This is a genomic window from Streptomyces sp. NPDC045470 (assembly GCF_040646595.1).
Taxonomy (GTDB): domain Bacteria; phylum Actinomycetota; class Actinomycetes; order Streptomycetales; family Streptomycetaceae; genus Streptomyces.
Genome location: NZ_JBEZAN010000015.1, coordinates 1 through 57067 on the forward strand (window position 1 = coordinate 1; position 57067 = coordinate 57067).

At 72.5% G+C, this 57067-nt stretch carries 51 protein-coding genes, 1 pseudogene and 1 riboswitch (1 of these 53 cut by a window edge); of the genes and pseudogenes, 17 read left to right on the plus strand and 35 right to left on the minus strand.

Annotated elements, in window-relative coordinates:
• Window positions 1-978: pseudogene (locus AB0A97_RS30860) on the plus strand (hypothetical protein); the annotation flags it as partial.
• Window positions 975-1814, plus strand: coding sequence for a hypothetical protein (locus tag AB0A97_RS30865; protein ID WP_361155919.1), 840 nt, complete (start codon window positions 975-977; stop codon window positions 1812-1814). The pseudogene AB0A97_RS30860 and the gene AB0A97_RS30865, both read left to right, overlap by 4 nt.
• A gap of 75 nt (window positions 1815-1889) precedes the next feature.
• Here the strand turns inward: AB0A97_RS30865 and AB0A97_RS30870 are convergent, their stop codons facing one another.
• Both AB0A97_RS30870 and AB0A97_RS30875 read right to left on the minus strand, forming a co-directional pair.
• Entirely contained in the window at window positions 1890-2408 is a 519-nt protein-coding gene (locus AB0A97_RS30870) for a hypothetical protein (protein WP_361155922.1), read from the minus strand.
• A 153-nt stretch (window positions 2409-2561) separates the two neighbouring features.
• Window positions 2562-3920, minus strand: a complete 1359-nt coding sequence (locus AB0A97_RS30875) for a peptidase C39 family protein (protein ID WP_361155925.1) — start codon at window positions 3918-3920, stop codon at window positions 2562-2564.
• A 271-nt stretch (window positions 3921-4191) separates the two neighbouring features.
• Here AB0A97_RS30875 and AB0A97_RS30880 point away from each other — a divergent pair, with 271 nt between their 5' ends.
• Entirely contained in the window at window positions 4192-4791 is a 600-nt protein-coding gene (locus AB0A97_RS30880; RefSeq protein WP_361155928.1) for a hypothetical protein, read from the plus strand.
• 463 nt (window positions 4792-5254) lie between these two features.
• Window positions 5255-7150: an AAA family ATPase gene (locus AB0A97_RS30885; RefSeq protein ID WP_361155931.1), complete on the plus strand. Its 1896-nt coding sequence runs from the start codon at window positions 5255-5257 to the stop codon at window positions 7148-7150.
• Between the two features lie 173 nt (window positions 7151-7323).
• On the opposite strand, the gene AB0A97_RS30890 is transcribed toward AB0A97_RS30885, so the two are convergent.
• The 10 genes from AB0A97_RS30890 to ribD form a co-directional block, all read right to left on the minus strand.
• On the minus strand, window positions 7324-8484 hold the full coding sequence (locus AB0A97_RS30890) for a hemolysin family protein (RefSeq protein ID WP_361155934.1): 1161 nt from the start codon (window positions 8482-8484) through the stop codon (window positions 7324-7326).
• Window positions 8481-9827, minus strand: coding sequence for a hemolysin family protein (locus tag AB0A97_RS30895; protein ID WP_361155937.1), 1347 nt, complete (start codon window positions 9825-9827; stop codon window positions 8481-8483). Before AB0A97_RS30895 ends, AB0A97_RS30890 begins: the two co-directional genes overlap by 4 nt.
• A 192-nt stretch (window positions 9828-10019) precedes the next feature.
• Entirely contained in the window at window positions 10020-10484 is a 465-nt protein-coding gene (locus AB0A97_RS30900) for a PH domain-containing protein (protein ID WP_361155940.1), read from the minus strand.
• A 91-nt stretch (window positions 10485-10575) separates the two neighbouring features.
• Window positions 10576-11424, minus strand: a complete 849-nt coding sequence (hisG, locus tag AB0A97_RS30905; protein ID WP_361155942.1) for an ATP phosphoribosyltransferase — start codon at window positions 11422-11424, stop codon at window positions 10576-10578.
• A 77-nt stretch (window positions 11425-11501) separates the two neighbouring features.
• The gene (locus AB0A97_RS30910) at window positions 11502-11774 is read right to left on the minus strand and encodes a phosphoribosyl-ATP diphosphatase (RefSeq protein WP_030017415.1); all 273 of its coding nucleotides are present in this window, start codon (window positions 11772-11774) and stop codon (window positions 11502-11504) included.
• 35 nt (window positions 11775-11809) lie between these two features.
• Window positions 11810-12295: a 6,7-dimethyl-8-ribityllumazine synthase gene (gene ribH / locus AB0A97_RS30915; RefSeq protein WP_003986918.1), complete on the minus strand. Its 486-nt coding sequence runs from the start codon at window positions 12293-12295 to the stop codon at window positions 11810-11812.
• Window positions 12296-12367: 72 nt separating this feature from the next.
• On the minus strand, window positions 12368-13669 hold the full coding sequence (locus AB0A97_RS30920) for a bifunctional 3,4-dihydroxy-2-butanone-4-phosphate synthase/GTP cyclohydrolase II (RefSeq protein WP_361155947.1): 1302 nt from the start codon (window positions 13667-13669) through the stop codon (window positions 12368-12370).
• Window positions 13666-14319, minus strand: a complete 654-nt coding sequence (locus AB0A97_RS30925) for a nicotinamide mononucleotide transporter family protein (protein ID WP_361155950.1) — start codon at window positions 14317-14319, stop codon at window positions 13666-13668. The genes AB0A97_RS30920 and AB0A97_RS30925 overlap by 4 nt, the downstream gene beginning before the upstream one ends.
• Entirely contained in the window at window positions 14316-14975 is a 660-nt protein-coding gene (locus tag AB0A97_RS30930; RefSeq protein WP_361155953.1) for a riboflavin synthase, read from the minus strand. The genes AB0A97_RS30925 and AB0A97_RS30930 overlap by 4 nt, the downstream gene beginning before the upstream one ends.
• A gap of 1 nt (window position 14976) precedes the next feature.
• Window positions 14977-16071 carry a bifunctional diaminohydroxyphosphoribosylaminopyrimidine deaminase/5-amino-6-(5-phosphoribosylamino)uracil reductase RibD gene (gene ribD, locus AB0A97_RS30935; RefSeq protein ID WP_361156368.1) on the minus strand — a complete coding sequence of 365 codons (1095 nt, stop codon included), beginning with the start codon at window positions 16069-16071 and terminating at the stop codon, window positions 14977-14979.
• A gap of 190 nt (window positions 16072-16261) precedes the next feature.
• Window positions 16262-16392: riboswitch (FMN riboswitch) on the minus strand.
• A 178-nt stretch (window positions 16393-16570) separates the two neighbouring features.
• On the opposite strand from ribD, the gene AB0A97_RS30940 reads away from it, so the two are divergent.
• Window positions 16571-17392 (plus strand): NAD(P)H-binding protein, encoded by an 822-nt coding sequence (locus AB0A97_RS30940; protein ID WP_361155955.1) that lies wholly within the window; start codon window positions 16571-16573, stop codon window positions 17390-17392.
• 105 nt (window positions 17393-17497) lie between these two features.
• Here the strand turns inward: AB0A97_RS30940 and AB0A97_RS30945 are convergent, their stop codons facing one another.
• Window positions 17498-18766 carry an ROK family transcriptional regulator gene (locus tag AB0A97_RS30945; RefSeq protein WP_361155959.1) on the minus strand — a complete coding sequence of 423 codons (1269 nt, stop codon included), beginning with the start codon at window positions 18764-18766 and terminating at the stop codon, window positions 17498-17500.
• Window positions 18767-18864: 98 nt separating this feature from the next.
• On the opposite strand from AB0A97_RS30945, the gene AB0A97_RS30950 reads away from it, so the two are divergent.
• Window positions 18865-20133, plus strand: coding sequence for an MFS transporter (locus tag AB0A97_RS30950; protein WP_361155961.1), 1269 nt, complete (start codon window positions 18865-18867; stop codon window positions 20131-20133).
• A 72-nt stretch (window positions 20134-20205) separates the two neighbouring features.
• Here the strand turns inward: AB0A97_RS30950 and AB0A97_RS30955 are convergent, their stop codons facing one another.
• Window positions 20206-20676, minus strand: a complete 471-nt coding sequence (locus AB0A97_RS30955; RefSeq protein ID WP_030999319.1) for a hotdog domain-containing protein — start codon at window positions 20674-20676, stop codon at window positions 20206-20208.
• Window positions 20677-20966: 290 nt separating this feature from the next.
• Between AB0A97_RS30955 and AB0A97_RS30960 the strand changes: the two genes are divergently transcribed.
• The gene (locus AB0A97_RS30960; protein WP_361155965.1) at window positions 20967-22397 is read left to right on the plus strand and encodes a solute carrier family 23 protein; all 1431 of its coding nucleotides are present in this window, start codon (window positions 20967-20969) and stop codon (window positions 22395-22397) included.
• 9 nt (window positions 22398-22406) lie between these two features.
• Here the strand turns inward: AB0A97_RS30960 and AB0A97_RS30965 are convergent, their stop codons facing one another.
• A complete protein-coding gene (locus tag AB0A97_RS30965; protein WP_361155968.1) occupies window positions 22407-22859 on the minus strand; it encodes a phospholipase in 453 nt (150 codons plus the stop codon).
• Between the two features lie 215 nt (window positions 22860-23074).
• Between AB0A97_RS30965 and AB0A97_RS30970 the strand changes: the two genes are divergently transcribed.
• Window positions 23075-23833: a DUF5995 family protein gene (locus tag AB0A97_RS30970; RefSeq protein WP_361155971.1), complete on the plus strand. Its 759-nt coding sequence runs from the start codon at window positions 23075-23077 to the stop codon at window positions 23831-23833.
• Between the two features lie 54 nt (window positions 23834-23887).
• Here the strand turns inward: AB0A97_RS30970 and AB0A97_RS30975 are convergent, their stop codons facing one another.
• Window positions 23888-25588: an NAD(P)/FAD-dependent oxidoreductase gene (locus AB0A97_RS30975; RefSeq protein WP_361155975.1), complete on the minus strand. Its 1701-nt coding sequence runs from the start codon at window positions 25586-25588 to the stop codon at window positions 23888-23890.
• A gap of 110 nt (window positions 25589-25698) precedes the next feature.
• Window positions 25699-26496 carry a carbon-nitrogen hydrolase family protein gene (locus tag AB0A97_RS30980; protein ID WP_361155977.1) on the minus strand — a complete coding sequence of 266 codons (798 nt, stop codon included), beginning with the start codon at window positions 26494-26496 and terminating at the stop codon, window positions 25699-25701.
• A gap of 402 nt (window positions 26497-26898) precedes the next feature.
• Here AB0A97_RS30980 and AB0A97_RS30985 point away from each other — a divergent pair, with 402 nt between their 5' ends.
• Window positions 26899-27525: a Repetin gene (locus AB0A97_RS30985; protein ID WP_361155980.1), complete on the plus strand. Its 627-nt coding sequence runs from the start codon at window positions 26899-26901 to the stop codon at window positions 27523-27525.
• A 120-nt stretch (window positions 27526-27645) separates the two neighbouring features.
• Window positions 27646-28650: a YdcF family protein gene (locus AB0A97_RS30990; protein ID WP_361155983.1), complete on the plus strand. Its 1005-nt coding sequence runs from the start codon at window positions 27646-27648 to the stop codon at window positions 28648-28650.
• A 59-nt stretch (window positions 28651-28709) separates the two neighbouring features.
• Here the strand turns inward: AB0A97_RS30990 and AB0A97_RS30995 are convergent, their stop codons facing one another.
• The 3 genes from AB0A97_RS30995 to AB0A97_RS31005 all read right to left on the minus strand — a co-directional run bounded on the left by AB0A97_RS30995 (window position 28710) and on the right by AB0A97_RS31005 (window position 32451).
• Window positions 28710-29159 carry an Lrp/AsnC family transcriptional regulator gene (locus tag AB0A97_RS30995; protein ID WP_030017398.1) on the minus strand — a complete coding sequence of 150 codons (450 nt, stop codon included), beginning with the start codon at window positions 29157-29159 and terminating at the stop codon, window positions 28710-28712.
• 19 nt (window positions 29160-29178) lie between these two features.
• Window positions 29179-30654, minus strand: coding sequence for an amino acid permease (locus AB0A97_RS31000; protein ID WP_361155987.1), 1476 nt, complete (start codon window positions 30652-30654; stop codon window positions 29179-29181).
• Window positions 30655-31011: 357 nt separating this feature from the next.
• A complete protein-coding gene (locus tag AB0A97_RS31005; protein WP_361155989.1) occupies window positions 31012-32451 on the minus strand; it encodes a GuaB1 family IMP dehydrogenase-related protein in 1440 nt (479 codons plus the stop codon).
• A 484-nt stretch (window positions 32452-32935) separates the two neighbouring features.
• Here AB0A97_RS31005 and AB0A97_RS31010 point away from each other — a divergent pair, with 484 nt between their 5' ends.
• The gene (locus AB0A97_RS31010) at window positions 32936-34078 is read left to right on the plus strand and encodes a PP2C family protein-serine/threonine phosphatase (protein ID WP_361155992.1); all 1143 of its coding nucleotides are present in this window, start codon (window positions 32936-32938) and stop codon (window positions 34076-34078) included.
• Window positions 34079-34215: 137 nt separating this feature from the next.
• Here AB0A97_RS31010 and AB0A97_RS31015 read toward each other — a convergent pair whose 3' ends face one another.
• The 10 genes from AB0A97_RS31015 to fmt all read right to left on the minus strand — a co-directional run bounded on the left by AB0A97_RS31015 (window position 34216) and on the right by fmt (window position 43640).
• Entirely contained in the window at window positions 34216-35262 is a 1047-nt protein-coding gene (locus AB0A97_RS31015) for a hemolysin family protein (protein ID WP_361155994.1), read from the minus strand.
• The gene (locus AB0A97_RS31020; RefSeq protein ID WP_361155996.1) at window positions 35259-36602 is read right to left on the minus strand and encodes a hemolysin family protein; all 1344 of its coding nucleotides are present in this window, start codon (window positions 36600-36602) and stop codon (window positions 35259-35261) included. The genes AB0A97_RS31015 and AB0A97_RS31020 overlap by 4 nt, the downstream gene beginning before the upstream one ends.
• Before the next feature lie 126 nt (window positions 36603-36728).
• Entirely contained in the window at window positions 36729-37112 is a 384-nt protein-coding gene (locus AB0A97_RS31025) for a DUF2809 domain-containing protein (protein WP_361155999.1), read from the minus strand.
• A gap of 59 nt (window positions 37113-37171) precedes the next feature.
• On the minus strand, window positions 37172-37621 hold the full coding sequence (locus tag AB0A97_RS31030; RefSeq protein ID WP_361156002.1) for a barstar family protein: 450 nt from the start codon (window positions 37619-37621) through the stop codon (window positions 37172-37174).
• Window positions 37618-38064, minus strand: a complete 447-nt coding sequence (locus AB0A97_RS31035) for a ribonuclease domain-containing protein (RefSeq protein WP_361156005.1) — start codon at window positions 38062-38064, stop codon at window positions 37618-37620. The genes AB0A97_RS31030 and AB0A97_RS31035 overlap by 4 nt, the downstream gene beginning before the upstream one ends.
• Before the next feature lie 213 nt (window positions 38065-38277).
• On the minus strand, window positions 38278-39267 hold the full coding sequence (locus tag AB0A97_RS31040) for a sugar-binding domain-containing protein (RefSeq protein WP_030999354.1): 990 nt from the start codon (window positions 39265-39267) through the stop codon (window positions 38278-38280).
• A 241-nt stretch (window positions 39268-39508) separates the two neighbouring features.
• Window positions 39509-40192 (minus strand): ribulose-phosphate 3-epimerase, encoded by a 684-nt coding sequence (gene rpe / locus AB0A97_RS31045; protein WP_361156008.1) that lies wholly within the window; start codon window positions 40190-40192, stop codon window positions 39509-39511.
• A 241-nt stretch (window positions 40193-40433) separates the two neighbouring features.
• Window positions 40434-40883, minus strand: coding sequence for an RICIN domain-containing protein (locus AB0A97_RS31050; protein ID WP_361156011.1), 450 nt, complete (start codon window positions 40881-40883; stop codon window positions 40434-40436).
• A 260-nt stretch (window positions 40884-41143) separates the two neighbouring features.
• Window positions 41144-42574 carry a transcription antitermination factor NusB gene (locus AB0A97_RS31055; protein WP_361156014.1) on the minus strand — a complete coding sequence of 477 codons (1431 nt, stop codon included), beginning with the start codon at window positions 42572-42574 and terminating at the stop codon, window positions 41144-41146.
• 133 nt (window positions 42575-42707) lie between these two features.
• Entirely contained in the window at window positions 42708-43640 is a 933-nt protein-coding gene (fmt, locus tag AB0A97_RS31060) for a methionyl-tRNA formyltransferase (RefSeq protein WP_361156017.1), read from the minus strand.
• Window positions 43641-43884: 244 nt separating this feature from the next.
• On the opposite strand from fmt, the gene AB0A97_RS31065 reads away from it, so the two are divergent.
• The gene (locus tag AB0A97_RS31065; RefSeq protein ID WP_361156020.1) at window positions 43885-44427 is read left to right on the plus strand and encodes a hypothetical protein; all 543 of its coding nucleotides are present in this window, start codon (window positions 43885-43887) and stop codon (window positions 44425-44427) included.
• A gap of 198 nt (window positions 44428-44625) precedes the next feature.
• Here the strand turns inward: AB0A97_RS31065 and AB0A97_RS31070 are convergent, their stop codons facing one another.
• Entirely contained in the window at window positions 44626-46749 is a 2124-nt protein-coding gene (locus AB0A97_RS31070) for a primosomal protein N' (protein WP_361156022.1), read from the minus strand.
• A 232-nt stretch (window positions 46750-46981) separates the two neighbouring features.
• Between AB0A97_RS31070 and AB0A97_RS31075 the strand changes: the two genes are divergently transcribed.
• The 5 genes from AB0A97_RS31075 to AB0A97_RS31095 all read left to right on the plus strand — a co-directional run bounded on the left by AB0A97_RS31075 (window position 46982) and on the right by AB0A97_RS31095 (window position 53394).
• A complete protein-coding gene (locus tag AB0A97_RS31075) occupies window positions 46982-48274 on the plus strand; it encodes a helix-turn-helix transcriptional regulator (RefSeq protein WP_361156025.1) in 1293 nt (430 codons plus the stop codon).
• Between the two features lie 67 nt (window positions 48275-48341).
• Window positions 48342-49106 carry a toll/interleukin-1 receptor domain-containing protein gene (locus tag AB0A97_RS31080; RefSeq protein WP_361156028.1) on the plus strand — a complete coding sequence of 255 codons (765 nt, stop codon included), beginning with the start codon at window positions 48342-48344 and terminating at the stop codon, window positions 49104-49106.
• Window positions 49107-49426: 320 nt separating this feature from the next.
• A complete protein-coding gene (locus tag AB0A97_RS31085) occupies window positions 49427-51085 on the plus strand; it encodes a hypothetical protein (protein WP_361156030.1) in 1659 nt (552 codons plus the stop codon).
• A 17-nt stretch (window positions 51086-51102) separates the two neighbouring features.
• Window positions 51103-52284 (plus strand): hypothetical protein, encoded by a 1182-nt coding sequence (locus AB0A97_RS31090; RefSeq protein WP_361156033.1) that lies wholly within the window; start codon window positions 51103-51105, stop codon window positions 52282-52284.
• Between the two features lie 372 nt (window positions 52285-52656).
• Complete coding sequence (locus AB0A97_RS31095) at window positions 52657-53394, plus strand: dienelactone hydrolase family protein (RefSeq protein ID WP_361156035.1); 738 nt, start codon at window positions 52657-52659, stop codon at window positions 53392-53394.
• 394 nt (window positions 53395-53788) lie between these two features.
• Here AB0A97_RS31095 and metK read toward each other — a convergent pair whose 3' ends face one another.
• The 4 genes from metK to gmk all read right to left on the minus strand — a co-directional run.
• Complete coding sequence (metK, locus tag AB0A97_RS31100) at window positions 53789-54997, minus strand: methionine adenosyltransferase (protein WP_361156038.1); 1209 nt, start codon at window positions 54995-54997, stop codon at window positions 53789-53791.
• Between the two features lie 204 nt (window positions 54998-55201).
• The gene (gene coaBC / locus AB0A97_RS31105; protein WP_361156041.1) at window positions 55202-56518 is read right to left on the minus strand and encodes a bifunctional phosphopantothenoylcysteine decarboxylase/phosphopantothenate--cysteine ligase CoaBC; all 1317 of its coding nucleotides are present in this window, start codon (window positions 56516-56518) and stop codon (window positions 55202-55204) included.
• A gap of 163 nt (window positions 56519-56681) precedes the next feature.
• Window positions 56682-56954 carry a DNA-directed RNA polymerase subunit omega gene (rpoZ, locus tag AB0A97_RS31110; protein ID WP_003982715.1) on the minus strand — a complete coding sequence of 91 codons (273 nt, stop codon included), beginning with the start codon at window positions 56952-56954 and terminating at the stop codon, window positions 56682-56684.
• A 39-nt stretch (window positions 56955-56993) separates the two neighbouring features.
• On the minus strand, window positions 56994-57067 hold the final stretch of the coding sequence (gmk, locus tag AB0A97_RS31115; protein ID WP_125048152.1) for a guanylate kinase. The gene runs 520 nt beyond the window's last position; the window shows 74 of its 594 coding nt (coding positions 521-594); its start codon lies off the right edge, out of view — the gene reads right to left on this strand; the stop codon is at window positions 56994-56996.

Below are 57067 nucleotides of genomic sequence, written 5' to 3' on the forward strand. Positions count from 1 at the left end.
GTGCTGGTCGCCGGGACGGCGCTGGCCCTGTTCACCGGCGGCATCAGCGAGCTAGCGGCAGCAGGCGCCACCGAGGCGATCGTCGCCGCGGCCAGTACTGCCGGCGTCGCGGTGTCCGCCACCGTCGCCGAAATCGCGGGGACCGTCCTGGCCACCGCGGCCATCGGTGGCGTCGAGGCGATCACCGTCGATGTCGTGGTGGCCCAGGGCGGCCGCAACCTGCTCGGCGAGCAGAAGGGCATCAACCTCGCCGAAATCCAGGACGCCGGCACCTCCGGCCTCCTCCTGGGCGGCGCCTTCGGCGGAGCCGCCCGCGGCGCCAGGGCCATCGGGGAAGCCGGGGGCGTCAAAAACGTCCTGGGCCACATGAAGCTGGACGGCTTCCGCAACCTCAAGAACCCACTGCGCGACTTCGAGATAACACTGCCCAACGTGGGCGGCCCGCGCCTGGCAATGGCCGACATCGGTCCTGTCGGGCCGACCGGACGTCCACTGTTGCGCAACACCACCGGATCAGGCGGTTCCGGAGGCCGGTCCACCTGGGAGGCCGGTCAAGATGTCGCAGGAGCCGCCAGGGGCAAGACGCTCAAGGCCCCGCACCCCCGGCACACCTGGGGCGGAATCAAACGAGGTCCGGCCAAGGAAGACAACACGGTCATCCTGCCGGGGTACAACCAAGCAGTGAAAGACGAGATATCGGAGATAGCAGCCGGAAAAGCCGCATGGAATGCGGAACGGCAGGTCTACGAAATCAACGGACGCTCTTACGCAGTGGAACCCTCCGGTACCGTATTCCCCGTCTCGGGCCCCGGACTCACCAACCTGAGCCGCGCCGAATACGGCGCCCTGGGCGCCATCATGCGCGCCAACGGCGATGTGGCTCAGTGCGAGAAGTTCTTCGCCAATGCCAAGCAGTTCCAGAACGAGCCCAACGCCGTTCAGACAGCGATCGACCTGTATAGGATGTACCAGCTATGATGTGCACCCTGCTGACAACCGGAGACGGAGTTCCGGGACGCATTGCCCCGACTCTGGCGGATTTCTTCGGTGTCCCCGTCCCGGACGTTGACGTCTGTGATGCCTGGGACCTCGAGAACCGGAACTGGGAAGCCTCCGTCACCTGTGAGTACATGGCACTGGACGGGGACCTGAAGTGGTCGCTGGCCATCACCTCCGGCGATACACCGCATCTTTCCGAAGAGCAGCTTGCGCTGGCTGTAGCGCGGTCGCTCCGTGTCGATGTCATTTTTCCGTCCGACTACCCGGACATCTCGTGGATCGACCGCGTCGCGACCCCCGCAGGCGAGGTGGGCTACGTCAACACCGTCGAAGAAGAGGGCGAGCTCCCCCGGTGGACCGTTGCCGTCTCCGAGGTCTCCGTCCCCGCATTCCCCCACGCCGAAGTCCGGCGCATTCCAGAGATCATCAAGCCTCTGCAACTGCCGACGCCGCTCACCGACGCCTGCGTCCCCGACGGGAACATGTGGCGAGACGCCGTCTGGCCGCTGCTGAACTGGGAACGTCTCACCGCTCGCATGGGAGCTGATTGGCCCCCTTCCGGGTGGTATCCGGTCAGCATGTACATCGAGGACCTGGAACTGCGCGATCAGGTGCCCGGAGTGATCGCGCAGTTGCCCGCCGAGATGCAGCGGCCCGTGCAGGCAGCACTGGAGCAGGTCGACCAGGCCTATCACCGGCTGACCACCGAGGACGGCGGAGCGGGTCTCGCGGCGGCCGCGGAGTCGTCCTTCGCCGGTCGGGCCTGGTACTGGCACCGGCGCCCGTCCAACCCGCCGTGGGGCAAGGCGGATTAGGACGGCCTCCGCCCCGCCCTGGCCGGCTGACCCCACGCACGCCCGGCGGGCCCCGGCCCCGCCCCGGCCATCCGTCTACGGCCGGAGTACCTCCGTGTGGATGGCGAGTTTGAACTGGGCGTGCGTGATCGCGGCGGGGACCTTGGTGTCGCCGGGGCCGCGGGCGGAGATTTTCAGGCCGACGGGCGTGCCCGGGTGGACGAACATCTGCCACAGGTATGTCTTGTACTGCCCGCCGCCGGTCTTCCACGTGTCGGTGGTGCCCGTCGAGTCGTAGCCGGGGCCGAGCGGGTCGCGTACGAAGCGTGCCCGGTACTCGTTCGGACGGTCGTCCGCCTCCCAGAAGACCATCGCGGACAGCAGTCCCCAGCCCTCGTGGCTGGGCCAGATCAGGCCCGACCGGGCGTCCGGGAACGCCGACGGCGTGCCGCCTCCGTTGGCCGGATCGTGCATCTTCCACGGGTCGTACGACTCGTCGCCCGCTCCGTACGGAAAGCGCACCAGGTGGTACCCGTCACTGTCGTACGAGATCTTCTGCGACCCGGCCCCGTGTTTCTCCGCGTCCCAGAGCAGCGAACACACCACGACGGACATCTGTTGTCCCTCCCTCAACTCCCGACGGCGGGAGCCCCGTCGGCCCCGCCCGGTCCATTGCGCCACAGGTATCGCCCGCGCGGTAGACGGCGGGCGGCACCGGGCCGGCGCTCTGCGGCCGGGCGGGAGGAGGCGGGAAGCGGAGTGCGAGGGTCAGGTGATGCCGACGATGGCCAGGGCGTGGCGTTGGGCCGCGGTGACCTCGGTGGGGAAGTACACGTAGCAGATGCCGCCGGTGCCGCTGACGACCTTGCCCTCGGCGTTCTTGCGTTTGGTCCGGAGCCAGATGTTCTCGAACTGGCGGCGCTTGTAGACGCGGCGGACCGCGGCGTTGGTCGGCGAGTTGGGGTCGTTGGCGACGACGTCACCGGTGCGGGTGAAGCCGACGACGGTCATCAGGTGGCCGGCCGTGCCGTAGCCCGCGCCGGTCAGTTCGGGGGCCAGGAAGGACTGCGAGGTGATCACGGGGATGCCCGCCTGGACCAGGGTCTCGGCGTCGGAGAGGGTGCGCAGCCGGGTGACGACGGCCTCCATGTCCTGGTACGTGGCCGCGTAAGCCGTGTTGAACGGCCAGTTGCCGCAGCCCTCGTACTGGTAGTCGAAGGTGTAGCGGGCGGCGTGGCAGACCTGGGGGTCGGCGTAGGCGGGGTTGACCCAGGCCAGGTCGGCCGCGGTGGGCTTGCGGCCCCAGTACTCGATGATCATCTGGGAGGAGGTGGGGCTGCACCACGCCTCGCCCCCGTTGTCGTACTCCGGGTACTGCCCCTTGTGGGTCTCCTGCGAGTACCGCGGCACGACCAGCTCGCGGCCGGTCGCGACGCCCGGCTTGGAGGCCGGCACGTCGAAGCGGTCGGGGATGTCGGAGCCCATCAGGCCCAGTCGCCACACCGTGGGCGTCAGCGTAGTGCCGGGCTTCCGGTAGAGCGTGACGCGCAGTTCGTACGAGGCCAGCCGCAGGCCGCTCGCCGGGGCGTCGATCGCGAAGGTGTCGGTGGAGATGCTGCTCCGGCCGTCCTTCTGGCCGTCGACGGAGGTACGACGGATGTCGCCGTCCCCGGAGGCCCAGCGGCCCATGACGTACCACGGGGTCCGTACGCCGTCGCCGTACGTGCCGCGCAGCTCGACGGCGATCCAGGTCCCGGCGGGCGTCTGGGCGTTCCAGGAGACGACGGCTTCGGTGGACGGGACCTTGAGCGTACGGGCCGGGGAGGTCCAGACGGCGTACTCCCAGGCCGCGGTCGTACCGGTGTGCGGATCACGGTAGTCGGCGGTGCCGGCCGGGCGGTCGATCACCACGCCCGGGCGGCGCCCGTCGGCCACCCGGGTGCCGTTCGCGACACCCTGGTTCCAGTCGGCTGCGGTGTGCCAGGCTCGATAGTCCACGAGACGCTTCGCCTTCGGTGCGGCGGACGGTGCGGAAGGGGTGGCGGCGTGCGCCAGCGGGGTGGCCGCGCCTGCCGCGGCGGCGAGGGCGGCGGCCAGAACGGTACGCCGGGGCGTGGGTCTGCTCATGGTGGAGTCCCCCAGTCGGATGCGAAGGATTGAGCCAGGAGAACGGTGGAGCTCAACTATTCCCCCGCACCCACCCTTCGGCCAGCCGTTCGTCGCGCGTCGCCGCAGGGATCAGCAGTTTGCGGCAGTGGAGGGCGGCCGTACAGGGGCACGGACGGCCCGCCGGAGTGGCGGTGCGGAGGCGACCGTGGGTCCGCGGGCCCGCACCTCGCGTACCGGTAATCTTGCAGCATCTCAACCGTCTCACCCGTCACAGCAGACAGGCAGCAGCGTGCGTCAAGAGCCGATCCCGCCCGGCCTCGCCGGCCGGCTGCGCGCACTGCCCCCGTCCTGCGGCCCCGTCCGGCTGATCGCGGTGGACGGACACGCCGGGTCCGGCAAGAGCACCTTCGCGCGGCATCTGGCCACGGCGCTCGGCGGCGCCCCGGTCGTCCGTCTGGACGACATCGCGACCCACGACGAGCTGTTCGCATGGACGGAGCGGTTCCGTACCGAGGTCCTGGAACCGCTGGCCCGGGGAGAGCACGCGCGCTACGGGGTGTACGACTGGGAGCGCAGGGAGTTCACCGCGCGCCGGGAGCTGGCACCGGCGCACGCCGTCGTCGTGGAGGGTGTCGGCGCGGGCCGCCGCGCACTGCGCCCGTATCTGGCGTGCCTGCTGTGGATGGAACTGACGGCGTGTCACTCCTGGGAACGCGGGCGGCGGCGGGACGGTCCGGCCCAGGCCGCCTTCTGGGATGACTGGATCCCGGCGGAGCGCGCCCATTTCGCGGCGGACCCCTCACGTCCGCACGCCGGCCTGCTGGTACGGGCGCGCACCGAGGGGTATGAGGTGCTGCCGGGGCCCGGTGAGGCGTGCGGTACCCCCTGAATCATCACCGTACGTGACGGACCACGGCCGGTACGCAGATCGTCGCCCTGCGCGTACCGCCGACTGCCTCAACTCGGCTTGACCTGGGGGGCGTACAGGACTTACGTTCTCAATGTGCGGTTCTGACGGACCGCCCGCAGACGCGAAGCCCCCGGTTGTTCCCCCGTGATCGGGGGCTTCGTTCTGTGCCCGGGCGCCCAGCGCGCGCCGCGCGCCGTCCGCCTCCTCACCCTATGTCACCGCTCCCTTCGCGCCGCGGAGCCTCGGCTTCCCCTGCTCCGCCCTCTTCGGCCTGCACCGATACCGCAGGTACGATGCGAGTCCGTGCCACCGAAGGACGCAGTCGAAGAGCAGCCGGGGGCGACCTGCAACTGCCGCCCCGAGCACGCCGGTTCGTTCGAACACGCTGTGGCCTGGCACTCGCCCGGCGGCACACCACGGGGGACGTTTTGTGGGGGACGTGATGGATTTCGGCACCCAGGGCACACACGCCCCGGCCGAACTCGCCTGGCTGCGCGCGGTGGACGCCTACACGGTAGGCGCGTACCCGCAGGCCGAGGAGGAGTTCCGGGCCGCGGTGCGGATGGACCCGACGATGGCCGACGGCTGGCTCGGCCTGCACGCACTGCGTGCGGACACCTCGACCGCGCTGCTGCACATGCACCGGCACCGCGACCGGTTCGGGGAACAGCGGGCCCGGCACCGACGCACACTCAATTCCTGGTACTGGCTGGGCTGGTGGGTCCAGCCGGTGCTGGAGACCGGCCGCGACCTGCTGCTGGCGTACGCCTCGCACTGGCTCGACGGCCGCCATGTCGCGGAGCTGGACCAGGCCTTGGCGGGCTGCCCGCCGGTGGACACCGACCCGCAGGTGCGCTTCCTGCACGCCTGCCGCGCCTATCTCGTCAAGGACTGGGACCAGCTCGTACGGCACACCGAGCCGCTGCTCGACGATCCGCTGCTGGGCATCGAGGCCGGACTGTTCGGCGGCATGGCACGGGTGCGCCAGGAGATGTTCGGGCAGGCCGAGCCGCTGCTGGCGGCCGCCCTGATGCGCTGCCGCAGCGAGCAGCCGCAGCGCAAGGAGCTGCGGTACTGGCTCGCCCGGGCCCACGAGGGCACCGGCCGCAGCGCCGCCGCGCTGCCGCTGTACCGCTCCGTGCACCGGGTCGACCCGGCGTTCATGGACACCGCGGCACGGCTCGCGGCCATCGCCGAGGGGGACGGTCTGGAGGAGGGCACCGACCTCGCGGCCGTGACCGCCGGCTTCGGCCAGGAGGCGGGCGGCGATCTCGACCCGCTCTCCCCGCTCGACCCGGTGGACGGCCGGGAGCTGCTGGCCGCGACCGACCCGGAGGGCCCGGACGGTGACCTGGCGGGCGGTTCGCCGGGGGACGCGGGACCGGCCGTACGGGAGAAGGCGGTGCTCGGCGGTCCGCGCCGCTCGGACCGGCTGCCGGCCGGCCCGTCCGACCCGGTGCTGCTGGAGAAGGCGCTCGCCGAACTGGAGCGGATGGTCGGTCTGGAGCCGGTGAAGCGTCAGGTCAGGGCGCTGTCCGCGCAGTTGCGGATGGCACGCCTGCGAGCGGGCCAGGGCCTTCCGGTACAGCCGCCGAAACGACACTTCGTCTTCTCCGGCCCGTCCGGCACCGGCAAGACCACCGTGGCCCGGATACTCGGCCGGGTGTTCTACGCCCTCGGCCTGCTCGGCGGCGATCATCTGGTCGAGGCGCAACGGGCCGACCTGGTCGGGGAGTTCCTGGGGCAGACCGCCGTGAAGGCCAACGAGCTGATCGACTCGGCGCTGGGCGGGGTGCTGTTCGTGGACGAGGCGTACAGCCTCTCGAACTCCGCGTACAGCAAGGGCGACGCGTACGGCGACGAGGCCCTTCAGGTCCTCCTCAAGCGGGCCGAGGACAACCGCGACCGGCTCGTCGTCATCCTGGCCGGCTACCCGGAGGGCATGGACCGCCTGCTGGCCGCCAACCCCGGCCTGTCCTCGCGCTTCACCTCGCGCGTCGACTTCCCGAGCTACCGGCCGCCGGAGCTGACCGCCATCGGTGAGGTGCTGGCCGCCGAGAACGGCGACCACTGGGACGAGGAGTCGCTGGAGGAGCTGCGCAGCATCAGCGCGCACGTCGTCGGCCAGGGCTGGATCGACGAACTGGGCAACGGCCGGTTCCTGCGCACGCTGTACGAGAAGAGCTGCGCCTACCGTGACCTGCGGCTGTCCACCTGGTCCGGCGCACCGTCCCGCGACGACCTGGCCACCCTGCGGCTGCCGGACCTGATGCAGGCGTACGGCGAGGTGCTCTCGGGGCGCGGCCCGGTGACCGGACCGGAGGCGCCGCCGCTCTGACACGAAGCGGCAGGCGTCCAACTGCGCAAGCTACGCCGTTGAACCGGACATGTCCTGCTCGTCCACGCGCGGTCGCCGCTTCCGACACGGACCGCCTCCGGCGCGTACTGCCGCCCGCAGAAACGGTGTGAGCCCGCGGACCACCGCGGGCTCACACCGTCGTCACGGCCGGGTCACCCCGCCAGCGCCCGGTCCTCCCGGGTGGCCGGTCCCGCCGCGGTGCGCGGACCGGAGAGCCGGTCGCCGGGCACTTCGGGGACACGGGTGCCCTGCGCGCCGCCGAAGGGCGGTACGGCGGGCAGTTCCTGACGGTGCGCCGGGTCGCGCACCTCCCCCACCAGCTTCTCCAGCACGTCCTCCAGCGCGACCAGCCCCAGCACCCGCCCGGTCGCGTCCGCGACGGCGGCCAGGTGGGAGGCGGAGCGGCGCATGGCGGTCAGGGCGTCGTCCAGGGGAAGTTCGGCGCGCAGTGTCGTCATCGGGTGCCAGATGTGCTGTGGCACCGCGCGGTCGCCCTCCTCCAGGTCCAGTACGTCCTTGACGTGCAGGTAGCCCATGTAGGCGCCGCCCGGCGCGGACACCGGGAAGCGGGAGTAGCCGGTCTTGACGGTCAGCTCCTCGACCCGGCGCGGTGTGACGGTCGGGTCGACCGTGACCAGCCCGGCCGGGTCCAGGAGGACGTCGGTGACGGGCCGGCTGCCCAGTTCCAGCGCGTCGGAGAGGCGTTCCTGTTCGGCGGGGGCCAGCAGGCCGGCCTGCTTGGAGTCCTCGACGAGGTCGGTGAGCTGCTGGCTCGTGAAGACCGCCTCGACCTCGTCCTTCGGCTCGACACGGAACAGCCGCAGGACGCCGCGGGCGCACGCCCCGAGCAGCGCGGTGACCGGGCGGCACAGCCGGGCGAAGGCGACCAGGCCGGGGCTGAACCACAGCGCGGTCTTCTCCGGCGCGGCCATCGCCAGGTTCTTCGGGACCATCTCGCCGATGACGAGGTGGAGGAAGACCACCGCGGCCAGGGCTATGACGTAGCCGAGGGGGTGGATCAGCGGCTCGGGCAGGCGGGCCGCGTGGAAGAGGGGCTCCAGGAGGCGGGCGACGGTCGGTTCGGCGACCGCGCCGAGCGTCAGGGAGCAGACGGTGATGCCGAACTGGGCCGCCGCCATCATCTGGGGCAGGTTCTCCAGGCCGTGCAGCACCTTGCGGGCCCGTTTGGAGCCCGCGGTGGCCAGCGGTTCGATCTGGCTGCGGCGCACCGAGACGAGCGCGAACTCGGCGCCCACGAAGAACCCGTTGACCAGGACCAGGAAGACGGCGAAGAGGAGTTGCAGAAAGCTCACCGGGTCACCTCCGCCGGCGTCGGTGCGGGTGCCGCGGCGCCCGCGGTCCGTATGATCCGGACCCGCTCGGCGCGGTGGTGGGACACCAGCCGCACCCGCAGCCGCCAGCCGTCCAGCTCGGCGGTGTCACCGGGGGCGGGCACCCGCCCGAGTATCTGGGCCACCAGGCCCGCCACCGTCTCGTACGGGCCGTCGGGCGTGTCCAGGCCGATCCGCCGCAGGGTGTCGACCCGGCAGCCGCCGTCGGCGTCCCACGCGGGGCGGCCGTCCTCGGGCGGCGCCTGGGCCAGCTCGGGCAGATCGATCCGGTCGTGCTCGTCGCGGACCTCGCCGACCAGTTCCTCGACGATGTCCTCCAGGGTGACCACGCCCGCCGTGCCGCCGTACTCGTCGACCACCACGGCTATCGGCTGCTCGCTGCGCAGCCGTTCCAGCAGCGGCTGCACCGGCAGCGTCGCCGGGACCAGGAGCGGCGGTACGGCGATCCGGGCCGCCGGGGTGCGCAGCCGGTCGTGCTCGGGCACCGCGAGGGCGTCCTTGAGGTGCACCATGCCCACCACCTCGTCGAGCCGGGTGTGGTAGACGGGGAAGCGGGACAGGCCGGTGGCGCGGGTGAGGTTGAGGACGTCCTCGGCGGTCGCGGACGACTGGAGGGCGCTGACCCGTACCCGCGGGGTCATCACGTTCTCGGCGGTCAGCCCGCCGAGGGAGAGGGTGCGCACGAACAGGTCGGCGGTGTCCTGCTCGATCACCCCGGCGCGGGCCGAGTGGTGGGCGAGCGAGACCAGTTCGCCGGGGGTGCGGGCGGAGGCCAGCTCGTCGGTCGGCTCCACGCCCAGGGCCCGTACGAGCCGGTTGGCGACGGTGTTCAGCAGGGAGATCACCGGGCGGAAGAACCGCGAGAAGGCGCCCTGCGGGCCCGCGACGAAGCGGGCGACCTGGAGCGGCTTGGAGACCGCCCAGTTCTTGGGCACCAGTTCGCCGAGGACCATCTGCACGGCGGAGGCCAGCAGCATCCCGATGACGACGGCGATGCCGGGTACGGCACCGGCCGGCAGCCCGGTGGCGGTCAGCGGCCCGGACAGCAGACGGGCCAGGGCGGGCTCGGCGAGCATGCCGACCACCAGGGAGGTGATGGTGATGCCGAGCTGGGTGCCGGAGAGCTGGAAGGAGAGTTCGCGCAGCGCGCCGACGACGGTGCGGGCGCGCCGGTCCCCTTCGGCGGCGGCCCGTTCGGCCTCCGCCTTCTCCACGGTGACCAGGCCGAACTCGGCGGCCACGAAGAAGCCGTTGGCGAGGATCAGGACGAGGGCGGCCGCGAGCAGCAGCAGTGTGGCGGTCATGCCGCCGCCTCCGTGGAGGGGAACTCCCGTTGCTGCGGGGGTTCCGGTGGAGGGGCGGCGCAGGTACTACCGGACGATCCGTCCATTGCTGGAGGGAGTCACTCCTCATGTTGCAGGGGCCCGCTGGCGGGGCGGGGCGCGGGGCGCGCCCCGGGAACCAGGGTAATCAGCAGGGCCGGGGTGCGGGCAGGGTCACCGGGCCGGCTGGTCTCCGGTGCCGTGGTTCTCGGCGAGCGCCCGCAGCGTACGGGCGTCGCGAATGGCCTGGTCGCGCGCGATGCCGGGCTGGATGCCCATCGCGGGCAGGCTGGTGCCGTCGGCCAGGTCCAGGTGGACCCAGGGGTCGCCCTGGCGCAGGTTGACCCGCAGCACCTGGGCCCAGGCCAGCTCGCGCTTGGTGGTCAGGTTGACGACCGTGATGCCCTGCTGGTGGGCGACCACCTTGGGGCGGGCGAGCAGCAGCAGGACGCCCAGGATGATCAGTCCGGTGAACACGAAGCTGATCCGCTCGCCGCCGCCCAGGTTCGGCAGCAGGACGGCGATCACCGTCAGCACGGCGAGCTGGGCGATGCCGACGCCGTACAGGACGGCACGGGTGCGGCCCGGCCGGAAGGTCACCGGGAGGGCGGGCAGGGGCGCGGATGCGGGCGCGGACACGTCGCTGGGCTCTTTCGTACGGGCCGCCGGCGCGGGCCGGCGGCGGGTGTGGCCGCCGCCCGTCGGCGGCGGCCGGGCCGCCTGGCCTGGGTCAGAGGCGGCAGGCGTGGATGCCGGTGGTCAGGATGGCGCGGGCGCCCAGCTCGTACAGCTCGTCCATGATGCGCTGGGCGTCCTTGGACGGGACCATCGAGCGGACCGCGACCCAGCCCTCGTGGTGCAGCGGGGAGACGGTCGGCGACTCCAGGCCCGGGGTGAGGGCGACGGCCTTCTCGACGTGCTCGACGCGGATGTCGTAGTCCATCATCACGTAGCGCCGGGCGACCAGGACGCCCTGCATCCGGCGGAGGAACTGACGGACCTTCGGGTCGTCCTCGGGCGCGCCCTTGCCGCGGATGACGACCGCCTCGGACTTCAGGATCGGCTCGCCGATGATCTCCAGCCCGGCGTTGCGCAGGGTGGTGCCGGTCTCCACGACATCGGCGATGATCTCGGCGACGCCCAACTGGATGGCGGTCTCCACGGCGCCGTCCAGGTGGACGACGGAGGCGTTCACGCCGTGGTCGGCGAGGTGCCGGGTGACCAGTCCGGAGAAGGACGTGGCGACCGTCATGCCGCCGAAGTCGGTGACCTCCTCGGCCGTGCCCGGGCGGGTGGCGTAGCGGAAGGTCGAACCGGCGAAGCCGAGCTGCATGATCTCCTCGGCCTGCGCGCCGGAGTCGAGCAGCAGGTCGCGGCCGGTGATGCCGATGTCCAGCTTGCCGGAACCGACGTACACCGCGATGTCGCGCGGGCGCAGGAAGAAGAACTCGACCTCGTTCTCCGCGTCGACCAGGACCAGTTCCCTGCGGTCCTTGCGCTGGCGGTAGCCGGCCTCATGGAGCATCGCCGACGCAGGCTCGGACAGTGAACCCTTGTTCGGGACGGCGATGCGCAGCATGAGAACGACTTCCTTCGTGCGGGAGGGGGTGAGGGGGGAACAGGAGAAAAGGAGTGGTGCGGGGGCCGGGCGACGGCTCAGAGATGGGCGTACACGTCGTCGAGGGAGATCCCCTTGGCGACCATCATCACCTGAAGGTGGTACAGGAGCTGGGAGATCTCCTCGGCGGCGGCCTCGTCGGACTCGTACTCCGCGGCCATCCAGACCTCGGCGGCCTCCTCGACGACCTTCTTGCCGATCGCATGGACGCCGGAGCTGACCAGCTCGGCGGTGCGGGAGGTGGCGGGGTCGCCGGTGGCGGCCTTCTGCTGGAGCTCGGCGAAGAGCTCCTCGAACGTCTTCTTGGACATGATGTGACCCACCCTACGCGGTCGCCCGGCCGCGCTCAGCGCCAGGGCTCGGCGACGGTGCGCAGCGTCGCGGCGGTGGCGACGGCCGCGGTCACCGCCTCGTGGCCCTTGTCCTCGGTGGAGCCGAAGATCCCGGCCCGGTCCAGGGCCTGCTCCTCGGTGTCGCAGGTCAGCACGCCGAACCCGATCGGTACGCCGGTGTCGACGCTGACCTGCGTCAGGCCCTGGGTGACGCCCTGGCACACGTAGTCGAAGTGCGGGGTGCCGCCCCGGATGACGACGCCGAGCGCCACGATCGCGTCGTAGCCGCGGCCGGCCAGGACCTTGGCGACCACCGGCAGCTCGAAGCTGCCGGGCACGCGCAGCAGCGTCGGCTCGTCGATGCCCAGCTCGGAGAGGGCGCGCAGGGCGCCGTCCACCAGGCCGTCCATCACCTTCTCGTGCCACTGGGCGGCGATGACGGCCACCCGCAGGTCGCCACAGTTCTTCACGGACAGTTCGGGTGCGCCCTTGCCGCTCACGGTTCTGGTCTCCTCGTGGTCCGGTGCTCGTGTACGTACGTGGTGGGACGGCCGGGCCCCGGCCGCGCGGTCCTACTGGTTGCCGCAGGCCGACGCGCGGTCCGCGTCGAGCCAGGGCAGGTCGTGCCCCATCCGGTCCCGCTTGGTACGCAGGTACCGCAGGTTGTGCTCGCCCGCCTGTACGGGCATCGGCTCCCGGCCGAGGACCTTGAGTCCGTGCCGGACCAGTGCCTCGGTCTTCTCCGGGTTGTTGGTCATCAGCCGCAGCGAGCGCACGCCGAGGTCGGCGAGCACCTGGGCCCCGGCGCCGTAGTCCCGGGCGTCGGCGGGCAGCCCCAGCTCCAGGTTGGCGTCGAGGGTGTCGCGGCCGCGCTCTTGCAGCTCGTACGCGCGCAGCTTGGACAGCAGCCCGATGCCGCGCCCCTCGTGGCCGCGCAGGTAGATCACCACGCCGCGGCCCGCCTCCGAGACGCGCCGCAGCGACTCCTCCAGCTGGGGGCCGCAGTCGCAGCGCAGCGAGTGGAAGATGTCGCCGGTCAGGCACTCGGAGTGGACCCGTACCAGGACGTCCTCGCCGTCACCGATCTCGCCGGCGACCAGCGCGATGTGCTCGACGCCGTCGACGGTGGAGCGGTAGCCGTACGCGGTGAACTCGCCGTGGCGGGTGGGCAGCCGGGTCTCGGCCTCACGCCGGACGGTGGGCTCGGAGCTGCGGCGGTACGCGATCAGGTCCTCGATGGAGATGATCGACAGGCCGTGCTTGCGGGCGAACGGCACCAGCTCGGGCAGCCGCAGCATCGTGCCGTCCTCGTCGGCGATCTCCACGATGGCGGCGGCGGGCCGCAGTCCGGCCAGCCGGGCGAGGTCCACACCGGCCTCGGTGTGGCCGTTGCGGGCCAGTACGCCGCCCTCGCGGGCGCGCAGCGGGAAGATGTGGCCGGGGCGTACGAAGTCGGCCGGCCCGGCCTCGCCGGAGGCGAGCAGGCGCAGGGTGGTGGCGCGGTCGGCGGCGGAGATGCCGGTGCTGACGCCGTGTGCCGAGGTGGCGTCGACGGAGACGGTGAACGCGGTGCGCATCGACTCGGTGTTGTGCTCGACCATCTGCGGCAGGGCGAGGCGGTCCAGTTCGGCGCCCTCCATGGGGGCGCAGATCAGGCCGCGGCACTCGCTCATCATGAAGGCGAGGATCTCGGGGGTGGCCCGTTCGGCGGCGACGATGAGGTCGCCCTCGTTCTCGCGGTTCTCGTCGTCCACGACCACGACCGGGCGGCCGGCGGCGATGTCGGCGACGGCCTGCTCGACGGGGTCCAGGGCGAGGACGGCGTCACGCTCGACGGCACCCTCGGGGTCGTACCAGCTCTGCAGTGCGGTCATGCCGCCGCTCCTTCCAGGACGGGCTGCGGATTCGTACGGGAGCGCAGCCACCAGTCGCGCAGGCCCCACAGGACGAGGCCGAGGTAGACGACGTAGACCAGGCCGGAGAAGGCCAGGCCGCTGCTGAAGGCGAGGGGGACGCCCACGATGTCGACGAGCAGCCAGGCGAACCAGAACTCGACCAGGCCGCGGGCCTGGGCGACCATCGCCGCGAGGGTGCCGACGAAGATGTACGCGTCGGGCCAGGGGTTCCAGGACAGTTGCGGCAGCAGGGCGAACAGCGAGCCGACGGCGGCGGTGCCGACCGCCGTGCCGGCGAGCAGGAGTCCGCGTTCGCGCCAGGTGGCGAAGCGTACGGCGATGGAGCCGTCCTGGGCCTGCTGCCGGCCACGCTGCCACTGCCGCCAGCCCCACAGCGCCACGCCGATGACCAGCAGTTGCTTGCCGACGCCGCCGCTGAGGTGGGCGTAGGCGTACGCGGAGACCAGGATCAGGCCGGACAGGAACTGGGCGGGCCAGGTCCATATGGAGCGCCGCCAGCCGAAGGCGAGGGCGGCCAGGCCGATGCTGTTGCCGATCATGTCGGACCAGATGACCTGCTGGCCGAAGGCGGTGAAGGCCGGGCCGTTCAGCCAGCCGAGGGGGTTCACCGCAGGCTCTCTTCCCCGGCCGCGACGGCCGTCGTGGTGTCCCGGCCCCGGTCCTGGTCGCGGCCCGCGCCCTGGCCCAGCAGCCGTTCGACGTACTTGGCCAGGACGTCGACCTCCAGGTTGACCGGGTCGCCGGGCTGCTTGATACCGAGGGTGGTCAGGGCGAGGGTGGTGGGGATGAGGCTGATGGTGAAGAAGTCGTCGCCCGCGTCCACGACGGTGAGGCTCACGCCGTCGACGGTGACGGAGCCTTTCTCCACGACGTAACGGGCGAGTCCGGCGGGCAGTGCGATTTCGACGATCTCCCAGTGCTCCCCGGGCGTCCGCGAGACGATGGTGCCGGTGCCGTCCACGTGGCCCTGGACGAGGTGGCCGCCGAGGCGTCCGCCCAGCGCCATCGGGCGTTCGAGGTTGACCCGTGAGCCGGGGACGAGCGCGCCCAGGCTGGAGCGGCTGAGCGTCTCGGCCATCACGTCGGCGGTGAAGGTGCCCGCGCCGGTCTCCACGACGGTCAGGCAGACGCCGTTGACGGCGATCGAGTCGCCGTGCTTCGCGTCCTCGGTGACGAGCGGGCCGCGCAGGGTGAACCGGGAGCTGTCACCGAGGTTCTCGACGGCGGCGACCTCACCCAGTTCTTCGACGATTCCGGTGAACACGTCAGTTCTCCTCGTTCAGGGTGTGGCGGGCTGGGGTGGCGGTGATGCGCAGGTCGGGGCCGAGTCGGACGGTGTCGGTCACCTCCAGGCGCAACGCCTGGCCGATCGTGGCGATTCCGGCGTCGCCGAGGGCGGCGGGACCGGCGCCCAGCAGGACGGGGGCGAGATAGCCGACGACCTTGTCGACGGCGTGCGCGGCGAGGAAGGCGCCGGCCAGGGTCGGGCCGCCCTCCAGGAGCACCGACCGGACGTCGCGCTCGTACAGGGCGTCGAGCAGGGCGGGCAGGTGCACGCCGGTGCCGCCCGCCGAGCGCGGCAGCCGGACGATCGGGGCGAGTCCGTCGAGGTGGCCGGTGTCGGCGTCCTCGGCGACCGCGATCAGGGTGGGCGCGGTGCCGTCCAGGACGCGCGCGCCGGGTTTGACGACGGCGGCGCCGGTGTCGATCACGACCCGCAGCGGCTGGCTGACCTCGGCGTCGGTCAGGCCCGCGACGCGCGCGCCGAGGTGCGGGTCGTCGGCGCGGGCGGTGCCGGACCCGACGATCACCGCGTCGGCCCGGGCGCGCAGCCGGTGGACGTCGGCGCGGGACTCGGCCGAGGTGATCCAGCGGCTGGTGCCGTCGGCGGCGGCGATCCGGCCGTCGAGGGTGGCGGCGTACTTCCACAGGACGAAGGGGCGGCGGCGCAGTACGGCGGTCAGCCACGCCTCGTTGCCGGCCGCGGCCTCGTCGGCGAGCAGGCCGCCCTCGACCTCGACGCCGGCCGCGGCGAGGGTGGTGGAGCCGCCGGTGGCGGCGGGGTTGGGGTCCGGGACGGCGTAGTACACCCGGGCGACGCCCGCCTCGATGAGCGCCTGGGCGCAGGGGCCGGTGCGACCGGTGTGGTTGCAGGGTTCCAGCGTGACGAAGGCGGTGCCGCCACGGGCCCGCTCGCCGGCCTCGCGCAACGCGTTGACCTCGGCGTGCGGGCCGCCGGCCCGCTCGTGCCAGCCCTCGCCCGCGACGTGTCCGGCGGCGTCCAGGACGACGCACCCGACGACGGGATTGGGGCTGGTGTGCCCGAGGCCGCGGGCGGCAAGCTGGATGGCTCGGCGCATCGCCGCGGTCTGCGCGGGGGCTGGGGTGGCCACCGGGTCCTCCTGCCACTCAGGGCACGGACTCCGGGGCTGTCACGAAGGACAGGAAAAAACGGGAACGGGACAACGGGGACACCGGGCCGGAAAGGGGACCGCCACTCGTGGACACGAGGACGACCGCCGCCGACGGCGGTGTACCGCTGCTCGCCCGCCGCGCACTGCCTCCCATCCGGACTTTAACCGTCGGTGCAGGAATTCCACCTGCTCAACCGACCGCTGGAGGCGGCCGGGTCGCGGACTGTTACCGCCGGTTCGGACTTTCACCGACCCCGGAGTGCGCTGCGTATGTCAATTCAGTACGGCTTCAGTCTGCCACGTCTGATCGTCGGCCATGCGGGCGGCGACCTGTGGAGTGGCTCACAGGGAGCGGCGCGGAGGCCGCGCACCGCCCCACCGCGCCGCTCACCGACGGGCCCTCGGCCCGGACCACTCCCGCCCCCTACCCCGAGGACTGATCGCGATGACGACGATTCTGGTGACCGGCGGCACCGGCACGCTCGGCCGGGCCGTGGTCGGCCGGCTGCTCGCCGCCGGTCACGACGTACGCAGCCTCAGCCGCCGCCCGCACACCGGCACCGAACGGCCCCGGCTGCACTCGTACGCGGTCGATCTGCGCGACGGCTCGGGCCTGGCCCCGGCGATGGCGGGCGTGGAGACCGTGGTGCACTGCGCCTCGTCGACGAGCGGTGACACCGAGGCGGCCGGGCGGCTCGTCGAGGCGGCCCGCGCGGCCGGGGTACGGCACCTGGTCTACATCTCCATCGTCGGCGTGGACCGCGTCCCGCTCGGCTACTACCGCACGAAACTCGACGTGGAACGGCTGATCGAGGAATCGGGGCTCGGCTGGACCGTCCTGCGCAGCACGCAGTTCCACGACCTGGTGCTGCGACTGGTCAAGGCGGGGGCGCGGCTGCCGGTGCTGCCGGTGCCGGCGGGGGTGCGGCTCCAGCCGGTGGACGTCCGCGAGGTCGCCGCCCGACTGGTCGAGCTGGCGTCCGCGGCACCGGCGGGCCGGGTGGCGGACCTGGGCGGCCCCGAGGCGCGCAGCGCCCGCGACCTCGTACGGGACACCTTGCGCGCCGGCGGGCGGCGGCGCGTGCTGGTTCCGCTGTGGGTGCCCGGCAGGCTGTTCGGGGCACTGCGGCGGGGCGAGAACCTGACACTGGAGCACGCGGACGGCACGGTGGGCTACGGGGACTTCCTGGCGGAGCGGCGGCGGGACGGCGGCGGAGCGGAGGCTGGTGGCGCGGTGGAGGCCGGGCGGCAGGAGGCGGGGCGGTAGGACGCGGGACAGAGACCGGGCGGCAGGAGGCCGACAGTGAGGAACCAGGATGCTCGGGCGCCCGGAAGCACCCGGGCGCCCGCGGGCGCTCTCTGAGCGCCTGGTTCAGGCCGCGGGCCCGAACAGGTCGTCCTGGGCCGCGTCCATCGCCGCGAGCACCGCGCCGCGCAGCACGGCCCGGCCGCCGACCGTCCCCGCGCGCACCTCGGTACGGAGCGGGGACATCCGCGCGAGGTGCTCGGCGACCCGGCCGGCCAGCGCGTCGCCGCCCGCGCGGCCGGTCTCGCCGCCGAGCACGACGCAGCCGGGGTCCAGTACGGCGCAGACGGCGGCCGCCCCGATGGCGACCCGGGCGGCCAGCGCGTCGAGGAAGTCGGCGCCGGACTCGCCCGCGCCGGCGGCGGCGCGTACCAGCGCCTCGGCGGCGGGGGCGCCGGTCGCGTCCGCGCTTCCGAGGCCGGACCCCTCCGGGCTCGCCTCGATGCCGTGCTCGGCGGCCAGCCGGCACACCGCCGCGGAGCCCGCCAGCGAGTGGAAGCCGCCGTCGCAGCCGGCGGCCGTGGGCAGCGTGCCGGTGCCCGGTACGGGCAGGAAGCCGATCTCGCCGGTGCCGCCGGAGGCGCCGCGCCGCAGTCGGCCGTCGAGGACGACGGCGGCGCCGGTGCCGTGGCCCAGCCAGAGCAGGACGAAGGTGTCCCGGTCGCACGCGGCGCCGTCCCGCTGCTCGGCGATGGCGGCGAGGTTGACCTCGTTCTCCAGCAGGACCGGCGCGGCGGGCCGGTCGCCGAACGCCGTGACGAGCGCGGCGTGCCAGGCGGGCACCCACTCCGTACCGCCGAACCGCCCGGTGGCCGGGTCGACCAGGCCGGGCGCGCCGACCGCGACGACGTGCGGCCGTCCGGCCCCGGCCTCGCCGAGCAGCTTCTCCAGGGTGGCCACGCCGTTCGCCGCCGCCTGGCCGGGGCCGGCGTCCGGGCCGACCGGGACGGCCGCCTCGGCCAGCACCCGGCCGAGCAGGTCGGCGACCACGAGGGTGGCGCCGTGTGTGCGCAGGTCGACGGCGGCGAGGTGGGCGCGGCCGGCGACGATGCCGTACAGCCGGGCGTTGGGCCCGCGGCGCCGGGCGCCCGACTCGCCGACCACCGTGATCAGTCCGGCGGTCTGGAGACGTTCGACGAGGTCGGCCACGGTGGGCCGGGACAGTCCGGTACGTGCCTTCAGCTCCCCGGCGGTCAGCGGGCCCTCGCTCTGGAGGAGCCGGAGGGCCAGACGGTCGTTGATGGCCCGCGCGGTGCTCGGTGAGGCGGTGCGCGGGCCGGTGCGTACGGCGGCCGAGGCGGTACGGGCGGGGGCGGGGCCGCGCGTCTCATCCATGCCCGGATCCTTCCAGACCCCCTGGTGCGGGAGTCGCTGCGGTATCGGCCGGTGAATTTTCCTTATTATCAGGCAGGCTTCCTGATAGTTTACCGCCCATGGATGGCACAGGCGTTCCCGATCCGGCTCCCCCACCCGCCGCACCCCGCGGAAAGCCCCCGGAGCAGCCCTTCTCCCCCGGCCGGCTGCGCGGCGCCCGCTGGTCCGTCGCGGTGGTCTTCCTCGTGCACGGCTCGGTGACCGGCAGCTTCGCCACCCGTGTCCCCTGGATCCAGGACCACGCCCAGATCGGCGCGGGAGAGCTGGGCCTCGCCCTCGCCTTCCCCGCGATCGGCGCGTCCCTCGCCATGCCGCTGGCCGGCCGGATCAGCCACCGCCTCGGCGCCCGCGCCGCGCTGCGCGCGCTGCTCGCCCTGTGGACGCTCTCGCTCGCCCTGCCCGCCCTCTCCCCCAACCTGTACGGACTGTGCGGGGCCCTGCTGGTGTACGGCGCGACCGCGGGCATGGCGGACGTGGCGATGAACGCGCTGGGCGTGGAGACCGAGGACCGGCTCGGCAAACCGATCATGTCGGGGCTGCACGGCATGTGGAGCGTGGGCGCTCTGCTCGGCTCGGCGGCCGGCACCGCCGCGGCGCACGCCGCCACCGACGCCCGGCTGCACCTGGCCGTCGCCGCCGCCGTGACGACAGTCCTGGGCGCCGTCGCCTGCCAGGGCGTACTGGATCTGCGCAGCACCCCCGACGAGCACCCGCCGCCGCGCTTCGCGCTGCCCCCGAAGTCCGCGCTGGTCATCGGCGCGATCGGGTTCTGCGCGGTCTTCGCGGAGGGCGCCAGCCTGGACTGGTCGGCGGTCTACCTGCGGGACGTCCTGGGCACCGACGCGGGCCTGGCGGCCGCCTCGACCACGGCCTTCTCGTGCACCATGGCCGTCGCCCGGCTGGCGGGCGACCGGGTGGTGGCCCGCTTCGGGCCGGTGCGCACCGTACGGGTCAGCGGGGTGCTGGCGACGGTGGGCGGCGTCCTGATCGTGCTGGCGCGGCACCCGGCCATGGCGCTGACGGGCTTCGCGCTGATCGGCCTGGGCATCGCCGTCGTGGTGCCGCTGGCGTTCGCGGCGGCGGGCCGCAGCGGCCCGGCCCCCAGTCAGGCCATCGCGGGCGTCGCCACCATCACGTACACCTCCGGGCTGATCGCCCCGTCGGCCATCGGCTCCATCGCCCAGGCGACCTCGCTGACCGGCTCGTTCCTGCTGGTCACGGTGCTGGCCTGCGGGCTGGTCGCGGGCGCGGGGGTGCTGCGGGTGCCGGGCCGGGGCCGGGGCGCCGCCGGGCGCGACGCGGTGCCGACGGGCCTGGAGCGTCCCTGAGCCGACGGGCCCGGAGCGGTCCCGAGCCGACGGTGGTCCCCCCTGGTCAGCGGGGGGGGGACCACGGTGCGCTCAGGCGGTCTGCGCCTCCGGGTGCAGCAGCTCGGCCGCTATCCCGCGGGCGTGGTCCGACCACGGGGTGGGCCGCAGCGCCTGCGGGTCGACGCGCACCAGGACGCGGTGGCCGCGCGCGTAGGTCTGCTCGCCGTCGGCGGAGCAGAGCCGGAAGCCGTACGTCAGACCGGTGCGGCCCAGGCGCTCGACCCACAGGTGGGCGGCGTAGTACCCGGGCCGGGTGACCGGCTGCTCGTACGAGACCTTCATCTCCTTGATGACGTTGCACATGTCGCCGGCCGCCGCCCAGTCCCCGTCGAAGCCGAAGCCGCGGGCGTGCCAGAACTCGGCCCAGGCGCGCTCGACGAGCAGCGGGTAGCGCGAGTTGTGGAGCATGCCGAGCGCGTCGAGGTCGTCGAAGTGCACGGTGACGGGGACCAGCTGGCCGTACGGGACGGCGGGGGCTGCCTCAAGGGCTTCGACGCTCACGGGTTGGTGCTCCTGGTTCTGCGGCGGGCCGTGCCGCCGGCGTACGCGGGGCGGCGACCCGGCCGTACGGAGGTACGGCGGACCCCGCCCGATGCTGTTGACTGTTCAAGAAGTGAACCCAGCCATCGTAAGCGCCTGCTTAAAATGCTCCGGCCGCCGGGGCGGGCAGCGCCGCGCGGCGGGCCGGGCCGATCCGGTCGCCCCAGGTCGGCACGGTGCCGCCTTAACATGACCCGGCCGGTGTCTCGCCCGGCCGATCCCCGCGACGTACGTGAAGAAGTGGAGCACTCATGGGCCTCGGTGTGCGCTGGACCGTGCACGGCGACGGGCGCACCCCCGCCCCCGGAGCCGTCGTCAGACCGGACGAACGGCTGTCCTGGCCGCGGACCGCCGGCCTCGGCGCGCAGCACGTGGTGGCCATGTTCGGCGCCAGTTTCGTGGCCCCCGTCCTGATGGGCCTGGACCCGAACCTCGCCATCATGATGTCGGGCGTCTCGACCGTCATCTTCCTGCTGGCGACCCGCGGCCGGGTGCCGTCCTACCTCGGCTGTTCGCTCTCCTTCGTCGGTGTCGCCGCCGTGATCCGCGCGCAGGGCGGCACCAGCGCCACCGTGACCGGCGCGGTCCTCGTCGTCGGCGTCGCGCTCTTCCTGGTCGGTGTGGCGGTGCAGCGGTTCGGCGCGCGGATCATCCACGCGGCGATGCCGCCGGTGGTCACCGGCGCGGTCGTCATGCTCATCGGCTTCAACCTGGCGCCGGTGACGGCGAGCACGTACTGGCCGCAGGACCAGTGGGTGGCGCTGCTGACCATGCTCTTCACCGGGCTGGCCGTGGTCTGTCTGCGCGGCTTCTGGTCACGCGTCGCGATCTTCCTCGGGCTGGTCTTCGGGTACGGCGTCTCCTGGCTCCTCGACCTGGTCTTCGGGAAGATCCACTCGGTGAACGGCGCCGGACAGCTCACCGACCACTGGCGCCTGGACCTGTCGGGCGTCGGCAAGGCCGAGTGGATCGGCCTGCCGTCCTTCCACGCGCCGTCCTTCCAGTGGTCGGCCGTCCTGGTCGCGCTGCCGGTGGTGATCGCGCTGGTCGCCGAGAACGCCGGGCACGTCAAGGCGGTCGGCGAGATGACCGGCGACCCGCTCGACGACAAGCTGGGCACCGCGATCTCCGCCGACGGCGTCGGCTCGGTGCTCTCCACCGCGCTCGGCGGCCCGCCCAACACCACGTACTCCGAGAACATCGGCGTGATGGCGGCGACCCGCGTCTACTCCACCGCGGCCTACTGGGCGGCGGCCGGATTCGCGCTGCTCTTCGGCCTGTGCCCGAAGTTCGGCGCCGTGGTGGCCGCGATCCCCGGCGGCGTGCTGGGCGGCATCACCGTCATCCTGTACGGCATGATCGGCCTGCTCGGCGCGCAGATCTGGGTGCACAACAAGGTCGACCTGCGCAATCCGCTGAACCTGGTGCCGGTCGCCGCGGGCGTCATCATCGGCATCGGCGGCGTCAGCCTGAAGATCAGCGAGAACTTCGAACTGGGCGGCATCGCCCTCGGCACGATCGTGGTGCTCTCCGGCTACCACGTGCTGCGCGCCCTGGCCCCCGCCCATCTGAAGCAGCAGGGGCCGCTGCTCGACGAGGGCACCAGCGCGTACGACGAGGAGGACGCGCCCCACGAGCCGTCGGCCCCGGACGGGCCGGAGAAGCCGGAGCCGACGGAGTGAGGCCCCGGCTCAGCCGAGGTTCTTGACCGCCTCGTAGTACGTCCAGGCGAGCGCGTCGCACGAGGTCTTCTTCGCGCCGCTGTACTTGGCGCAGACCCGCTTGAGGTCCGCGTACAGCGCGCTGTCCAGGCGTGGCTTGTTCGCGGCGAAGGTACCGGCCTTCTTGTAGTTGCGGTAGCCGAAGTCGTGGCGCGCGCAGGACGTTTCGAACGGGAAGCCGAAGGGGTTGTCGGGCGACTTGGTGCAGTAGTCGGTGCTCCAGTCGAACTGGTACGCCGCCCACTTCCCCTGGTTGCCGCGGGCCGCCAGCCAGCCGCTGTAGCTGCCGGCGTCGGTCTGCGTCCAGCCCGCCAGCACCTTGGACCTGTCGGCGGGGACGGCCTGCGCCGGGGCCGCGGCCGCCACCAGAGCGGTCACGGTCATGGCCGAGGCGGACAGGGCGGCGGCAAATCTTCGGGACATCTTCAACCTCCGAGGGAGAGCGGTCCCTTGGCAGGACGGACCGCTTCGTCGAAGGCCGAAAATAATCACTTCGGACGAGTGTCGGTGGGGTTTTGGTTGAACAGTGATCGGCGAACCGGCGCCGTACGGGCAAGAGGGCGCCGCGGATTACCCCGATCCGGTCAACCGTCACCGGCCCGCCGCCCCGGTACGCGCCCGGCTGCCACGCTGTGCGGATGACGACGACTCAGCAGGTCCCGGGCGGCCCGCAGACCGGAACGGCCGCCCGCGCGGCCCGGCCGGGCTCGGTCCCCCCGCAGGCCCCCGCGCCCCCGGCCCCCGTCGCCGCGGTCCTGGCGCGGATGCGGGCGCTGGAGGCCACCCTCCCGCCCGCCGACGGCATCGCCGTCTTCAACCGGGTGTACCTGTCCGTCACCGAGGAGATCGCCCGGCGGCTCGGCACGGGCGGTTTCCAGGACCCGTCGGCGGCGGGCGAACTGAACGCGGTCTTCGCCCGGCGCTACCTCGCCGCGGTGGACGCGACCGGCGCCGGCCTGACCGTACCGGCCTGCTGGCGCCCGGTCTTCCAGCTACGCCGCCACCCCGGCGTGCGGCCGTTGCAGTTCGCGCTGGCGGGCATCAACGCCCACATCGGCCACGACCTGGCGCTGGCCGTCGTGGACACCTGCCGCGTCCTGGAGTGCGAACCGGCCGGTCTCGCGGCGGACTTCGACCGGGTCGGCGACCTGCTGGCGGGCATGGAGGAACGCATCCGGGAGAGCCTGATGCCCGGCCCCGACCTGCTGGACGTCGCCGACCCGCTCACCCACCTCGCCGGTTCCTGGAGCCTGGACATGGCCCGGGACGGCGCGTGGGCGGCGGCGCGGGTGCTGTGGAGCCTGCGCGGGCTGCCCGAGACGGCACAGGAGTTCGCCGAGCAGCTCGGGGCGGGCGTCGGTCTGGTGGGCCGCTGCCTGCTGACACCGCTGGGCTGACGGGGCCGCGTGCGGCGTACCGTACGCGGCCCCGCGGCAGCGGCCCGGTCGCTCTCAGTCCTCCGGCAGCTCGACCGGCGCGATCTCGTCGTACACGTCGCCCGGCCCGGGGTTGGCCGGGTCCGTGCTGCCGCCGAACTGCGTCATCACGCCCCAGACCGCGTTCAGCGCGGTCTGCACGGCGCCCTCGGCCCAGCCCGCCGTCCAGGAGATGTCGTCGCCCGCGAGGAAGAGGCCGCGCTTGTCCTCGGGCAGCCGGTCCTGCATGAAGTGGGTGAACAGGCGCCGCTGGTAGCGGTAGTGGCCCGGCAGGTTGGCCTTGAACGCGCCCATGAAGTACGGCTCGTTCTCCCAGGAGACGGTCACCGGGTTGCCGATGATGTGCTTCCTGATGTCGACCTTCGGGTAGATCTCCGAGAGCGACTTGAGCATGACCTCCATCCGGTCGTTGGCGTTCAGCGGCAGCCACTTCAGGCTGTCGTCGCACCACGTGTAGGAGAGGCAGATGACGGCCGGCTTGTCCGGGCCGTCGTCCAGCAGGTAGGTGCCGCGGGTCATCCGGTCGGTGAGCGTCATGCTCATCACGTCCCGCCCGGTCTCGTTGCCCTCGTCGTCGACGGCCTTGTCCAGCCAGAACGGCCGGTCCACCGGCACGAACAGCTTGGACGACTCCATGTAGTGGGTGCGCTCCATCGCCGTCCAGTGGTCGATGGGGAACAGCGCGTCATCACAGGCGATCTTCGACAGCAGCATCCAGGACTGGGCGGTGAACACGGCCGCCTCGTACGTACGGATGTCGCCGCTCGCGTCGGTGACGGTGATCCGGTTGCCCGCCGTGCGGTGCAGCCGGGTGACCGCCGGACGCGGCGTGCCGTCGTGCAGGGAGGACAGCGAGGTGCCCGGCGCCCAGTGGATGATCTTCTCCGGGGCGCGCTCCCACAGCCGCAGCGGGAGCTGCTGGCTGCCGCCGACGATGCCGCGGTGGTGATCGTCGGCCTCGGTGTAGACGACGCGCAGGATCTCCAGGATGGAGTTGGGGAAGTCGGTGTCCCAGCCGCCGGTGCCGAAGCCGACCTGGCCGAAGATCTCGCGGTGCCGGAAGGACGTGAAGGCGCTGGAGTCGCAGAGGTAGCCGTAGAAGGTCTGGTTGTCGAGCTTCTCGACCAGCCGCGCCCAGATCTCCCGGATGCGCGGGACGTCGCGCTCACGGATGGCGCGGTTCATGTCGGAGAAGTCCGCGCCCTCCTCCAGGCAGGCGTTCCAGGCGTCCATGACCTGGGTGTAGACCTCGGGCAGGTCCTCGACGGTGCGCGCGTAGTGCGTCTCGCCCTTGAGGTCGACGACGGTCGACGGGGTGTCGGGCGCGAGCGGGTTGGGGAACGGCTTGGTCTCCAGGCCCACCAGGTCGATGTAGTGCTGGAGCGCGGTGGAGGACGGCGGGAAGCGCATGGCGCCCATCTCCGCGGTCAGTCCCGGGTCGCAGCCCTCGAAGCCGACGGTGCGCAGCCGGCCGCCTATCTGGTCCGCCTCGTAGACGACGGGCCTGAGGCCCATCTTCATCAGCTCGTAGGCGGTGATGATGCCGGACAGACCGCCGCCGATGACGGCGACCTCCTTGCCGTGCTCGGTCGCGGGCACCTGGCCGAGACCCGCCGGGTGGGCGAGGAAGTCGTCGTACGCGTACGGGAAGTCCGGCCCGAACATGGTGACGGGCGGCTGGGCGTCCGCGTGGTGGGCGGCGGTGGGCACGGTCATCGGTTCGGGCTCCTTGCAGGCAGGTACATGAGGGGGGTGCGGGTGCGCGCGGGCAGGCGCGCGAGCGGCGCGGTGGCGCCGCCGCGGGGTCCTTCAGGCCGGTGCGGAGATCAGGTGAGCGAGCCGTAGAGGCCGGGGCGCCGGTCGGCGAGGTACGGATTGTCCTCCCGCGACCGCTTGAGGAGACCGGCGTCGACGTCGCCGGACACCAGCTCCTCGCCGCGTCCGGCGCGGGCGCGTACGGTCCCGTCCGGACCGGCCAGACAGCTCAGGCCGACGAACTCGAAATCGCCTTCCGGGCCGACCCGGTTGACGTAGGCGATGTAGAGCTGGTTCTCGAAGGCCCGTACCGGCACGAGCGACTCGGCGACGAACTGGAAGGGGTGCAGTTGGGCGGTGGGCACCAGCAGCAGGTCGGTGCCGGCCAGCGCGTGCGCGCGGACGTTCTCCGGGAACTCCACGTCGTAGCAGATCATCAGGCCGAGCCGCAGGCCGCCCAGTTCCGCCTGGACGACCGGATCGTCCCCGGGGGTGAACCAATCACGCTCGAAACATCCAAAAAGGTGCGTTTTACGGTAGTTCACCATCCTACGCCCCTCGGGGGCGATGAGCTGGATCGCGTTGTACACCGCCGCGCCGTCGCGCTCGGGGTAGCCGTAGAGCACCGCGATGCCGTGCTCGGCGGCTATTCGGGAGACGGTCCGCGCGGCCGGGCCGTCGGCCGGCTCGGCGAGCCGGTGCAGGTCCTCGCCGATGGCGTAGCCGGTCAGGAACAGCTCCGGGCAGACCAGCAGTCCGGCGCCGCCCGCCGCCGCCTCGCGGGCCGCGTCCTCGACGGCCTTCAGGTTGTACGCGACGTCACCGGGCCGTCCCGAACTTTGGAGCAGGGCGGTGCGCAGCGACGACATGGGACCCCTCGGAGGACACGACTGGGCGGACCGGCCGGCCGGTTCGGGCGCTCCGGCGCCGCGGCGGCCCGGCGATCGGCGGGACGCCTAGACGGTACGGTTCGCCGAACCGCGCGTACAAGGCGTCACCATTGCGTGCGGCCGGGTATTTCGTTGCGTGTTGTACGGCCGGTACGGCGATTCGTTGCGCCGTACGGTGCGGCGGGTGACGCAGGGGCCCGTGAGGCGGCACTCGCGCGTCGTTCGGGCCGAGTAGTCATCCTCCGGCCTCATCCCGGCCCGCCGCACGGCGGAGCCGGGGTCGCCCCGGGTCCGATGTGGCGCCCACGGCCGGACGACATCGCACGAGGCGCCCGGAAAAGCCGGGTGAACGCTGACGATTCCAGCCGGGGAGGGTCCGTCATGCACCGTTCTGTCCACCGCCACAGCACCCGCACGCATCGCACCGCCCCACGCGCCACCACCCGCAGACACCTCCGGGCCCTCGCCGTCTCGGCGGCGGTCCTGCCGGCAACGGGCGCGGGCGGCTCCGCGCTCGCCGTGCCCCCGCCCGGCGCGGCGCACCCGGCACCGCCCGCGGCCGCCGCGCGGAGCGCCGCCCACCAGCCCGACGGCCCACGGCTCACCGGGTCGGCGAAACTCCGCCGCCTCGACGGCGACGACGTCCGCTGCTCCTTCGACGCGCGTTTCCGCCGGGACCGGACACCCGGCGACGCGCGCGGCACCTTCGGGTTCCGGCACGTCGGCAGGACGGACAGCGGCTGGGCCAGGGGCCGTATCGACTGCCTGGTGACCGGCGGGAAAGCCGCGACGACCGGCGGCATCGTCACCGAGACCGATATTCCCGGACTCAAGGGCGAGCGGGTCGGGTTCTCCGTCCGCGACGTCCACGACGTCCGCAACACCGTCGGCCGGGGCGGCGCCGACCGGCTGGGCTACAGACTGGGCCGCCACCCCGGGCCCCGCCACCACCAAGGATCTGCCCCGGTGCGTCAGTGCGGCACCGTTCGAGACGGTGGAGCGCGGTGACTTCACCGTCGTCCCGTGGGACGAGCCCGTGCGCCGAGCGGACCTGCCACCCCTCGTCCAGGGCCCGGTACCTGCCGCGAACGACGCCGAACACATGATCGGCCTGGCTACGATGTGTTCATGCTCGCGTATGCCCTACCGGCCCTGTTCTTCGTCCTGTTCGCGATCGGTGTGCTGCGCGACCGACGCCGCTTCAGCAACGCCGTCTACCTCGGTCTGACCGTCGTCTTCCTGGTGCCGGCACTGCTCATGCAGGTGCAGCGGATGCCCACGGTGGCCGCCGTGGCGGTCACCGTGCTCATCCTGCTGCTGCCGTCGCTCGGCGTCCTCGTCCTCGGGGTCTTCCTGATCCTCAACGGCGTGAAGATGATCCGCAAGGAGGGCCGGAGCCTGGCGAACCTGCTGTCGCTGCTGGCCGGACTGGGCATCTTCGGGGTCATCGCGCTGCTGATCACAGCCCTCGCCACCGGGTCGCGCACCCTGGTGGCGCTCGCCGGCACCACGCTGCTGGTCGTCGGCTATGTGTCCTTCCTCTTCCTGTGCTTCGTCGGCTACGCGTTCCTCTACGGGCGGCTGCGGGTGCGCCGCAACGCCGACTTCGTGGTGGTGCTGGGCTCCGGGCTGATCGGCGGCACGCGCGTACCGCCGCTGCTGGCGAACCGGCTGGAGCGGGGGCGTGCGGTGTACGAGCGCCAGGCGCGGCGCGGCAACCCGCCGATGCTGCTCACCTCCGGCGGCCAGGGCCCCGACGAACAGCTCCCGGAGGCCCGGGCGATGGCCGACTACCTGGTCGAGCGCGGCTTCCCCGCGGACCGGATCCTGTGCGAGGAACAGTCCAGGACCACGGAGGAGAACCTGGCGTTCAGCAAGAAGATCATGGAGCAGGCGGTGCCGGACCACCGGTGCGTGATCGTCACGAACAACTACCACGTCCTGCGCGCCGCCATCCTGGCCCGCCGCGCCGGCGTCAACGGCCAGGTCGTCGGGGCTCCCACCGCCGCGTACTTCTGGCCGAGCGCCACCATCCGCGAGTTCGCCGCGGTCTTCCTCTCCTACAAGCTCGTCAACCTCGGCATCTGCGGACTGCTCGCCCTGGGCGGCGCGCTCACCATGCTGAGCGTCTGAACGGGGGCGGCAGCGCCGCACGGCCCCTGGGCCGGCCGCGGCGGTCCGGTCCCCGCCCCTCAGCCCGGTGACCCCGAACTGAAGCGGCGCAGCAGCGGGGAGAGGACCAGGACCGACTTGGTGCGTTCCACGAAGGGCTCGCCCGCGATGCGTTCCAGCACCCGTTCGAAGTGCCGCATGTCGGAGGCGAAGACCTGGACGATGGCGTCCGCCTCACCGGTGACGGTGGAGGCGGACGCCACTTCGGGGTAGCGCGACAGGCCCCGGTGGATGGAGTCCGGTGAGGTGTTGCGGCGGCAGAACAGCTCGATGAACCCCTCGGTCTCCCAGCCCAGCGCCGCCGGGTCGACCCGTACCGTGAACCCGGTGATGGCGCCTTCGGCGCGCAGCCGGTCCACCCGGCGTTTGACCGCCGGGGCGGAGAGCCCGACCTCCGCCCCGATGTCGGCGTAGGAGCGGCGGGCGTCCTCCGCCAGGGCATGGACGATGCGCTGGTCGAGTTCGTTCATCTGTCGCACTGCGGGTGGATCACTTCTCTGCGGTGGCCAATCGGGACCGGCGGATGCCGTAGACGAAGTAGACCACGAGCCCGACGACCATCCAGACACCGAAGACCACCCAGGTGACCGGGCCGAGGCTGCCCATCATGTACAGGCACAGCAGGAAACCGATCGCCGGGAAGACCGGTGCCAGCGGCGTACGGAACGTACGCGGCATGTCCGGCTTGGTGAAGCGCAGCACGATCACCGCGATGTTGACCAGCGCGAAGGCGAAGAGCGTGCCGATGCTGGTGGCGTCGGCGAGCTGGCCGAGCGGAACGGCGGCGGCCAGGATGCCGCAGAACAGCGAGACGATCACGGTGTTGGCGCGCGGGGCGCCGGTCTTCGGGTGGACCTTGGAGAACACCTTCGGCACCAGGCCGTCGCGGGACATCGCGAACAGGATGCGGGTCTGCCCGTACAGCACCGTCAGCACGACGCTGGCGATGGCGATGACGGCACCGGCGGCCAGCAGCACGGACCAGAAGCCCTGCCCGGTGACCTCCTTCATGATCCCGGCGAGCGCGGCCTCCGAGCCCTCGAAGCCCTTCCAGGGCTTGGCTCCCACGGCGACCGCCGCGACCAGGCAGTACAGCGCGGTCACGATGATGAGCGACAGCATGATCGCGCGCGGCAGGTCGCGCTGCGGGTTCTTGGCCTCCTCGCCCGCGGTGGAGGCGGCGTCGAAGCCGATGTAGGAGAAGAAGAGGGTGGCTCCGGCGCCGCTGACGCCGGCGATGCCCAGCGGCATGAAGTTGGCGTAGTTGCCGGAGGAGATGCCCTGGACGGCGACGCCGCAGAACAGCAGCAGCGCGATGATCTTGACGGTCACCATGATCGCGTTGGCGCGGGCGCTCTCCTTGGCGCCGCCCAGCAGGAAGACCATGGCGAGCATGACGACGATCAGCGCCGGCAGGTTGAAGATGCCGCCGTCGCCCGGCGGCGCGGACAGCGCGGCGGGGATGGTGACGCCGATCGTGCCGGACAGCAGCTCGTTGAGGTACTCGCCCCAGCCGACGGCGACGGCCGCGACGGAGACGCCGTACTCCAGGATCAGACACCAGCCGCAGACCCAGGCGACCAGCTCGCCGAGGGTGGCGTAGGCGTAGGAGTACGACGAGCCGGAGACCGGGATGGAGCCCGCCAGCTCCGCGTAGGACAGCGCGGAGAACAGCGCGGTGACGCCGGCGATGACGAACGAGATGATGACGGCCGGACCGGCCTTGGGCACCGCTTCGCCGAGCACGACGAAGATGCCGGTACCCAGCGTCGCACCGATGCTGATCATGGTCAGCTGCCACATGCCCAGCGAGCGGCGCAGGGTGCCGCCCTCGCCCTGGCCGCCCTCGGCCACCAGCCGCTCGACGGGCTTGCGCCGCATCAGCCGGGTGCCGAGCCCTCCGGAAGGAGAGGGGGGCCGGGAATCGCTGCCCGCCGAGGGCGGGGCTGCGCCGTGCTCCAACACTGGGGTGGCTCCTTATCGCTGCCGGTCACGGTGGCGGACGACCGCCAGGGGTTCCCGGGTGCGGGTACGCCGAAACGACCCGTGCCAGAAAGGGGGGAACCGCCGAGCAGGCGGTCCCCGCCACTCCACGTACAGCGCCTGACTGTACGGGGCGCGTGTGAGCTGCCGTAATGCAGGTTCCTTGCGCAACAGTGAATTTTCGTTGCGCACCTTGTCACGGAACGGTCGTTCGTTGCGCACAAACGACAAATCTCACCGGTCGGACGTTCCCGGCCGGCCCCTCCCGTCAACGCGTCCGGCCCCGCACCGAAGCACTCGGTGCGGGGCCGGACGGCCGGTGCCCTGGCGGGCGGCGGATCAGCTCCAGCTGGCGTGCAGCGGCTTGCCCTCCGCGTAGCCCGCGGCGCTCTGCACGCCGACGACGGCCTTCTCGGCGAACTCCTCCAGGGAGGCGGCGCCCGCGTACGTGCAGGAGCTGCGGACGCCCGCGATGATCGAGTCGATCAGGTCCTCGACGCCGGGGCGGGCCGGGTCGACGAACATCCGCGAGGTGGAGATGCCCTCCTCGAACAGGCCCTTGCGCGCCCGGTCGTACGCCGACTCCTCACTCGTGCGGTTGCGGACCGCACGCGCCGAGGCCATGCCGAAGCTCTCCTTGTACGGACGGCCGTCGGCGGTGTGCTGGAGGTCGCCGGGCGACTCGTACGTACCGGCGAACCAGGAGCCGATCATGACGTTGGACGCGCCCGCGGCCAGCGCCATCGCCACGTCGCGCGGGTGGCGCACGCCGCCGTCCGCCCAGACGTGCTTGCCGAACTTCTTCGCCTCGGCGGCACACTCCAGGACGGCGGAGAACTGCGGGCGGCCCACGCCGGTCATCATGCGGGTGGTGCACATGGCGCCCGGGCCCACACCGACCTTGATGATGTCCGCGCCGGCCTCGATCAGGTCCCGTACGCCCGAGGCGGCGACGATGTTGCCGGCCACGATCGGCACCTGCGGGTCGAGCGCCCGGACGGCCTTGACCGCGCTGATCATGGACTCCTGGTGGCCGTGCGCGGTGTCCACCACGAGGGTGTCCACACCGGCCGCCAGCAGCGCCTCGGCCTTGCCGGCCACATCGCCGTTGATGCCCACGGCGGCGGCGATGCGCAGCTTGCCGTCGGCGTCCGTGGCGGGCGTGTAGAGGGTCGCGCGAAGGGCGCCCTTACGGGTCAGGATGCCCGCCAGCATGCCGTCCGCGTCGACCGCCGGGGCCAGCTTGCGGTTGGCGGCGTCGAGCCGGTTGAACGCCTCGCGGGGGTCGATGTCCGCGTCCAGGACCAGCAGGTCCTTGGACATGACCTCGGAGACCTGGGTGAAGCGGTCCACGCCGGTCAGGTCGTGCTCGGTGACGATGCCGACGGGGCGGCCGCCCTCCACGACGATGCCGGCGCCGTGCGCCCGCTTGGGCAGCAGCGACAGGGCGTCGGCGACGGTGGCGACCGGGGACAGCACGATCGGCGTGTCCAGGACCAGGTGGCGGCGCTTGACCCAGCCGACGACGTCGGCGACGACCTCGATCGGGATGTCCTGCGGGATGACGACCATGCCGCCGCGGCGGGCCACGGTCTCGGCCATCCGGCGGCCGGCGATGGCGGTCATGTTGGCGACCACCAGCGGGATGGTCGTACCGGTGCCGTCCGGCGAGGACAGGTCCACGCCCTGACGGGAGCCCACCGCGGAGCGGCCGGGCACCATGAACACATCGTCGTACGTCAGGTCGTACGGCGGCTTGGCATCGTTCAGAAACTTCATACTGGCTCTCTCACCTGCGGGTTCACTGCTCGGGCGGGTGGGGAGTCAGCTTCCGAACCGGCACCGGTCAGGATGCGGCTCCTAGGACATCATCCCTGATGAATCCGGTCGGGGGCGAACCGGTGTTCCCTCGACCCCGCCACGCACCCCTCCCGGGACGGCGCCGGACACCGCGCGGCGCTCTCTCACGGAACGCCACTTCGTGACGCACGGTAATCGAAATGGCTGGTCTTCGTCGGTGCGGACGGCCGGCCACCTGCGGTTCGAAACCGATGTGACCATATGACGGACCGGGAGGTTCTTGCTGGCCAGCAGGTGGGTAGAACCGTGTACAGGCCGCTTCGGGTGTCCATCCGGTGCGACCGCCGGGCCACCGAGCGCCTGGGCGAACACTTCGCATATGGATACGTACAGTAACCGCGACGCGCGGTGGTGCCCGGCCGGGCCGGGCACAGCCGTATCGGCCGTGGGGGAAGGGGAGGACATGCGCGAAGTCCGACAGGGCGCCCTGCTGCTGCTCACGGCCGTGGCGGGGGCCGCCGTCGCCGCCTGCGACCTGGCACTGGGCCCCGACGTCAGCCTGGCCGGGCTGCTGCTGGTGGGCCCACTGGTGGCGGCGACGAGACTGGAAGGCGCGTGCACGGCCGTGGTCTCGTTCACCGCCCTGCTCCTGGGCGTGGCCGTCGCCGCACGCGAGCACACCTTGGGCCGCACCGACCAGTTGCTGTCCCTGACCGTGCTCGCCGCCGCCGCTGCCTACGCGACCTGGACCTCCGACCGGCAGGCCGCCCTGGACAACCAGCTCGCCGGGGTGGCGGCCGCGGCCCAGCGCGCCATCCTGCGGCCCACCTCGTTCCGGGTCAGCGGGGCCTCGGTCTGCGCCCGCTACCGTTCCGCCGCGCCCCGCGCCGTCATCGGCGGCGACCTGTACGCCTTCGCCGACACCCCCAGCGGCTTGCGGGTGCTGATCGGCGACGTGCGCGGCAAGGGTCTGGAGGCCGTACGCCTGTCCGCCGCTGCCATAGGGCACTTCCGCGACTGCGCCTACACCCGCAGCAACCTCGCCGAGGTGGCCGAGGAGGTCGACCGGCGGCTCATCGACGACCTCGGGCCGGAGGACTTCATCACCGCTGTGATCGCCGAGATATCCCCCGGCCGGCTCCGGCTCGTCAACTGCGGCCACCACCCGCCCCTGCACCTGCCCGCCGCCGGCCCGCCCGTCCTGCTCACCCCGTCCGAGCCGACCACCCCCATCGGGCTGCTGCCGCTGCCGCGCGTGCAGGAGGTGGAGCTGGCCCCCGGCGACCGGCTGCTGCTCTACACCGACGGCCTCGCCGAGGCCCGCGACCCCGACGGCACGATGCTCGACCTGGCCGGTCTGCTGCCCGCCTGCTCACTGCCCGATCTCAACGACGCGATCGAGGCGGTGCTGTCGACGATGTGCCGGCACACCCACGGTGCCCAGGACGACGACGTCGCGCTCGTCCTGGTCGAGCTGGAGCCGAGCATGCCCCGGCAGCACCACGGCCGCACCCCGCCCGCCATCACCCGTACGAGTGCCGAGCCTCCTGGTGGGCCGCGGAAACCGGCCGGCCGCCCTTCGCCGTCCGCGGCGGTGTCCGACTGATCCCCGCGGTGCCCGGGCCGCTGCGCGGACGCACCGGCCCTGCCGCGATCCCCGGCCTGTCACGCCCCCGGCCCTGCCACGATTCCCGGCCCTGCCACAACTCCCCTTCGTGTCATGACTCCCGGTCCGCGGTCCGGTCACAGTTCCCGGTCACCCCGCCGGCGCCGGGCCCGTTCCGGCGGGCCCACCAGCTCGTCCAGCACGTCCGTCATGGTGACGAAGCCCAGCACCACGCCCTGCGCACCGCTGACGGCGGCCAGTTGGGTGCCGGCCGTCCGCATCGCGGTCAGGGTGTCGTCCAGCGGCGTACCGCAGCCGACCCGCGGCATCGGGCGCAGCGCGTCGCGGGGGAACGGCCGGTCCCGGTCGGTGACGCCGAGGGTGTCCTTGATGTGGAGGTAGCCGAGGACGGTACCGGCCGGTCCGGTGACCGGCAGCCGGGAGAAACCGGCGCGGGCCGCGGTGCGTTCCAGCTCGTCCGGGGTGACGTCCCGGTCGACGGTGACCATCTCCGCCAGCGGGACGAGCAGCTTGCCGACCGGCCGCCGCCCGAGCGCGAGCGCGTCCCGCAGCCGCTCGCCGCCGGTGTCCGAGAGCAGCCCGGCATGGCGGGACTCCTGGACGATACGGGCGAGTTCCTCGTCGGTGAACGCGGCGGCGACCTCGTTCCTGGGCTCGGTCCGGAAGAGCCGCAGCAGGGCGTTGGCGAGGGCGTTGATGCTCACGACGACGGGCCGCAGCGCGCGGGTGAGGGCCACCAACGGCGGCCCCAGCAGCAGCGCGGCGTGCTCCGGCGCGGCCAGGGCGACGTTCTTGGGGACCATCTCGCCGACGAGCATGTGCAGATATGTGGCCAGGGACAGGGCCAGGACGAACGCGATCGGGTGGACCAGCCCGTGCGGGACGTGCAGCGCCTCGAAGGCGGGCTCGGCGAGGTGGGCGATGGCCGGTTCCGCCATCGCGCCGAGGACCAGCGAGGAGGCGGTGACGCCCAGTTGGGCGGTGGCGAGCATCTCGGAGAGGTGTTCCAGTCCCCACAGCACCCGGCCGGCCCGCCGGTCACCGGCCTTGGCGCGCGGTTCGATCTGGCTGCGCCGTACGGAGATCATCGCGAATTCGCCGCCGACGAAGAAGGCGTTGCTGAACAACGTCAGGACGGCGACGGCCAGTTGCACGGCGGTCACGGCCGCTCCCCTCCCCCGTCGGCGGCCCGGGCGCCCGACGAGGACGAGCCCGCGGGCGCCGTCACCCGTACCCGCTCCGCCCGGTGCCGACGCGCCGCCAGGACCGTCAGGCGCCAGCCGCCCGCCACCCCCACCTCGTCGCCGGGCTCCGGAATCCGGCCCAGCCGGGTGGCCAGCAGCCCCGCGAGCGTCTCGTACGGCCCGTCGGGCGCCGCCAGGCCGATCCCGGCCAGCCCGTCCAGGCGTACCCCGCCGTCCGCCTCCCAGGTGCGCGCCCCGGTCCGCAGCAGGTCGGGGCCCGCCGCCGGGTCGTGCTCGTCCCGTACGTCGCCGACGATCTCCTCGACGATGTCCTCCAGGGTGACGATCCCGGCCGTACCGCCGTACTCGTCGATCACCACGGCCATGGTGCGGACCGTGCGCAGCCGGTCCAGCAGCCGGTCGACGGGCAGCGACTCCGGTACGAGCACGGGCTCGGTGGCCAGCTCCGCGACGGGGGTGGCGGCCCGCCGCTCCGGGGTGAGGGCGAGGACGTCGCGGATGTGCACGGTGCCGGCGACCTCGTCCAGGCCGCCGCGGTACACGGGGAACCGGGACAGTCCGGTGGCCAGGGTCAGCGTGGCCGCGTCGGCCGCCGTGGCGTGCGCCTCCAGAGCCCGTACCTCCACCCGCGGCGTCATGACGCTCTGCGCGGTCAGCTCGCTCAGGTGCAGGGTGCGGACGAACAGCTCGGCCGAGTCGGCCGGCAGCGCGCCCTCCTGCGCCGAGTAGCGGGCCAGGGAGACCAGTTCGGCCGGGCCGCGGGAGGACTCCAGCTCCTCGGTGGGTTCCAGTCCGAAGCGGCGTACGAGCCGGTTGGCGGACTGGTTCAGATGGCGGATGAACGGGGCGAACAGCGCGCTGAAGGCACGCAGCGGCCCGGCCACGATCCGGGCCACGACCAGCGGCCGGGAGATCGCCCAGTTCTTGGGCACCAGTTCGCCGGCCACCATCAGCACCACCGTGGACACACCGACACCGAGCGCGGACGCGACGCCCGGGGCCACCGTGCCGGGCAGCCCGGCCGCCGTGAGCGGGCCGCGCAGCAGCGCCGCCAGGGACGGTTCCGCGAGCATGCCGATGACCAGGGAGGTCACGGTGATGCCCAACTGGGCGCCGGACAGTTGGAACGCGAGCGCGCGGACGGCGCCCAGCACCCCTTCCGCGCCCCGCTCCCCCTCCTCGACCGCGCGCTCCACCGCGCTGCGCTCGACCGTCGTCAGCGAGAACTCCGCCGCGACGAACACGGCACAGGCCAGCGTGAGCGCCAACGCCGCCAGTAGGAGCAGCACCTCGGCCACCGCGTCACCTCCCGCCGCACCTCGGTGCCCGGCGGTGGGCGGGTGAAACCTCGCGGGTGCGGGCGCGGGCACGGGAGGCGGCTCGGGAGCGGGCGCGTTTCGTGGTGGCGGGCCGCGGCTTCCGGCTCAGTACGTCCCGGTACGGCGCCGGGCCCGCAGCCACCCGTGCACCGCCCACGCGGCCGCCGCGCCCACCGCGTACCAGAGCAGGTCCGGCGCGTTGAAGGTCGAGCCGAGCACCAGGCGGGCCACCACGCTGCGCCGGGAAAGCTCCGCCGGTACGTCGCTGAGCTGCGCGAACTCCACCGCCCAGCTGAAGGCCAGCGCCACCGCGGCCGCGACTGGCGGCCGGATGCGCGGCACCGCCAGCACCACCACCGCCTGGACCAGCACGGTGTACAGCGCGTCGCCCGCGTACTTGGCCACCTCGGGCCCCAGCCCCACCCGGGCCGCGCCGGCCCGGACGCCGAGCCCGGCGGCGACTGTCAGCAGCGCCGCCACACCCGCCACCAGCCGCGTCCTCGTCCCACTGCCGAGCCCCGCGCCGCGCCGGCCCCCGCCCCCGTATGTCACGCCGTCCGCGCCCCCGGCTCCCGGCCCCGCGCCATCACGACGACCAGCCCGGTGTCCGTGTCGCGCCAGAAGCCCACCGCGTCCGCGATGACCTCCTCCGCGACGCTCCAGTCGTCGGGCGCGGCGGACGCGTACTGCTGCCAGCCGCACACCACCAGCACCCGGCCACGGTCGGCAGGGCACCACGACAGGTCGGTGAGGCAGTCCGCGAGCGCGTCCCAGTTGCGGCCGAACCAGTCCGGCAGCCGCAGGGCCCGCGCGCAGCGGTCCATGAACTCCGCCTTGCCGGAGACGCCTTCGAGGTCGAGCAGCGCACCGTGCCAGCCGGCCGCGCGCGCGGCGTCCAGCGCTTCCTGCGCGGGCCGGTCGTGCGGCCAGGGCACGACCCCGGGGGGTGTACTGCCGTCGAGCACCGCCGCGAGCGGCCGGGGCACGGGAGCCGTCATCGGAGCACCGCCTTGAAGGTCCGGTAGTGGTCGTCGGTGTAGTACGTCTCGTGGCGGTCGCCGGTGACGATCCGCCGCGCGCCGCGGTCCTTCGACCCCGGGGTGCGGACCGTGTACTCGTGGTAGTAGCCGCGCTTCTGCTTGGGCAGCCGCCGCTCGTGGTTGCCGAAGACAGTGCCGTCCTTGGGGTACGGGAACGGGCCGCGCGCGTCGATCAGCCGCAGCGTGTCGCGGGCCTGCTCGGGCAGCTTCGCGGCCGGTACGGTCGCCATGCCCTCGGCCCAGTCCGGCGCGGCGGCGCTCGCCGAGGGCGCCCCGTGCGTGGACTTCGCGCTCCCCTGTCCACCGCCGCCTCCGGAGCAGCCGGACACCAACAGCAGCAGGCAGGCCAGCAGCGCAGCGAGTACGCCGGCGGCCGCGCGGGGAGCGGAGCGGATCACCATGCGCCGATGCTGTCACAGCCCGGCACGGGGTGCGCGCCCGCACCCCGTACAAGATCACTTAGCTGGCCGGTACCGGGCGGACGGCGGCTGACGTGCGATCGGTCGGCGGCCGGTACGGGAACGGGCCGCCCGCCCGACCGGGGCTCAGGCCCGCCCGGAGTGCGCCCGCTCAGGCGCGCCCGCCCCGGGACTCAGGCCCGTCCGCCCCGGGACTCAGGCCCCGTCCGGGTCCGCCCGCTCCAGCGCCGGACGCGGGCCGGGTCCGGTCTCCAGCAGCAGGTGATCGGCGGCGGCCGTGTCCGTGACCAGACTGGTCACCAGCCCGGACCGCAGCACCGCGCCGATCGCCGCCGCCTTCTGCCGGCCGCCCGCGATGGCCACGACCTCGGGGATGCGCCGCAGCCGGTCCGCCTCGACCGTGATGCACCGCTCGCCCAGGTCCCGCCCGATGCGGCGGCCGTCGGCGTCGAAGAGGTGCGCGGACATCTCGGCGGCGGCGCCCAGCGAGGCGTAGTGCTCCCGCTCCTGCTCCGAGAGCATGTCGTAGACGGTGGAGATGCCCGGCGCCCAGGAGCCGATGGAGACACAGGCGACGGTGACCTTGTCGAAGTACTCGAACGCGCGGGCGATGCCGGTCTGGCCGCGCAGCGCGGCGGCCGTCGCCGAGTCGGGCAGCAGCATCGGCGCGTAGATCGGGTGTGCCTCGCCGCCGGAGACGTCGGCCGCCCGGCGTACCGCCTCGACCGAGCCGCGGTCCGCGGTGCCCGCGTCGTACACGCCGGTCAGCTGGACGACCGTGCACGGTGGGAGGCGGTGCAGCGCGGCCGCCATGTGGATGGTGGACCGGCCCCAGGCCAGGCCCAGCACATCGCCCTCGGTGACCAGTTCGCCGAGCAGGTCGGCCGCGACCTCGCCGAGGTTCTCCGGGTCGGGGGCGTCGTCGGTGGCGTCGGCGGGCGACTCCACCACGACCGCGTGCCGCAGGCCGTAACGGGCCCGCAGCGCGTCCGAACGCTCGGCGTCCAGCTCCGCGGGAACCCGGATCTCGATCCGTACGAGGTCACGCTCCAGCGCCGTCTCCAGCACCCGGGCGACCTTGAAGCGGCTGACGCCGAACTCCTCGGCGATCTGGATCTTGGACTTGCCCTCCAGATAGAAGCGGCGGGCCATGGCCGCGGCCTGCACCAGCTCGGCGGGGCCCATTGCGGACTGCGGGCGGCTGGCAACCACGAGATTCTCCCCTTGTGCGCACCTGATCGAGTCTTTGCTCATCCTTGCAGAAACCCGAGGTGGTCGGGGACCATCACCGCCCCGGCCGTCGTGAACACCCGGTAGCGGCAACACCAAGAAACACCGGCGTACGGGGATCGGTGCGCGCTCCCCGCACACCACGTGCGGCGCCGGCGCCCGCGGCGATCACGCGGGCGCCCCTGTGACGGTGGCGTCAGTGGGCGCAGCCCCAGCCGGCCGCGGCCGTCGCGGACTCGGCCTGCGCGCGCAGTTCGCGCACCGCCTTCGCCGGGTCGTCCGCGCCGTAGACCGCCGAACCGGCCACGAACACGTCCGCGCCGGCCTCCGCACACCGCTCGATCGTGGACGCCGACACCCCGCCGTCCACCTGGAGCCACATCTCCAGACCGTGCCGGGAGATCAGCTCCCGGGTCCGGCGGATCTTCGGCAGCATGATGTCCAGGAACGCCTGACCGCCGAAGCCGGGCTCCACGGTCATGATCAGCAGCATGTCCAGCTCGGGGAGCAGGTCCTCGTACGGCTCGATCGGCGTGGCCGGCTTGAGCGCCATCGAGGCCCGCGCGCCCTTGGCCCGGATCTCCCGCGCCAGGCGTACGGGCGCGGCCGCCGCCTCCGCGTGGAAGGTGACCGAACCGGCGCCCGCCTCGATGTACTGCGGCGCCCAGCGGTCCGGGTCCTCGATCATCAGGTGCAGGTCGAGCGGGGTGTCCGTCGCCTTGCTCAGCGCCTCGACGACCGGAGCGCCCAGCGTCAGGTTCGGCACGAAGTGGTTGTCCATCACATCGACATGCAGCCAGTCGGCGCCCTCGACGGCCTTCGCCTCCTCGGCGAGCCGGGCGAAGTCTGCGGACAGGATGCTGGGGTTGATCAAGGCCATACCCCCAGTATGTCCTGCCCGGCCCCGGGCGCCGAAGTGGGTGGGGCGGGCCGCGGGCCGCAGGCGGTGCCAGGGGCCGCCGGGGCGCACGGGAACGAGCCCGTAGCCCCCGCGGGAGGGAGACAGCAAGCCGCCGGCCCTCCGCCCGCCTTGAGGCGGACGGAGGGCCGGCGGCCGATGATCTCGATGATGCGTCACCGTGCGGGGACCGGTCATGTCCCCCGCCGGGCGCCTTCGGGGGTCAGCTCCAGCGCTGGTGCTTGATGCCGCCGTCGAAGCCCGCGTAGACGGGCGAGCCGGCGCTGGTCTTGGAACCGAGGGTCAGCTTGGTGGCCTTGTTCTGCAGCCGCCAGCCCATGGAGTCCTTGATCTCGCGCCACTTCTGGTTCGCGCCGCCGTTGCAGACATTGGTGTAGACGGTGCCGTCCTTCTTGCTGTCGAGGCAGAAGTCGTGGTCCGCGGACTTCAGGACGAAGGTTCCGTCGGACTGCTTGGTCTCCTTCCACTTCGCGGCGGCCCCGCAGCTCCCCACGCCGACCCAGAAGCCATTGGCCACCAGGCACTTGCCGTTGCCCTTGTTCTTCCAGGTGACCGTCTTGCTGGCGGCGAACGCCTGCCCCGAGGCGCTGAACATCAGGGCCGGTGCGAGAACCGCGGTGGCCGCGACCGTGCCTATCAGGCGCTTCATCATCGTGTTTTCCCCGTTCTAGGGTCGAAATTGACGACCCCGGCAGCAGTGACTGCCCATCTGGCAGACAGGTGACGACCGGTACTCGGCCTCCGTCGGCACATGCGTCGACAAGGTCGGTGCCGACGTCTGGTCCGTACGCGTCGTGGCGTGCCTGCCCGACACCTCTGCGGCCGTGATCCCCGTTGTCATCGGCACCTTATCCCTGCATGATCATGCCAGGCAAAGCGCCCTTCGCAGGGCACCGGTACGCACCCCGGACATCACGCCGTCCGCCGCAGCAGCGCCAGGTACATCGCGTCCGTACCGTGCAGGTGCGGCCACAGCTGCACGTCCGGACCGTCGCCCAGCGCGGGCACGCCCGGGATCAGCGGGCGGGCGTCGATCCACTCCGCCGTCACGTCCGCTCCGGCCCGCCCCTTGAGGACGTCCTCCACCACGGCGCGCGTCTCGGCCGGGTGCGGTGAGCAGGTCGCGTAGCCGACGACGCCGCCGACCCGCACCGACACCAGCGCCTGGCGCAGCAGCTCCCGCTGGAGCGGCGCGAAGCCGGCCAGGTCCTCCGGGCGGCGGCGCCAGCGCGCTTCGGGGCGGCGGCGCAGCGCGCCGAGACCGGTGCACGGGACGTCCATCAGGACACGGTCGAAGGAGCCGGGCCGCCACGGCGGGCGGGTGCCGTCGGCCGCGATGACCTCGTACGGACCGGGGTTGCCGGCCAGCGACCGTGCCACCAGGCGCGCGCGGTGCGGCTGCTTCTCGGAAGCGAGCAGCCGCGCACCGCGCTGCGCGGCGAGCGCGCCCAGGAGGGCCGCCTTGCCGCCCGGTCCGGCGCAGCCGTCCAGCCAGACGCGGTCGGTGCCTTCGACGGGCGCGTTGGCCAGCGCCGCCGCGACGAGCTGGCTGCCCTCGTCCTGCACACCGGCCCGGCCCTCGCGCACCGCGTCCAGGGCGCCGGGCTCGCCGCCCTCGGCGAGCCGTACCGCGTACGGGGACCAGCGCCCCGGCAGGGCGCTCTCCTCCCCCACGGCCTCGATGAGTTCCTCGGTGGTGGACCGTCCCGGCCGGGCCACCAGTGTGACCTCGGGCCGCTCGTTGTCGGCCTCCAGCAGGTCCTCCATACCGGCGCGGCCGCCGCCGAGCGCGTCCCAGAGCGCCGAGACCACCCAGCGCGGGTGCGCGTGAACGATTCCCAGGTACTCCTCGGGGTCGTCGTCGTACTCGGGCGCGACGCGCTCCAGCCAGCCGTCCAGTTCGTTCGCGGCGATCTTGCGCAGCACCGCGTTGACGAACTTGGCCCGCCCGTCCCCCAGCACCACACGTGCCAGTTCGACGGTCGCGCTCACCGCGGCGTGCGTCGGGATGCGCGTACCGAGCAGTTGGTGCGCGCCGAGCGACAGGACGTCCAGGACCGGCGGGTCCACCTCCCGCAGCGGCCGGTCCACGCAGCGCGCGATGATCGCGTCGTAGGTGCCCTGCCGCCGCAGCGTGCCGTACACCAGCTCGGTCGCCAGCGCCGCGTCCCGCCCGTCGAAGTCCTCGTTCTCCCGCGCCTTGCGCAGCATCGGCGGCAGCACCAGGTTGGCGTACGCGTCCCGCTCGTCGACGGCCCGCAGCGCCTCGAAGGCGAGTATCCGGACCGGGTCCTTCTTGGGCCGGCGGTAGGGCTTGCTGGGATGACGCGACTGACCACTCACGAGAAATGTGCTCCGCTGATACGAGACGAGGTTCGCCCCCAGCCTACGTGGCGCGCCGGGGCGCGCCACGGGGCGGTGCCGGTCGGAGCCGCCGCCTCCGCCCCGGCTCGTTCGCCCGCTTCACTCCCCCGTCTCACTCCCCCAGCCGCTCGCCCTCACCGATCCGCACCCCGCGCGCCCAGTCCGCGCCGCGCATCGGCTTCTTGCCCTGCGGCTGTACCCACAGCAGTTCCACCGCGTGACTGCCCGTGCCGGCGTACACCGCCTTCTTGGTGACGGCGAGTTCGCCGGGGGCCAGGTCCGTGCGGTCGGGCACCGGTCCGACCGTCATCAGCTTCAGCCGCTCCCCCCGGAAGACGGTCCACGCGCCGGGCGCGGGCGCGCACCCGCGCACGACCCGGTCCACGCGCAGCGCGGGCGCCGTCCAGTCCGCCTTCGCGTCCTCGACCTCAAGTTTCGGCGCGAGGGTGATGCCGTCGGCCGGCTGCGGCACCGGGGTGAGCGTGCCGTCCTCGATGCCGTCCATGGTGGCGGCGAGCAGTCCGGCTCCGGCGAGGGCCAGCCGGGTCAGCAGGTCGCCGCTGGTGTCGGTGGCCCGTACCTCCTCCGTCACCACCCCGAACACCGGCCCGGAGTCCAGTCCTTCCTCGATGAGGAAGGTGGAGGCGCCGGTCACCTCGTCGCCCGACAGGACCGCGTGCTGCACCGGGGCGGCTCCGCGCCACGCGGGGAGCAGCGAGAAGTGCAGGTTGACCCAGCCGTGCGCGGGAACGTCCAGGGCCACCTTGGGGAGCAGCGCCCCGTAGGCCACCACCGGGCAGCAGTCCGGCGCGATCTCCCGCAGCCTGGCGAGGAAGTCCTCGTCGCGCGGCTTGGCGGGCTTGAGCACCTCGATACCGGCCTCCTCCGCGCGCTCGGCGACCGGGCTGGCGACCAGGCGCCGGCCGCGGCCGGCGGGGGCGTCGGGCCGGGTGACGACGGCGACGACCTCGTGCCGGTCCGAGGCGATCAGGGCATCCAGGGCGGGTACGGCGACCTCGGGGGTGCCGGCGAAGACGAGCCTCATGGGTGGCGTACTACCTCTCACACGCTGCGGAACGGCGCACCAGTCTATGGGCCACACCTTCGGGGGGCGTGCGAACAGGCGCGCGCCCCTCATTGGAACCCGTACGCCCCCATACCGTGACCGAAGCCGCGTCTGTTGCGTTGGTCAAGCAGCATTGACCGACCGGGCCGCCCTCGCGGCCCGCTCGTTTTCACCATTTGTCACGTTCCTCTGCACATTCAACGCCGGTTCGAGAGGCTTGTTCATGGCCGACCACGCAACCCACGACGCCCAGGCACGCGCCAGCCTGCACCTTCTGGTACGGGACATCGAGCGGGTCCGCCGGCAGGTGGACGCCCTGCGCACCCTGACAGCTCAGCTCGGCAACGTCTACCGGCCGCGGCGCACCGGCCCGTCCGCCGGCTTCGTCGTCTACGGGCGCGCCCCCGCCCCGACCGTACGTCTCGCCCAGGAACTGCGCGACAGCGTCGAGACCCTCGTCACGGCGGCGGTGGACTTCGACCGTTCGCTGGGCTTCTCCTGGGACGCGGTGGGTTCCGCACTGGGCGTCACCAAACAGGCCGTGCACCGCCGTTACGGCGCCCGCCGCTCCACTTCCCAGCCCGGCCCGGAGAACGGCGAGGCGGTCCGTACGCCCGAGCCGTCCGCCGCCCGCAGCCTGGCCGTCTCCCCCGGTCTGCCGAGCGCCCCGGCGGTCCCCGCCACCCGCACACTGCCGGGGCAGTCCTCCGTTCCCGCACGGGAGGAAGCGCGCCCCGGCGTCTTCCCCGGCCCCCGCAACGGCTGACCACGCCCACCGCCCCGGTCCGCCCCCGGGGCGGCCTCCTTGTCCCCACCCCAGCCGCGTCCGCACCACCGGCCCCACGTGAACGCCGTACGACAGCCCCACGTGAACCGCCGTCCGGCAGCACCGCGGAAACGCCGTCCGGCAGCCCCAGGGGCACCCCGCCCGGCAGCCCGGCAGCCCGGCGAAGACCCTGCCCGGTTACCCGAGATCGGGCGGATCGACCCGCACCCGCACCGCCTCCCCCTCCCGTTTGACCAGCCGCGCCGCCTGCGCCGTCTTCAACGCCGCCGCCAGCGCGGCACCCTGGCCGGGGCGTACCCGTACCAGCGCCCGTTCCCATTCCTCCCCGGGCGGCGGGTCCCCCGGCCGGCGCGGCCGCCCCGCGTCGGGAGCCGGCACCGGTACGGGGCCCAGCACCTCGGCGCCCTCCGGCAGCCCGGCCGCCGCGAGCATCTCCGCCACGTCCTCGGGACGGCCCGTCACCGACGCCATCCGGGACACCGGCGGGAAACCCAGCTCGGCCCGCTCCGCCAGCTCACGCACCGCGTGCCCGGCCGGGTCCCAGCGCACCAGCGCCTGTACGGGGCGCAGCGTCGCCTCCGCGATGACCGCGACCGTGCCGCCCTCGGCATGGCCCCGGACCAGCGCCGCGGCCTGGAGCCAGCGCCGCAGCGCCTCCTCGCCCGCCCGCAGGTCGGGGCGGCTCAGCAGCGCCCATCCGTCCAGCAGCAGCGCGGCGGCGTAACCGCCCTCGGCGACCGGCTCCGCCCCCGGCGTGCTCACCACCAGGGACGGAACGCCGGGCACCGTGTCCAGCACATGGTCGCGCCCCGACGTACGCACCGGAACGGCCGGAAACGCACGCCCCAGCTCCTCCGCCGTCCGCCGCGCCCCCACGATCTGGGCCCGCAGCCGTACGCCTCCGCACTCCCCGCAGCGCCAGTCGCCCTCCTCTCGCCCGCACCAGCCGCACCGCAGCTCGCCCGCGTCGCGCGCCCCCAGCGGCCCCGCGCAGGCCCGGCAGCGCGCGGGCTCCCGGCAGCGCTCGCACGCCAGCCGCGGCACGTAGCCCCGTCGCGGCACCTGCACCAGCACCGGCCCATGCTTCAGCCCCTCGCGCACCACCTGCCACGCCAGCGTCGGCAGTCGCGCGGCCCGCGCCGCCGCGTCACGCGCCTCGTCGGCGTCGCCGACCGTACGGACCAGCGGCGCCGCGGCCCGCACCTGCTCACGCTCGGCCGTCAGCGGCCGTGCCCAGCCCGTCTCCACCAGCTGAGCCGCCTCGACCGTGCAGCTCAGCCCGCCCAGCAGGAACCCCGCCCGCTCCGTCACCGACCGCTGCAGCAGCACTTCCCGCGCATGCGGCTGCGGCGCATGCGGATCACTGTGACTGCCGTCCCCGTCGTCCCAGATGGCCACCAGTCCCAGGTCCCGCACCGGCGCGAACATCGCCGCCCGCGTCCCGACCACCGCCCGCACCGCGCCCCGGCTGACCGCCAGCCAGCGGCGGTACCGCTCCTCGGGCCCGGCATCGGCACTCAGCACCACATGCCGTCCCTCCCCGATCAGCTCCCCCAGCGCCGCGTCCACCCGCGCCGCGGCCCGCCCGTCCGGCAGCACGGCCAGGGCCCCACGCCCCGACGCCAGCGCCGCGGCCATCGCCCGCGCCAGCTCCTGCGGCCAGTGCGGCCCCGGCAACGCCGTCCACACGGCACGCGGCGTGTCCCCCCGCCCCAGCGCCGCCAAAAACCCAGGACCCGCCGGGTACCGCCCCCAACTCCCCGTGTCCGGCATCGCGTTGGGCGGCAGCGGCGGCCCGCTCGCCTGCCCCTCCACCTTCGCCCGCCGCGGCGGCACCGCCAGTTGCACCACGTCCGCGAGCGTCCCCGCATACCGGTCGGCGACGGCCCGGCACAGCCCCAGCAACTCCGGCGTAAGCACCCGCTCGGGCGACAGCACCTGCGCGATCGGCGCGAGCACCCCCCGGAACTCGCTCTCCGCCACCCGCTCCACCACGAACCCGCTGACCAGCTTCCCCCCTTCCCGCCGGCCCCCCTTCTCCCCGGCCCCGAACCGCACCCGCACCCGCACCCCGGGCTGCGCCTCCGCGTCCATCGCCGCCGGCACCGCATAGTCGAAATACCGGTCGAGATGCACCAGCCCCTTGTCCACCAGCACCCGCGCCACCGGCAACCGCTCCGCCAGCTCGGCCCCCCGCCACGTCCGCGGCTTCGCCCGCGCCGCCTTCGTCCCCCGCACCGCCTCCCGAATCAACGCAAGCTGCTCCGGCTCCACACCCGGCCCGTCGTCTTCCCTGCTCACAGCATCAGTCTTAGCAGACGGGACCGACAGCGGCGGTGGGGCCGGGGAGCGGGCCGGGGCTCGACAGGTGTCGGCCGTTCCGGTTCGCTGCCCCTCCGGGCGACGCCCGGAACAGGAAGAGGAAACGGGAAACCGTCCGGCTGCCTTGTCGGCACCGGCTCGACGACAGCAGGCTGACGTCCGGAGTCGGGACCGCCCGAGCGGCCGCACGGTCGACATGACGGAGGTTCACGTGTCGGAGCAGCCGATCTCGTTCGGAATCGAACTCCGGAGGCGCCGCACGGCCACGGGGTGGTCCCTCACCCGGCTGGCCATGGCGGTGCACTACAGCAAGGGCCATCTGAGCAAGGTCGAGACGGGTCTCAAACGCCCGACGTCCGAGCTCGCCCGGCTCTGCGACGCCGCTCTGTGCGCCGACGGCGCGTTGGCGGCGCTGGTGCCGCCGACGGAAACGACGGAGGCGGCACCGATTCCCGAGTCCCGGCCCGACGAAGAGGTGTGGATCATGCAGTGGGACGCAGACGGCTCGGTCCGCTTCGCCGCCGTGGACCGCCGCCGTGCCTTGGCACTGGGCGCCTCCTGTCTGCTCGCCGTGGCCGCGGGCGAGGAGCCGGCCGCGGCTTCCCCGGCGGACGCCGGGCTGCTCCAGGCATCGCGGGCGATGTTCGACCAGTACCGCAGGCTGGGCCAGAGCGCGGAACCCGGTGCCCTGGTGCCGCCCCTGGTGGCCCAGGCCCAGGCCTTACGCGACCTCGCCACCCGCTCGGCAGGCGGAACCCGGCGCGGACTTCTCGTCCTGGCCTCCCGATACGCGGAATTCGCGGGGTGGATGGCCCAGGAGTCCGGCAACGACCGCGCCGCGTCGTGGCTGACCCGGCGCGCGGTCGACCTCGCCGAAGCCGGCGGCGACCGTCATCTGGCGACCTACGCGCTGGCCCGGCAGGCGTTGATCTCCTTCTACGCCGGCGACGCCGCCGCGACCATCGCCCTGTCCGGCCGGGCGGCGGACACCCAGGACGCGCCACCGCGCATCAGGGGCCTGGCCGCCCAGCAGGAAGCTCAAGGGCATGCGCTCGCGGGAGACCACCGGGCGTGTATGCGCCGGCTGGAGACCGCACGCGCCTTGCTGAGCGCCGACACCGAAGACCCCACCCTCCCGGTCATCGGGAGCAGCAACCTGACGGACCCCGTCTCCATGGCGACCGGGTGGTGCCTGTACGACCTCGGCCGTCCGCACCAGGCAGCCGACGTCCTCGACGCCGAGACCGCCCGGTTGCCCGGCCATTCCGTACGGAATCAGGTCCGCTACGGGATGCGCCGCGCACTCAGCCACGCCGCGGCCGGCCACATCGAGCACGCCTGTTCCGTGGCGGCACCCCTGCTCGGCCCCGTGTCCCAGGTCGATTCGGCAACGGTACGGGCCGACGTACGACGGCTGGCCCGCCTGCTGACCCGGCACGGCTCGAATGCCGCGGTGCGGGAGATCACCCCGCAGCTCACTTCGGTCCTGCGCCCCACCGCCTGATTTTCTTCCGGCCGGCGTCGGGAAACCGCCCGCGCCGGTCATCGTCCTGCACCGACCAGGAGATCCTGTGACTCAGCGACCCGAGATATTCATCAATTACCGCACGGCGGACGCACCGGACGGTGCCGCTCTCATCGAAAACCATCTCTCCCAGCGGTTCGGTACGGAGCTGGTTTTCCGGGACGGTAAATCGATCCCGGCGGGCAGCCTCTTCCCCGAAGCGCTGCGGTCAGCCGTACGGAACTGCAGCGTGCTGCTGGCCGTCATCGGACCACGGTGGCTGGACAGCCTCCGTGGACAGGCCGCGGACGGCGGAGACGACTGGACGTGCCGCGAGATCGCCGAAGCCCTGGAGAGCGGAGCCCAGGTCATTCCCGTCCTCATCGGTCCGGACACCGCCCCGCCGGCCGCCGACCGGCTGCCGGTCGGTATCCGTGAACTCACGCGCCGCCAATATCGCCGGGTCACCTCCTACACCTCGCACGACGACCTGGACCTGCTCGCCGACGAACTCGCCCGGCTGGTTCCCCGGCTGGGTGAGGCGGATTCCCGGGCCGCCCGGGACGGCGATGGCGAAGCACGGACCCGCAACACCGTCGACGGCAATCACGGCACGGTCTTCCAGGCGGGCACCATCGGCACCGCACTCAACAAGCCGAGCGGTGCCGTGCACAGTGGCCAAGGGAACCAGTACGTCAACTCGCACCAAGGAGACCAGTACACCCACTCCAACCACCAGTCCGGGGGAAGCGGAGTCCATTTCACCGGTGGAAACCAGGGCGGTATCAGCTTCAACGCCACTCCGCCCCAGGACGAGAGCGAAGGCCGGTGACCGAATTCATCGGGACGGCTCTCGGTGACGCTTCCGGGCCCCTGCATTCCGGGGCCGGCGACCAGTACATCTACTTCGGCTCGTCAGCCACCGGTGCTCCCCGCCGTCCTCCACGGGACGCCGCCCGGGACGAACTCTTCCGGCTGCACCGCCGGTTCGTCTTCCCGCCGGGTTTCGAGAGCGCCCGGACCCGCCTTTCCGAATACCGCACCGTCCTGATCAGCGGCCCCGTCGGCAGTGGGCGCAGCGCGGCGGCGCGCGAGCTGCTGTACGAACGGCAGCAGGGCAGCGGCAGCCGATTCGTCAGACTGCCGGACCGGGTGGAGGAGAAGGACGGGTCGGACGGGTCCATTCTTCACCCGGACGACGTCCAGCAGTCCGACTTGATGCTGTTGGATCTCACGGCTGCCGGGCCGGACGTACTGGAGCAAGCGCAACGGGAGATGTCCGAGTTCCGCGCCGCCGTACAGGCGAAGTCCGCCTGGCTCACCGTCGCGCTGCCGTCCGAAACCCGTGTCCACGACGACTTGAGCGGCTTGCGCGTCGCAGTGGGCCGGCCGGAAGCCCTCAAGGTGCTGCGCAGGCACTTGCACGCCGAGCACATCGTCCCGGAGGAGGCCGAATTCTCCCGAGCCGAGCTGACCTCGTTTCTCGCCACCGCGCACATGCGCGAGGTCGCCCGGTTCGCGGACCTCGTCAAGCAGTTCCGCGATCAGACGGCTGCGGAGACCGGCCACTTCACGGACTGGCTGGACCGCGCCCTGGCCGCCACCCTCCGACGGCAGGACGAGGTACGCGAAATTCTGGCGCGGTCCTCCGGGGCGCAACGCGCCCTCTTCCTGTCGTGCGCCATGCTGCACGGAGCCCGCGGGCAGGCCGTCCAGAAAGCGGCCGCCCAATTGCTGCGGGCCGCGGAAGAGCCGCATGTGGTGCAGCCTCTGCTCAGCCGTACGGCACTGCCGCACCGACTGGCGGACGTCGGCGCGGAACTGACGGCCGGTGGCCGGGTGGTGTTCCGCGGCCTTCGTTACGACGAAGCGGTCAGCGACTGTTTCTGGGACGATTTCCCGGAATTACGGCCCGTCCTGCGCGTCTGGACGGACCGCCTGGTCCGGGACTCCGCTGCCGTCGGCGAGCGGCCCGACGATCTCGTTCTGCGCTATGCCCGGCAGTGTCTGCGTACCGAAAGCCCCGAAGAGCTGTCCGGAGCCGCGGTCGCGTGGGCCTCCGTATCCGGCGGAACACCGTCCTGGCTGCATCGATCGGCCTACCTCGCCCTGGACACCGGGCTGCGCGACGAGACGCACGGTGGCCATTTCCGGGAGAAGACCTACGAATGGGCGATCAGCCGGCAGCCGAGCCCCGGATTGGTACGGGTTCTGGTCGGTGTCTGCTCCGGGGCCATGGCTGTCCAGCACCCCGACAGCGCTTTGGTACGGCTCCTGCACCTCGCTCGCCGGGAAACCGCCGATACCGCGCCCATCGCCCACGACGCACTGTTCGACCTGGCCTTTTCCGAAGGCCGCCTGACCCGGCGCCTCCTGGACCGCATCGACCGCGCTTGGGGGCGGCAGCTCTCCCCTCGGCGCCGCGCCCGCGAAATCGAGTTGTTCCGGCGGCTCGCCGAACCGGAACGCTTCGCCGACCCAGGAGGCCGGACTCGGCCGCTGATTGCCGAACCAGCCGTACGGAGGCAATTGACCGCCGGCTGGCGCGCGGTTCTCACGGCGCGCCCATTCGCCGAATGCCGTGCCGGAACAGCCGACTGGCTACGGGCCGCCCGCAAGTGGCCGGCTGCGCGGGAAAGCGTTCTGGATGTTCTGGTGCATGCCTGTGAGGGACGCGGCGATCTTCTCGGTGAACTCTACGCACTGGACTGGCACCTGCCGTGCGCCTCCGAGGAAGAGCAAGCGGCGAAGGCGGACGTCTCGGCACTGGTCTGGCGGAAAATCAACGCCGCGCAAAATGTGAGCGGCTGAATCGGGGGACAGGAAAGATGAGTTCGGGACACAAGACCTTCACCATGTTCGTCACGGTGATCGGCGAACTGCTCGTCGCCATCGCCGGGCTGGCGCTGGACTGGCAGCCGTTGTGGCTGTGGCCCACGCTGGCCGTGTCCCTGCTGGCCGGAGCGGTCACCGTGTTCGTGGTCACCGACCGCAGGAAGCCGTTGATTCCGCGGGAGGCGCTCGCCGACCCCGATCTGCCGATCCCTCCCCGAGAGCCGCAGGAACGTTTCATCACCGACGTGGCGCTGCCCAGTCAGTCGCCCGACTACGACTTCCTCTTCTCCGCCCGGATCCGCTGGGCCGTCCTCGACGAATCCGGTTACGGCCCTCCGGTGAGCCCCGGCGGCCTGGCCGTGAGCGCCATACTGGAGCGCGCCCGCGCCGTCACCGCTCAGCAGTTGCCGCTGCGCTGTTCGCTGATCCAGCACCAGCTTGGCGGGGTCCTGGGCACCATGCAAGGCGATGCGTCCGGCCGTGTCCTGGCGATGGCCGATGCCGTCACCCTCACCCTGAGCGAGCCCGACCGCGACCGGCTGAGCAAACTGTCGACCGTGCGCAAGGACGAGGCCGTCTGGGAACACGAGCGCAAGTACGAGAAGAGCAAACGCGCCTACCTGGGCGACGACGTACTCAAAGACCCCGGCAGCGCCGTCGTCTGGTATCTGTCCCGGAACGAGGAAGCGATCGAGCACACCGTCGACCTGATCGGCACCCTCACCCGGCTCGCCGGAGCGGCCAACACCAGGGACTTCCCCGAACCCGCCGAGGTGGAGGAAGCGGCCGCACCACCGTCGGCCGACGGGCACCGCCCGCACACCACGTGGGAAGACGCCGCCGCCGGCCCGGGACACGGCGAGCCGGGCCCCGGTCCCGGAACCGTCGACTGCGTCAGCCACCTGCTGAAGGAGCTGGGCATCCCCGACACAGCGGAGGGCGCGATGCTGGCCCAGCGCGTCGCGGAGAACATCGCCAAGTGTTCCGGCCCGGTCGCGGCCGAAGCGGCAGCGGCCGTCCGCGATCATTTCGCTCCGCCCGCTCCCCCACCGTACGAGAACGCCGTTCCGGAGGACACCGGCCCGGAGCCTGAGCCCCCGGGGCCCGGACCGTCTGCGCCCGCGGACCCCGGCCCCGAACCCCCTTCGGCCCAGAAGCCCCCACCAGGGGCGTGACCGAGACACGCGCCAAAGGGGCACCGGAATGGTCTCGAAGCCGTGCTCGTCTGCTGCCCGCCACCCATTCGGCTCAGCGTCGTGGGGAGCAGGACCTGACCACCGCCGGACTCGGCGAGGCCACCTGAACCGTGAGACGAACCAACAGGTGACGCCCTTCCCGGGTGCGGGCCGGTATGTCCCTAAAACTTGCCGCGACGGTCCGCCTCCAACACCGTGGCCTGGGCGAATGATCCGATAGCGCTGCCGTGGGGACGGGGTCGGTGACGGTTCTCATGAGCCCTCGCCGCATTTCAGAGGGATACCCGCGCCGTTCTGCCAGCAGCAGAACAGCGGCCGGGCCGGGCTCGACGATCACTACAGTCCAGCCTCATGACGATGATTACGACGCGTACGGTCGAGTATCCGGCCGACGGCCTGACGATGACCGGGCACCTCGCGCTACCGGCCGGTGTCGACCGCCGGCCCGCGGTGCTGCTCGGACCAGAGGGCACGGGGCTCAGCGACGTCGAGCGCCGCCGGGCCGACGCTCTCGCCGAACTGGGATATGTAGCGCTGGCCTTCGACCTTCACGGCGGGCGCTATTTGAGTGACCCCGAGGAGATGCTGGCCCGTTGCCTGCCGCTGCTCGCCGACCCCGACCGGATGCGGGGCATCGGCCATGCGGCGCTCGACGTGTTGCGCGCCGAACCGCGGACCGATCCCGACCGGATCGCCGCCATCGGCTACGGCACCGGGGGCGCCATCGGGCTGGAACTCGGGCGCGACGGCGTCAGCCTGCGCGCGATCGGGACAGTCAATGCACTGACCACAGGCCGACCGGGCGAGGCGGCGCGCATTCGCTGCCCGGTGTGGGCCGGGGTCGGGTCGGAAGACCCGATCATGCCGCCCGCGCAACGGGACGCGTTCACCGCCGAGATGCAGGCCGCGGGCGTCGACTGGCGCCTCGCGGTCTACGGCGGCGCCTTGCACGCCTTCCACCACCCGCCGGTCGATCACACCGTGCGTCCCGGCGTCGGCCACCACCCACGGCACGCGCAGCGAGCCTGGCGCGACATCGTCGACCTGCTCGCCGAGTGCCTGCCCGTGACAGAGGACCTGGCGGCCTGACCCCGGCAAACATGCAGGCGCCAGGCATGGCCGGCGTCGGGCGCTGACACCCCTCCCCCAAGTCCGCGCAGCGGAATGGCATGCGGGCAGAAGTCCGGGTTCGAAGACGTAGTCAAAACTGCCGCAGCAAACACTGGATCGACCGCGACAGGGCCCCTGCGGCAATCATCCCGGCCTGCGGCGGGACGTCCCGGCCGCAAGGGTGAGATGTACGCATCAACTGCGGTGTCACCGTACCGACCCTGCGCCGAGGCGCATCGAGATCACCTCATTGCCCCTTCGGCGCGTATCTCGGCTGCACCCGCGCCCCAGCCCTGACCCCGCCCACGCCAAAGGCCCGCCCCGAAAGGGGCGGGCCTCCGGCGTCGTGCAGGTGCGGAACCGGTGCGGAGCCTTACAGCCCCACAGCCCTCCGCAGCGCCTCCACCCGGTCCGTGCGCTCCCAGGTGAACTCGTCCAGTTCGCGGCCGAAGTGGCCGTAGGCGGCGGTCTGGGCGTAGATGGGGCGCAGCAGGTCGAGGTCGCGGATGATGGCGGCCGGGCGGAGGTCGAAGACCTCGGCGATGGCGTTCTCGATCTTGTCGACGTCGACGGTGGCGGTGCCGAAGGTCTCGACGAACAGACCCACCGGCTCGGCCTTGCCGATGGCGTAGGCGACCTGGACCTCGCAGCGGGCGGCCAGCCCGGCCGCTACGACGTTCTTGGCGACCCAGCGCATGGCGTAGGCGGCCGAGCGGTCGACCTTGGACGGGTCCTTGCCGGAGAAGGCGCCGCCGCCGTGGCGGGACATGCCGCCGTACGTGTCGATGATGATCTTGCGGCCGGTCAGGCCGGCGTCACCCATCGGGCCGCCGATCTCGAAGCGGCCGGTGGGGTTGACCAGCAGGCGGTAGCCGTCGGTGTCCAGCTTGATGCCGTCCTCGACGAGCTGGTTGAGGACGTGCTCGACGACGAATTCGCGGATGTCGGGAGCGAGCAGGGAGTCCAGGTCGATGTCGCTCGCGTGCTGCGAGGAGACGACGACGGTGTCGAGGCGGACGGCCTTGTGGCCGTCGTACTCGATGGTGACCTGGGTCTTGCCGTCGGGGCGCAGGTACGGGATGGTCCCGTTCTTGCGGACCTCGGACAGGCGCTTGGAGAGGCGGTGCGCGAGGTTGATCGGGAGCGGCATCAGCTCCGGGGTCTCGTCGCAGGCGTAGCCGAACATCAGGCCCTGGTCGCCCGCGCCCTGCTTGTCCAGCTCGTCCTCGTCGCCCTCGACGCGCTTCTCGTAGGCGGTGTCGACGCCCTGGGCGATGTCGGGGGACTGTGCGCCGATCGAGACGGAGACGCCGCAGGAGGCGCCGTCGAAGCCCTTCTTCGACGAGTCGTAGCCGATCTCCAGAACCTTGTTGCGCACGAGGTTGGGGATGTCGGCGTACGCCTTCGTCGTCACCTCGCCGGCCACATGGACCAGGCCGGTGGTGATCAACGTCTCGACGGCGACCCGGGAGGTCGGGTCCTCCTTCAGGAGGGCGTCGAGAATGGTGTCGCTGATCTGGTCAGCGATCTTGTCGGGGTGACCCTCGGTGACGGACTCCGAGGTGAACAGGCGGCGGGACACATCGCTCCCTGGGGTTGCAGCGGCTGCTGGCTGATCATTGGCGGAAAGGCCGAGAGCTGCGCTCGGCGCGATCCGGGGCCAGTTTATCGGTCATGAGCCGCGTTCGGGCACGCAGTCTCGATTTCTGGACCCGCCGTGACCTGGGACACCTCGCCGGAGAGAGGAAGATCTCGTTCCGGCAACGGCCCGGAAGAGGCTTTTCGATCACGGGGAGGGCGGGGAAGGAGGGGCCTGCGGGGCGGTCAGGCGGGGGGCCACCAAGTCCCAGATCCGGTCCGAGAGGGCTTCTTTTGGACCGTACGGTACGGGGGTCTCGGCGCCGTCGGCGGCCAGGATCACCGCCTCGTTCGCGGCCGACCCGAACGCCTTGTGGTCGCCGACCTCGTTGACGACCAGCAGGTCGCAGCCCTTCCGGGCGAGTTTGGCGCGGCCGTTGGCGAGGACGTCGTCGGTCTCGGCGGCGAAGCCGACGACCACCTGGCCCGGGCGGGGGCGTTCCGCGGAGATCTCGGCGAGGATGTCCGGATTACGGACCAGGGTCACCGGCTCGGGCTCCTCGCCGTCCTTCTTCTTGATCTTGCCGGTGGCGTACGCGGCGGGACGGAAGTCGGCCACGGCTGCCGCCATGACCACCGCGTCGGCGTCCGCCGCGGCCTTCAGCACGGCCTCGCGGAGCTGGACGGCCGTACCGATGTGCACGACGTCCACCCCGGCCGGGTCGGGCAGCTCGCTGTTGCCGGCGACGAGGGTGACGCGGGCGCCGCGGGCCACGGCGGTGCGGGCGAGCGCGTACCCCTGCTTGCCGGAGGAACGGTTGCCCAGGAAGCGGACCGGGTCCAGGGGCTCGCGGGTGCCGCCGGCGCTGATCACGACGTGCCGGCCGGCGAGGTCCTGGGTGAGGCCGAGCGGGCCGCGGGCCAGGACACGGCGGCAGGTCTCGAAGATCTCAACCGGGTCGGGGAAGCGGCCCTTTCCGGTGTCCACGCCGGTCAGGCGGCCGACGGCGGGTTCGATGACGACGGCGCCGCGGCGGCGCAGCGTGGCGACGTTCTCCTGGGTGGCCGGGTGCTCCCACATCTCGGTGTGCATCGCCGGAGCGAAGATCACCGGACATCGCGCGGTGAGGAGGGTGTTGGTGAGCAGGTCGTCCGCCAGGCCGTGCGCGGCCTTGGCCAGCATGTCGGCCGTGCAGGGGGCCACCACGACCAGGTCGGCGGACTGGCCGATGCGCACGTGCGGGACCTCGTGGACCGACTCCCAGACCTCGGTGGAGGCCGGGTTGCCGGAGAGCGCGGCCCAGGTGGCCTCGCCGACGAAGTGCAGGGACGCCGCGGTCGGCACGACCCGGACGTCGTGCCCGGACTCGGTGAGCCGGCGCAGCAACTCGCACGCCTTGTACGCGGCGATGCCGCCGCTGACTCCGAGGACGACCTCGGGGCGGCGGTCCGCGCCGCCCCCGTCCGCCGCGCCGGTTCCGTGCGCCGGTCCGGCGGCCGGCTGCGGCTGTGTCGGCTTGTCCATCGCGTTCTCTCCCCACGCCGTGGGTTCCGTCCCCGCGGGGTGCGGACCCGGTTGGTCATCTGTCCCATGACACACCAAGGGCCCGGCAGCGGCGCTGCCGGGCCCTTGGTGAAGGCATCGGGGCGGAATCCTCAGGACGCCGTACCGCTCGACGCCGCACTGCTCACTGAGCCGGGCCCTCGACGGCCTCGGAGGTCAGCAGGCCCGCGTTGATCTCACGGAGCGCGATCGACAGGGGCTTCTCGTGCACGTGGGTGTCGACCAGCGGGCCGACGTACTCCAGCAGGCCCTCGCCGAGCTGCGAGTAGTACGCGTTGATCTGGCGGGCGCGCTTGGCGGCGTAGATCACGAGGCTGTACTTCGAGTCGGTTGCCTCGAGAAGCTCATCAATCGGCGGGTTGATGATGCCCTCGGGCGCGGTGATGGAAGAGGACACTCTCTGCCTTCCGAAGGGGGGTGAAAACCGGTGTAAAGATCAAAGAACCTTCATCAAGGCTAGCAGCTCACGGCTGACGTCCTCGACGGAGGTGTTGACCAGGGTGACGTCGA

Coding starts and splice junctions, on each gene's coding strand:
- AB0A97_RS30865 (WP_361155919.1), top strand. CDS start 975: ATGATGTGCACCCTGCTGACAACCGGAGACGGAGTTCCGGGACGCATT.
- AB0A97_RS30870 (WP_361155922.1), bottom strand. CDS start 2,408: ATGTCCGTCGTGGTGTGTTCGCTGCTCTGGGACGCGGAGAAACACGGG.
- AB0A97_RS30875 (WP_361155925.1), bottom strand. CDS start 3,920: ATGAGCAGACCCACGCCCCGGCGTACCGTTCTGGCCGCCGCCCTCGCC.
- AB0A97_RS30885 (WP_361155931.1), top strand. CDS start 5,255: ATGGATTTCGGCACCCAGGGCACACACGCCCCGGCCGAACTCGCCTGG.
- AB0A97_RS30895 (WP_361155937.1), bottom strand. CDS start 9,827: ATGACCGCCACACTGCTGCTGCTCGCGGCCGCCCTCGTCCTGATCCTC.
- hisG (WP_361155942.1), bottom strand. CDS start 11,424: ATGCTGCGCATCGCCGTCCCGAACAAGGGTTCACTGTCCGAGCCTGCG.
- AB0A97_RS30910 (WP_030017415.1), bottom strand. CDS start 11,774: ATGTCCAAGAAGACGTTCGAGGAGCTCTTCGCCGAGCTCCAGCAGAAG.
- AB0A97_RS30920 (WP_361155947.1), bottom strand. CDS start 13,669: ATGACCGCACTGCAGAGCTGGTACGACCCCGAGGGTGCCGTCGAGCGT.
- ribD (WP_361156368.1), bottom strand. CDS start 16,071: ATGCGCCGAGCCATCCAGCTTGCCGCCCGCGGCCTCGGGCACACCAGC.
- AB0A97_RS30940 (WP_361155955.1), top strand. CDS start 16,571: ATGACGACGATTCTGGTGACCGGCGGCACCGGCACGCTCGGCCGGGCC.
- AB0A97_RS30945 (WP_361155959.1), bottom strand. CDS start 18,766: ATGGATGAGACGCGCGGCCCCGCCCCCGCCCGTACCGCCTCGGCCGCC.
- AB0A97_RS30950 (WP_361155961.1), top strand. CDS start 18,865: ATGGATGGCACAGGCGTTCCCGATCCGGCTCCCCCACCCGCCGCACCC.
- AB0A97_RS30960 (WP_361155965.1), top strand. CDS start 20,967: ATGGGCCTCGGTGTGCGCTGGACCGTGCACGGCGACGGGCGCACCCCC.
- AB0A97_RS30965 (WP_361155968.1), bottom strand. CDS start 22,859: ATGTCCCGAAGATTTGCCGCCGCCCTGTCCGCCTCGGCCATGACCGTG.
- AB0A97_RS30970 (WP_361155971.1), top strand. CDS start 23,075: ATGACGACGACTCAGCAGGTCCCGGGCGGCCCGCAGACCGGAACGGCC.
- AB0A97_RS30975 (WP_361155975.1), bottom strand. CDS start 25,588: ATGACCGTGCCCACCGCCGCCCACCACGCGGACGCCCAGCCGCCCGTC.
- AB0A97_RS30980 (WP_361155977.1), bottom strand. CDS start 26,496: ATGTCGTCGCTGCGCACCGCCCTGCTCCAAAGTTCGGGACGGCCCGGT.
- AB0A97_RS30985 (WP_361155980.1), top strand. CDS start 26,899: ATGCACCGTTCTGTCCACCGCCACAGCACCCGCACGCATCGCACCGCC.
- AB0A97_RS30990 (WP_361155983.1), top strand. CDS start 27,646: ATGCTCGCGTATGCCCTACCGGCCCTGTTCTTCGTCCTGTTCGCGATC.
- AB0A97_RS30995 (WP_030017398.1), bottom strand. CDS start 29,159: ATGAACGAACTCGACCAGCGCATCGTCCATGCCCTGGCGGAGGACGCC.
- AB0A97_RS31005 (WP_361155989.1), bottom strand. CDS start 32,451: ATGAAGTTTCTGAACGATGCCAAGCCGCCGTACGACCTGACGTACGAC.
- AB0A97_RS31010 (WP_361155992.1), top strand. CDS start 32,936: ATGCGCGAAGTCCGACAGGGCGCCCTGCTGCTGCTCACGGCCGTGGCG.
- AB0A97_RS31030 (WP_361156002.1), bottom strand. CDS start 37,621: ATGACGGCTCCCGTGCCCCGGCCGCTCGCGGCGGTGCTCGACGGCAGT.
- AB0A97_RS31035 (WP_361156005.1), bottom strand. CDS start 38,064: ATGGTGATCCGCTCCGCTCCCCGCGCGGCCGCCGGCGTACTCGCTGCG.
- AB0A97_RS31040 (WP_030999354.1), bottom strand. CDS start 39,267: ATGGGCCCCGCCGAGCTGGTGCAGGCCGCGGCCATGGCCCGCCGCTTC.
- rpe (WP_361156008.1), bottom strand. CDS start 40,192: ATGGCCTTGATCAACCCCAGCATCCTGTCCGCAGACTTCGCCCGGCTC.
- AB0A97_RS31050 (WP_361156011.1), bottom strand. CDS start 40,883: ATGATGAAGCGCCTGATAGGCACGGTCGCGGCCACCGCGGTTCTCGCA.
- fmt (WP_361156017.1), bottom strand. CDS start 43,640: ATGAGGCTCGTCTTCGCCGGCACCCCCGAGGTCGCCGTACCCGCCCTG.
- AB0A97_RS31065 (WP_361156020.1), top strand. CDS start 43,885: ATGGCCGACCACGCAACCCACGACGCCCAGGCACGCGCCAGCCTGCAC.
- AB0A97_RS31090 (WP_361156033.1), top strand. CDS start 51,103: ATGAGTTCGGGACACAAGACCTTCACCATGTTCGTCACGGTGATCGGC.
- AB0A97_RS31095 (WP_361156035.1), top strand. CDS start 52,657: ATGACGATGATTACGACGCGTACGGTCGAGTATCCGGCCGACGGCCTG.
- coaBC (WP_361156041.1), bottom strand. CDS start 56,518: ATGGACAAGCCGACACAGCCGCAGCCGGCCGCCGGACCGGCGCACGGA.